Origin of the sequence: Streptomyces endophyticus (assembly GCF_035798155.1) — a bacterium.
Lineage (GTDB): Bacteria > Actinomycetota > Actinomycetes > Streptomycetales > Streptomycetaceae > Streptomyces > Streptomyces endophyticus.
In genome coordinates, this window is sequence record NZ_JAOZYC010000142.1 from 1 (window position 1) to 57671 (window position 57671).

Here is a 57671-nt window from a genome sequence, read left to right on the forward strand (position 1 = left end):
CCGGACGGGCCGCCGCCGTTGGGGCCCGGGGCGGGCGGCGTGGGGGCGCCCATGCCGACCGTCGGAACCGCGTCGGTCGCGGGACCGCCGCGCGACCTGCGCGGCGCGAACCAGTCGCTCGTCTTCTCCTCGCGCTGCGGCGCGGGAGCAGCGGGCGCGGACGCCTCGGGGGCGGCGGGCGCGGAGCCCGTGTCCGCCGGGCCACCGTACGAGGAGGGCGCCGCTGGGCGACCGCCCTGCGTCGCGTCTGGCGCGGGGGCGGCGGGGCCCGTGTCGGCCCCCCTGCCGGCGCCGCTCTCCGGATTGGCGTCGACATCGCTCATCGGCGTCCGCATGACGACGGGCGGGATCGGCCGGGAGCCGGGGATGTTGATCCGGATCCGGGTCGTCAGCGTCGTCTCGGTCTTGGGTGACTCCGGGGCGCCCTGGTCGCCCGGCGGCGTCGGATCGGCGTCACCGGACGCCGCGCCCTGCGCGGGCGATCCGTACGGAGGCGTCCCCGACGGGTAGGCGGCAGCGCCGCGCCCCTGGGGCCCGGAGGACGAACTGTCAGTTTCACGGCTCAAGGCAGGTTCTCCCGGTTGGCTCCGCCGCCCGTCTCGACCTCTCGCGGGCTGCTCGGCGGCGCGCACCACCATACTGGCCGCCGCCGGAAGTCACTGTGCGACGGATGACGAATCCGGAACCGGACGCGCCGCACGACGACCCAAAGTGCTACGTCACTTCCCAAGTCGGGCGGTGGGCACGGGTGGTTGCCCCGGCAGCCAGAAGGTGGCACACATCACAGCGACAGCCATCCCTCCGAGGAGGAAGAGGTACGAGCCGACTCCCGCGCCGAACAAGAAGTCACCCTCGGGGCGGCTCGCGGTGAGCAGGATCACCGCGAGCACCCAGCCCGCCGCGGGCGCGATCGCCCCCGCGCGACCGCGCGCGATGCGCGCCCCTCCGTGGAACAGGCCGATCGCCCCGACGAGCGCGAGCAGCAACCCGCCCGGGAACCAGCCTCCTTGGACGAGCGCCCCGCCGACCGCGACGACCGCACCGAGGATGAAAAGGACAATCAGGGCGACAGTCCGCCCCGCTCCGAACCCGCTGAAACTGAAGGGCAGGTCGACGTTCTGCGCAGCCGACCCCGCGGGAGCCGCCTTGCCGCTGGACGCCGCGGCCCGCCCGTTCTTGTCGCCGCTCATCGCTCGGTCACTCCCTCAAGACCCTCGAACAGGTCCTTCTCGTACGGCGATCCGGGCTCGCCCCGCACCAACTCGTAGTACTCGATGTCGAACAGCGGCTGCGCGAGTCCGTTGGAGAGCGCGAAGACGGCGCCCGCCTCCGGCACGTCGACCTGGGTGGCGTGCGCGCGCATCGCGGCCGCCTTCCGCTCGACGTACGGCCGCCCGTCGACCGCCGCGGTGATCCGCTCGTCGTCGACGACGCCCGGCACGTCGTCCACCACGGCGGCGACGTCGAAAGGTGTGGCGTCGAGCACGCCCGCGAGCCACCGGAACCGCTCCTCGACGACCGTGCGCGGCACGCGGTTCCAGTAGACCTTGGCGATCGTGTGCGGCTCCCCGAGGTCGCGCCGGAAGGCGGTCTCGGCGGCGAGGTCGGCGGCGCGCATCGCGACGCGGTGGGCCTGGATGTGGTCGGGGTGCCCGTAGCCCCCGTCGGGGTCGTACGCGATCAGGACCTGCGGGCGGGTCTCGCGGATCACGGCGACGAGGTGGGCGGCGGCCTCGTCCAGATCGGTGGACCAGAAGGCGCCCTCCCGCTCGTTCTGCGGGGCGCCCATCATTCCGGAGTCGCGGAAACGCCCGGGGCCGCCCAGGAAGCGGTGGTCGGTGACGCCGAGCTCCTTCATGGCGGCGGCCAACTCGCCGATCCGGTGCGGGCCGAGGAGATCCTCCCGGTCCGGCGCGAGATGGGCCAGTTCGTCCGGAATGACCTCGCCCTCTTCGCCGAGCGTGCAGGTCACCAGCGTGACCTGGGCGCCTTCGGCGGCGTACTTGGCCATGGTGGCGCCGTTGTTGATCGACTCGTCGTCGGGGTGCGCATGCACGAGGAGCAGGCGCCTACCTGGCATTTCCGTCATGCCCACAGCCTAGAACGCCCCACTGACACGGTCAGAACTTGATGCCGCCGACCATGTCCGCCACGTTCGTCGTCAGCTGCTGGATCGTGGGGGCGATGGATGAACTCGCCAGGTAGAAACCCAGGAGCACACACACCACCGCGTGCCCCGCTTTCAATCCCGACTTCTTGATCAGGATGAAGACAATGATCGCGAACAGCACCACGGCCGAGATCGAGAGTGCCACAGCGGTCCTCCTCCAAAGTGATCCGGTCGCCGACGGACTCGTACCCACACAGTGCTAACGATCATAACTATCCGTACCCGCGCACGAGTCGCGATCGGGGAGCACACGATGCGACCGGGAGCGCACGGGGGCGCGCAGACCTCATCTCTCCCCAGGGCCCTCCTGGCGGATCCTGCTGGAGTCGCGGGCCCTGGCACGCACATCTGCGGCGTTGTCGGCACCGAATGTTCACGGCCGTCCGGACCCAGCCGGATCCGCCAGGAGGGCCCTAGGCTGCCTCAATGACCATCGAGACCTTCCCCCGTCAGCACGCGCGTACCCAGCGCTTCACGTTGGGGGCGCCGCGTGCCTTCACGGTGGCGCCGGACGGCGAGCGTGTCGTCTTTCTGCGTTCCTCCTCGGGTACCGATCGGGCGAACGCGCTGTGGGTGCTTGACGTGGCGGGTGGTCAGGAGCGGGTGGCCGCCGACCCGGTGGCCCTGCTCGGCGGGGCCGCGGAGAACCTGTCGGCCGAGGAGCGGGCCCGGCGCGAGCGCAGCCGCGAGGGCGGTGCGGGCATCGTGGGCTACGCGACGGACGCCGCCGCCGAGTTGGCCGCGTTCACCCTGTCGGGGCGCCTGTTCGCGGCCGAGCTGCGCGTCGGCACCGCGCGGGAACTGCGGGTCCCGGGACCCGTGTTGGACCCGCGCCCCTCCCCCGACGGACGGCACATCGCGTACGTCGCCCGGGGCGCGCTGCGGGTCGTCGGCGCGGAGGGCGAGGACGACCGGGCGCTCGCGGAGCCGGAGTCGGAGACCGTGACGTACGGCCTCGCGGAGTTCGCCGCGGCCGAGGAGATGTCCCGGTACCGCGGCCACTGGTGGTCACCCGATTCGGACCGCCTGCTCGTGGCCCGCGCCGACGACGCCGACGTACGGCGCTGGTGGATCGCCGACCCCGCGCACCCCGACCGGGTGCCGGCCCGCGTCGCCTACCCGCGCGCCGGCACGCCCAACGCCGACGTGCGCCTCTTCGCGTACGACCTCGAAGGCCACCGCACCGAGGTGACCTGGGACCGCAAGGCGTACCCGTACCTGGCCCGCGTGCACTGGTCGGCGGACGGCGCCCCGCTGCTCCTGGTCCAGGCCCGCGACCAGCGCAGCGCGCTCTACCTCGCGGCCAACACGGACGACGGCTCGACGCGGATGGTGCACGCCGACGAGGACGACGAGTGGCTGGAACTGCTGCCCGGCGTGCCCTGCTGGTCGCCGAGCGGACAGCTCGTGCGGATCGCCGACGAGGGGGGCGCACGGGTCCTCGCGGTGGGCGAGCGGCCGCTGACCGGGCCCCAGTTGCACGTCCGCGCGGTGCTCGACGTGGGCGCGAGCGACGTGCTCGTCTCCGCCTCGGCCGGGGTCGACGCCGCGTCGCCGGAGACCGGCGAGGTGCACGTCTACCGGGTCAACGAACTCGGCGTGCAGCGCGTGACCTCCACGCCCGGTGTGCACTCGGCGGTCCGCTCGGGCGACGTCACCGTCCTCGTGAGCGCCACACCCGATGGGCCCGGCGCACACGCGCGCGTGGAGCGCGAGGGCAGGACCCCCGAAAAGGCGGTCGACATCGCCTCGCACGCCGAGCGCCCGCTGCTCAGCCCGCGCGTCACCCTCACGGAGGCCGAGGGCATCCCGTGCGCCGTTCTCCTGCCCTCCTCCTACGAGGAGGGGGACGGTCCCCTTCCGGTCCTCATGGACCCCTATGGCGGCCCGCACGGGCAGCGCGTCGTGGCGGCCCACAACCCCCATCTGACCTCGCAGTGGTTCGCCGACCAGGGCTTCGCGGTGATCGTCGCGGACGGCCGGGGCACGCCCGGTGTCTCGCCCGGCCGCGAGAAGTCGATCCACGGTGACTTCACGCTCACCCTCGACGACCAGGTCACGGCGCTGCACGCGCTCGCAGAACGGTTCCCGCTCGACCTCTCCAAGGTCGCGATGCGCGGCTGGAGTTACGGCGGCTACCTGTCGGCGCTCGCCGTGCTGCGCCGCCCCGACGTCTTCCACGCGGGCATCGCGGGTGCCCCGGTCACGGACTGGCGGCTGTACGACACGCACTACACGGAGCGCTACCTGGGCGACCCGGCCGCGTCCCCCGAGACGTACGCGAAGAGCTCCCTGGTGACCGACGACGGGCTCACGGAGGCCGCCGAGCAGCACCGGCCGATGCTCATCGTGCACGGGCTCGCGGACGACAACGTGGTCGTGGCGCACGCCCTGCGGCTGTCCTCCGCACTGCTCGCGGACGGCCGCCCGCACGAGGTGCTCCCGCTGTCCGGCGTGACCCACATGACGCCCCAGGAGCAGGTCGCCGAGAACCTGCTGCTGCTCCAGGTCGACTTCCTGAAGCGGTCGTTGGGGCTGTAGCGCACGGCCACCGGGCCGGAGCGACATGCGCTCCGGCCCGGCTCACGGCACCCGCACGGCCGTACACGAGACACTCTGGCCGGGTCACATATCGGCACCGCGTCGGCCGGATTGCCTGCGTGTAAAGACCCGTCAGACCTCGGCGAAGTGGCAGGCCGAGGGGTGGCTCGCCGGGGTGTCGCCGCCCCGGAAGACCTCGGGCACGGCCAGCACCGGCTCCTCGTCCGCACAACGCTGCTGCGCCTTCCAGCAGCGGGTGCGGAAGTGACAGCCGGAGGGCGGGTTGGCGGGCGAGGGCACGTCGCCGGAGAGCAGGATGCGCTCGCGGCCCTCGCGCGCCTCCGGGTCGGGCACCGGCACCGCGGAGAGCAGCGCCTGCGTGTAGGGGTGCGTCGGGTAGTCGTAGATCTCGGCGTCCGAGCCGATCTCGGCGATGCGGCCCAGGTACATCACGCCGACCCGGTCGGAGATGTGCCGCACGATCGACAGGTCGTGGGCGATGAAGACGTACGAAAGGTCGAACTCGTTCTGGAGCCGGTCCAGGAGGTTGATCACCTGCGCCTGCACCGACACGTCGAGCGCGGACACCGGCTCGTCCGCGACGATGACCTCCGGGCGCAGCGCCAGCCCGCGCGCGATGCCGATGCGCTGGCGCTGGCCGCCGGAGAACTGGTGCGGGTACCGGTTGATGTACTCCGGGTTGAGCCCGACGACATCGAGGAGGTCCTGGACCTTCTTCCTGCGGTCGCCCTTCGGGGCCACCTCGGGATGGATCTCGTACGGCTCCCCGATGATGTCGCCGACCGTCATACGGGGGTTGAGCGACGTGTAGGGGTCCTGGAACACCATCTGGATGTTGCGCCGGACCGCCTTCAGGGCGCGGCCGGACAGCGTGGTGATGTCCTCGCCCTTGTACTTGATGACGCCGGCCGTCGGCCGCTCCAGGTTCACCAGCATCTTGGCGACCGTGGACTTGCCGCAGCCGGACTCCCCGACGATGCCGAGCGTCTCGCCCTGCCCGAGGTCGAAGTCCACCCCGTCGACGGCCTTCACCGAGCCGATCTGCTTCTTGACGAGGACGCCCTGGGTGAGCGGGTAGTGCTTGGTCAACCCGCGTACCTGGAGGAGGGGTTCGTGCCCCGAGGCCGAGCCGTTCTCCGCGTAGTCGTTCTCCGCCTGTGCCTTGTGGAGGAGGTGCTCGGCGATCCTGCCCTCGCGCTTCAGGTCGTCCTTGCTCACGTGCTTACCTTGCTGCGGCATCGAGCGTCTCCTTCCAGAAGTGGCAGGCGCTGCGGCGTTCTTCGGAGACGCGGGCAAGCGGCGGGACGTCCGTGCGGCACACGTCCTGGGCCATCGGGCAGCGCGGGTTGAAGGCGCAGCCGGGCGGGATGTGCATGAGGTTCGGCGGGAGCCCCTTGATGGCGAAGAGCTCCTGGCCCTTCTGGTCGAGGCGCGGGATCGACTCCAACAGGCCCTTGGTGTACGGGTGGGCGGGCGCCTTGTAGATCTCGTGCACCGGCGCCTGCTCGACGATCCGGCCCGCGTACATGACGGCGATCTTGTCGGCGACGTCCGCGACGACACCCAGGTCGTGCGTGATGAGGATCAGCCCCATGTTGAGCTCGCGCTGCAACTCGGCGAGGAGGTCCATGACCTGGGCCTGCACGGTGACGTCGAGGGCGGTCGTCGGCTCGTCGGCGATGATCAGCGAGGGCTCAAGGGCGAGCGCCATCGCGATCATGATGCGCTGGCGCATCCCGCCGGAGAACTGGTGCGGGTACTGGCTCACCCGCTCCTTCGCGGCCGGGATGCGCACCCGGTCCATCAGCTCGACGGCCCTGGCCCGCGCGTCCTTCTTGGACATCCCCTTGTGGACGACGAACAGCTCGCCGATCTGCTCCCCCACCGTGAGGACGGGGTTCAGCGACGACAGCGCGTCCTGGAAGATCATCGCCATCTCGGCGCCGCGGATCCTCCGCCGTTCCTCCTCCTTGAGGTTCAGCAGGTCCTTGTCCTTGAACAGGATCTCGCCACTGGCGATCCGGCCCGGCGGCATGTCGAGGATGCCCATCACGGCCTGCGCCGTGACGGACTTCCCGGAGCCGGACTCGCCGAGCACGGCGAGTGTCTCCCCCGCGTCGACGGTGTAGTTGACGCCGTTGACCGCCTTGGCGACTCCGTCGCGCGTACGGAACTCGACGTGCAGGTCGCGTACTTCCAGCAGAGCCATGTGCGGCTACCTCAGCTTGGGGTCGAGGGCGTCGCGCACCGCGTCGCCGAGCATGATGAACGCGAGCACCGTGAGGGCCAGCGCTCCCGCCGGGTACAGCAGCATGTGCGGGGCGTTGCGGATGTACGGGGCGGCGTTGGAGATGTCGATGCCCCAGGAGACCGCGGGCGGCTTGAGGCCGACGCCGAGGAACGAGAGCGTCGCCTCCAGGGCGATGTACGTGCCGAGCGCGATGGTCGCGACGACGATCACCGGGGCGATCGCGTTCGGCAGGATGTGGCGCAGCAGGATCCGGGAGTTGGAGGCGCCGAGGGTGCGCGCCGCGTGCACGTAGTCGTTCTCCTTGACCGTGATGACGGAGCCGCGGGCGATACGGGAGATCTGCGGCCAGCCGAGCAGCACGATGAACCCGACCACCGGCCACACCGTCGTCGAGGTCACCACGGACAGCAGGACGAGGCCGCCGAGGATGACCGGGATGCCGAAGAAGATGTCGGCGACGCGGGACAGCAGGGCGTCCGCCCACCGCCCGAAGAAGCCGGCGAGCGCGCCCAGGATCCCGCCGAGCAGCGCCACCCCGGCGGTAGCGCACACGCCGACGGTGATCGAGGCCCGGGCCCCGTACACGGTGCGCGTGTACACATCGCAGCCCTGCGCGTCGTAGCCGAAGGGATGCCCGGAGCTGGACGTGTCCTGGCCGTGGGCGAGGTCGCAGTCGTTGGGGTCGCCGCTCGCGAGCAGCTGCGGCCAGATCGCGACGATCACCAGGAACAGGATGATCAGCGCCGAGACGATGAAGACCGGATTGCGGCGCAGCGAGCGCCAGGCGTCCGACCACAGCGAGCGCGCGGGCCCCTCGGCGCCGCCGCCCTCGGGCGCGCCAGGAGTCAGCTGGGCCTCGACGGTGACCGGAGTGACGGGCTCAGGCATAGCGGATCCTCGGGTCAAGGACGGCGTAGAGCAGGTCGACGATGAGGTTGGCGAGCAGGAAGACGATCACCAGGACGGTCACGAAGCCGACCACGGTCGGCGAGGACTGGTGCAGGATGCCCTGGTAGAGCTGGTAGCCGACGCCGCGGATGTTGAAGATCCGCTCGGTCACGATGGCCCCGCCCATCAGGGCGCCGATGTCGGTGCCGATGAACGTGACCACCGGGATCAGCGAGTTGCGCAGCAGGTGCCGCCAGATGATGCGGCGCCGTGGCAGACCCTTGGCGACGGCGGTGCGGACGTAGTCGGAGCGGGCGTTCTCGGCGACGGACGTGCGGGTCAGCCGGGTCACGTACGCGAGGGAGACCGAGGCGAGGACGAGGCCCGGCAGGATCAGCTCGCTCAGCGGCGCCTCGTACGCCACCGAGGGCTTGACGATCCCCCACTGCATGCCGAACAAGAGCTGGGCGACGAGGCCGGTGACGAAGGTCGGCACGGAGATCACGACCAGGGTCAGGACGAGCACGCCCGTGTCGATGGGCTTGCCGCGGCGCAGACCGGTGATGACGCCGAGGCCGATGCCGATGACGATCTCGAAGACGATCGCCACGAACGTCAGCTTGATGGTGACGGGGTAGGCGCGCAGCATCAGATCGGAGACGGAGTCTCCGTTGAAGGCGGTGCCGAAGTCGCCCTGGAAGATGTTGCCGAGGTAGATCAGGTACTGCTGCACCAGCGGCTTGTCGAGGTGGAACTGCTCGCGCAGCGCCGCCTGGGTGGCCGGGTCGCAGGCCTTGTCGCCGCAGAGCGCCGCCGTCGGGTCACCCATGACGTTGACCATGAGGAAGATCAGCAGCGTGGTGCCGATGAACACCGGGATCATCTGCAGCAGCCGTCGGATCACATAACGCCCCACGGCACCTCCCTCACGTAACCCGAGCGGTCGTGGTTCTCAGTCATTGACGGTCATCTCCTCGAAGACCGGCACGCTGAAGGGGTTGAGCTTCACGTCGTGCACGCGGGTGCCGTAGACGGCGGTGCCGTTCTGGTACCAGAGCGGGATCGCCGGCAACTGCTCGGCGAGGATCCGCTCGGAGTCCTGGAAGTCCTTGATCGCGCTCTTCGGGTCCGGGTCCGCGTTGGCCTTGTTGATCAGCGCGTCGAACCGCTTGTCGCTCCACTTGCCGTCGTTGCTGGGGGCGCCCGTGGTGTAGACGGGCTGCAGGAAGTTCTGGATCAGCGGGTAGTCCATCTGCCAGCCGCTGCGGAACGGGCCGCTGAACTTGCCGCTCTGGATCTGCGTACGGAAGTCGGCGAAGGTGCCCACCGGGTTGCCGACGCAGGCCTTCGAGTTGCCCATGACCCGGTTGACGCTGTTGCAGATGGCGTCGATCCACTGCTTGTGGTTGCCGGTGTCGGCGTTGTAGCTGAGCACGAGCCTGCCGCCGGGGAAGCCACCGCCCTCGTCGATCAGCTGCTTGGCCTTCTTGGGGTTGTACTCGCAGCGGTCGCCGCAGATGTCGGGGTTGTAGCCGCCCTCGTCGCGGAGCACCGGGGACGTCCAGTCCTTGGCCGGGATCCGGGTCTTCTGGAAGATCTTGTCGGTGATCTGCTCGCGGTTGATGGCCAGCGAGATGCCCCGGCGGACCTTGAGGGCGTCGGCGGTGGCCCACTCCTTGTCGTACATGGGGAACATCAGCGTCTGGATGATGCCGGCCGGGGTGTTGATGTACCGGTTGTCGATGTCCTTGTGGAGGTTGCTGAGCTGCTCGGCGGGGACGGCGTCGGTCACGTCGAGCTGGCCGGCCACGACATCGGTGTACGCGGTGTTGTCGTCGGTGTAGACGAGCAGGTCGACGCCCTTGTTGCGGGGCTTGGTGCCGTTGTACTGGTCGTTGAGGCGCAGCTTCATGCGGCCGCCGCGCTCGTAGTCCGTGACCTCGTACGGGCCGTTGCCGAAGGGCTTCTCCAGCCAGGCGTCGTGGTCGGTGAAGAACTTCTTCGGCAGCGGCGAGAAGGCGGCGTAGCCGAGCATGTCGGGGAACAGCGAGAACTTCTGGTTCAGCTTGACCGTGAAGTGCGTGTCGTCGACGACCTTGAGCCCCGACAGCTTCTTCGCCGTGGGCTTCCCCTTGTCGGGGTGGACCTTGTCGTATCCGTCGATGTAGCCGAAGAAGTCGGCGCCGATCTGCGCGTTGGGCAGGTAGGCGGCGTAGTTCCAGGCGTCGACGAACGACTGCGAGGTGACCTTCGTGCCGTCCGCGAACTTCCAGCCGTCCTTCAGCGTGACCTTGAAGTTCTGCGCGTCGTCGCTGGAGATCGACTTGGCGACGGCGTACTCGGGCTCGGCGGTGTCGGGGTTGTAGAGCTTGAGCCCCCGGAAGATCATGTCGAGGACCTTGCCGCCGTTGACCTCGTTGGTGTTGGCGGGTTCCAGCGGGTTCTGCGGGTCGCCCCACTTCGCCCGCACGACACCCGACTCGGTGGCCGTGGCACCGCACGACGCGAGCCAGGGCACGGCCAGCACCAGGGCGGCGGCCAGAGCGCCGGTACGCAGGCCGAGGCGCATCAGGGTCCTCCAGAGGGCGGTACGGGGACGAGCCTTGGAGCTATTGGACCCGCGGAGGACCGGATACGCCTGTTATGTCACCCATCTGAGGGCGGGGCAGCGGGGAGGTCGCCGTCACTCCCCCGCACCGGGCACGTCGGCCCGCAATCGGAGATCGACCCAGGGAATCGTCTCGCCCGGCAGCACATACTCCTCGATCACGACGAACCCACGCTGCCGCGCGAAACGAAGACCGTCCTCGTTGGACGTCAGCACCACCGTCTCGATGTCCTCGGCGCCGAGCTCCCTCGCCTGCGCGAGAGCACGCTCGTACAACTGCACGCCGTAGCCCCGACCACGATGGTCGGGGAGGACGCGGGCGATGACGGTCGCCGCCGGCGTCTCGCTCGTGGGCGGGCGCACGGTCGTGCAGCCGATGAGGGTGTCGTCGAGATGGGCGACTTCCAGAACGTTGCGCCCGGAACGCTCGCGTACGTCGTCGAGGGACAGGTGGTGCGTGGGGATGACGTGGTTGTGGACGTGCCGCCAGGCGTGGGCCGAGGCGTCGCCGTTCACCTTTTCGATGCGGATGCTGGACATCGGGCCAGCAAAGCCCCGGGGATGATCCTCGTCAACGGTCGGCTTCTCGGGACGCGGCAGCCTCCGCAAGAGGACGGAACACGCCCGGACATGCCGGCGCCCGGTCCCGGTGAGAACACCGGGGCCGGGCGTCGGGCGGGTTTCAGGACTTGTCGTCGCTCTCGAGGGCCGCGAGGGCCGGGTCGAGGACGATGTCCTCGGCACGCGCCTCGATGGTCGGCTCCTCAGGGAAGTGGCAGGCCGTGAGGTGCCCGGACCTGTTGCCGGAGATCTGGACCAGAGGGGGTTCCTCCGTGGCGCACTTGTCCTGCGCCTTCCAGCACCGCGTGCGGAACCGGCAGCCGGACGGCGGCATGATCGGGGAGGGCACGTCGCCCTCCAGCCGGATCCGCTCCCGCTTCTCGACGTCGAGGTCCGCCTCCGGCACGGCCGACATCAGCGCGTGCGTGTACGGGTGACGCGGGCGGTTGTAGAGCGAGTCGCGGTCCGCGATCTCCATGATCTTGCCGAGGTACATCACGGCGACGCGCTGCGAGAAGTGCCGCACGATGGCCAGGTCGTGGGCGATGAAGACGAACGCGATGCCCATCTCCCGCTGAACCTTCTGGAGGAGGTTCACGACCTGCGCCTGGATCGACACGTCGAGCGCCGAGACGGGCTCGTCGGCGACGATCAGCTTCGGCTCCAGGGCCACCGCGCGGGCGACCCCGATGCGCTGACGCTGACCGCCGGAGAACTCGTGCGGGAAGCGGTTGTAGTGCTCCGGGTTCAGGCCCACGATCTCCAGGAGTTCGCGTACGCGCGCCTCCCGGCCACCGGGCGGGTTGATCCCGTTGATCTCCATCGGTCCCGCGATGATCGAACCGACCGTCTGCCGCGGGTTCAGGGACGCGTACGGGTCCTGGAAGATCATCTGGATCTCGGACCTGATCGGCGCCAGCTGCCTGCGGGTCGCGTGGCTGATGTCCTGGCCCTTGTACGTGATCGTGCCCTGCGTGGGCTCGTACAGGCGGGTCAGGAGGCGGCCCGTGGTCGACTTGCCGCAGCCGGACTCGCCGACGAGGCCCAGGCTCTCACCCTCGTAGACCTCGAAGTCCACGCCGTCGACGGCCTTGACCGCACCGACGGTGCGGCGGATCGGGAAGCCGCCCTTGATCGGGAAGTGCTTCCGCAGATCCCGGACCTGGAGCAGCGGCGCGGTGTCGCTGTCGCGCTGGCCGGGGATCGCGTCGGCGACCGCCGTAGTGGTGTTGGTGTTGTTGTCGCTCATGGTCATGCCCCAGTCGCCGGTTTCAGCTCAGCCCAGCCGGGGCTGAATCGTCTCGATGAACACCTGCTGCTTCTGGTCCGCCGTCAGGTGACAGGCGGAGCCGCGCCCGTCCGGGAGCTGCGGTCGCTCGCCCGAGCAGCGATCGCCCGTCACCTTGTCGGTGAAGGCGCAGCGCGGGTGGAACGGGCAGCCCGAGGGCGGATTGAGCAGCGACGGCGGCGAGCCGGGGATCGGCATCAGCGGCTCGTCGATGTCCGAGGTCAGGCGCGGCATCGAACCCAACAGGCCCCAGGTGTAAGGGTGCTGGGGCTGCTTGAGCACCTCGCGCACGCTGCCGCGCTCGACGGCCCGGCCCGCGTACATCACGAGCAGGTCGTCGGCCATGTTCGCGACGACGCCCAGGTCGTGGGTGATCATGATGATCGCGGAGCCGAACTCCTGCTGCAGGTCCTTGAGCAGGTCGAGGATCTGCGCCTGGACCGTCACGTCGAGGGCCGTGGTCGGCTCGTCGGCGATGAGCAGCTCGGGGTTGCAGGCGAGCGACATGGCGATCATGGCGCGCTGGCGCATACCGCCGGAGAACTGGTGCGGGTAGTCGTCGACGCGCTGCTTGGGCTGCGGGATGCCGACCTTTTCGAGCATCTCGATGGCACGGTCCCGGCCCTCCTTCTTGGAGGCTCCGGTGTGCTTGCGGAACGGTTCGGCGATCTGCCGCCCCACCGTGTAGTACGGCGACAGGGCGGTCAGCGAGTCCTGGAAGATCATCGCCATCTTGTTGCCGCGGAGCTTCTCCATCTCGGGCTCCGTGGCGGTGAGAAGCTCCTTGCCGTCAAAGAGGATCTCGCCGTCGATGGTGGTGTTCTTCTTGGGGTGCAGGCCGAGCACGGTCAGGTTGGTGACCGACTTGCCGGAACCGGACTCGCCGACGATGCCGAGCGTCTTGCCGCGCTCGAGGTCGAAGGAGAGGCCGTCCACCGCCTTGACGGCGCCGTCCTCTGTGGAGAACTGCACCCGCAGGTCGCGTACCGAGAGGAACGCGTCGGAACCGGTCGGGGCCGGGGCGTCCTCGGGCTTGGTGAGTGTGGTCACGGGGGTTCTCCTAGGACAGCCGCACGCGCGGGTCGATCACGGCGTACAGGGCGTCCACGACGATATTGCAGAGGATGATGAAGGCGGCGCTGACGATCATCACGCCCATGAGGACGGGCAGGTCCTTGCCGGTGACCGAATCGATCGCCAGCCGGCCCATGCCCGAGAGGTTGAAGGTCAGCTCGGTGACCATGCCGCCGCTGAGCAGCGAGGCGATGTCCATGCCGAGGATGGTGATGATCGGGATGAGCGAGCCGCGCCAGGCGTACCGGAAGAAGACGAAGCGACTGCTCATGCCCTTGGCCTTGGCGGCCCTGACGTGCTCCTCCTGGAGCTGCTCGATCATCGAGGAGCGCGACATACGCGTGTAGTTGGCGGTGAAGATCGTCGCCATCACGATCCAGGGGATCAGCAGGCCCATGAACCAGGACGCCGGGTTCTCCCAGAACGACACGTACTTGGGCGCCTTCAGCCAGCCGGTGCTGTAGACGAAGATGCCCAGCACGATCGGGCCGAGCAGGTAGATCTGGAACGAGCTGGTCACCAGGGAGGCGCCGGAGAAGAGCTTGTCGATCCAGGTGCCGCGGAAGCGGGCGGCGGTCAGACCGGCCCCCAGACCGACGATGAGGAAGACGACCAGGCCGCCGAGCATGAGCGAGAGCGTCAGCGGGAGACGGTCCATCATCGTGTCCCAGACCATCTGGTTGTTCCGGAACGAGACGCCGAAGCACGGGGCGTCGCAGTGGCCCACCGCGAAGTCACGGCCGACGAAGATCCCCCTGAGGAACTCCCAGTACTGCACCGGAAGCGGCTTGTCGAGCCCCAGGTTCTTGTGAATGAGCGCCAGCGCGTCCGGGGTGCAGTTCTTGCCGCACGCGAGCGTCGCCGGGTCCTGTGGGATGGCGAAGTACATGAAGAACGTGAAGGCGCTGATCAGCAGAAGGATGAGTGCTGCGCCAGACGTCCGGCGTATGAGAAATCGAAGCATGGCAGAAAGCTGCTCTCAGGACGGCGGCGGTGGGAGACCAGGAGGGGATTGTGCGGCGGCCCGGGGGCGAGGGCTCCGCCGCGCCCTCGCCCCCGGGAACTGCCTTGTGCGAACTACTTCTTGAGGAAGATCCGCGTCGGGTCGGTGTAGTTGGTCACCGACGAGTAGCGCAGGCCGCCCACGTTGGAGCCGGCGATCTGGAAGATCTTGGTGTAGTAGATCGGGGCGGCCGGGTTGATCTTCGTCGAGATGTACTCGGAGAGCTTCGCGTACTCCTTGGCGCGCTCGGCCGCGTCCGCGATCTTCTGGATGCGGGCGCTCTCGGCGTTCACGTGCTTGTCGTTCACGTGGGAGTAGTTGGAGGCGCCGTCCTGGATGTTGGCACCGTCGTAGGACGGCGGGAAGACGGTGTTGCCGTCGGCCCAGTCCTGGCCCCAGCCGGTCATGTACAGGTCCATGCCGTTCTTGACCTTGCCCATCTGCTCGTACCAGGTGGCTTGGTCAACTTCCTTCTTCTGGATGTCGAGCCCGATCTTCTCCAGGTTGTTGATGATCAGGTTCGCCTGCGTGACGCGGACGGGGACGTTGGCGTAGGCGTAGACGAGCTTCTTGCCCTTGGCGCCGGCCTCGTCGATGAGCTTCTTGGCCTTCTCGATGTCGCCGTTCGCCTTCTTGGCCCGGTTGAACGGGTCGAACTTCTCGTCGTAGCCCGGAGTGGAGGGCGACGTCAGCGAGTTGGCGGCGTCACCGCCGTAGGCGCCGCCGTCGGCGTGACCGGCCGCGGTGGCCGGGATCGCCAGGGCGATGGCATCGCGGATCTTCTTGTCCTTGATGCGGTCCATGTTCATGTTCAGCTGCCACACGTACGGGCCGTAGCCCTGCACCGTGCGCTTCATGACCTTCTTGTCGGTCGTGATCTTCTGCAGCTGAGTGGCGTCGATCTGGCCGGAGAACATGACGGCGTTCTTGGCCTCACCGCGGTCGGCCAGGATCGTCTTGGTCTGGTCGGCCTTGGAGACGTTGTAGTCGATGTTGAACCCGTCCACGTAGTTGTGGCGCATCGGGTCCGTCTTCTCGTCCCACTGGTCGTTGCGGACGAGCTTGAGGCTCTTGCCCGGCTTGTAGGCGGAGATCTTGTACGGGCCGGTGGCGACCGGCTTCTGGTCGTACTTCTGCTTGGTGTCCGTCTTCTCGGGCACGACCGAGTACGCCGCCATGGCCAGGGCCTGCGGGGCGTCGGTGTGGGCTTCCTTGAAGTGGAAGACGATGGTCTTGTCGTCCGGCGTGTCCAGGACCGAGTCCGGCAGGTGCTTGCCCTTGTAGGGGCCGGCGTACGCCTTGCGGTACGAGGTGCCGGAGCCGGACAGCCACTGCTGGATGTACGTCGGACCGTCCGTCAGGAACGAGGAGTACAGGCGCTCGATGGAGTGGCGGATGTCGGCCGAGGTGATGGTGCGGCCGTTCTCGTCCTTGACCCCGTCCTTCAGCTCGAAGGTCCAGGTCTTGCCGCCGTCCGAGGACTTGCCCGCGTCCTTGGCGAGGTCACCGACGACCGTCTGGGTGCCCTTGTCGTCCTCGGTGTACGTGGTCAGGCCGCGGTAGAGGAGCTTGGAGAGCAGACCGGCGTCGGAGACGTATATCTGGCCCGGGTCCAGGTGCGAGAAGTCGGTCTCCTGGTAGACCTGGGCGAAGCCGCCCTTCTTGGCGCCCGGGACCGCCTTGGCCGGGCCGACGGACTGCTGCGCGGTACCCATGACGACCGGCTTGGCCTGGGCCTTCGCGTCGTCCTTGGACTTGCCCACGGACTTGTCGTTGTCGTTGCTGCCACTGCTGCAACCGGTCAGCGTGAGGGCGCCGACAGCGGCGGCGACGATCGTCGCCTGCGCCGTGCGCGAACGAAGGATGCTCATGGAGTTGAATCCACCTGCCTGTGAGTAGTGATCCTTGTGTGCTGCCTGACGCATCCGGCTGTGTCGGTCCGGCGCCCGGGTGGCAGCGACCCTCGGTGAGGCCTGCTCAGCGTCCGGTCTTGGGATCGAACGCGTCCCGGACCGAGTCACCGAAGAGGTTGAACGCCACGAAGAAAACGACCATGGCGACACCCGGGAAGTACAAGTAGGTCGGGTCCACCTCGTAGATCTTCGCCGCGGTAGCGAACATCAAGCCCCAGTCGGGCGTGGGGTCTTGGTAGCCGACGCCGACGAAGGAGAGGAAGGCGACCGAGAGGATGGTGCTGGGAAGCAGGTAGGTGCCCTGCACGATGATCGGCGTCACCAGGTTGGGCAGCAACTCCTTGCGGATGATCCGCCAGGGCGAGGCGCCCGCGACCTTCGCCGCCTCCACGAACTCCCGCTCGCGCAGCGACAGCGTCACCGCACGCACCAGGCGGGCCAGGGTCATCCAGGTGAGCATCCACATGATGCCGGTGATGGCGAGGAAGCGGACGTAGACCGGCGTCTCCTCGTCGGGAGCCACGAAGACGGTGACGATGACGGGCATGGCCGCGACCATGAACAGCTGGTTGGGCAGCGCCATCATGAAGTCGGTGAGGCGGCCGAGCCAGTAGTCGATCTTGCCGCCGAAGTAGCCGGCCGCGAGGCCGATCACGACGCCGAGGAGCACCATGCCGATCGTCGCGCACAGGGCGGTGTAGAGCGACGTACGCATGCCGTAGAGCAGATACGCGAAGACGTCGCGCCCGTAGTTCGGGTCGATGCCGAACCAGTGCTCCGGCGACATGCCGCCGTTGGGACCTGCCGGCAGGTTGAACTCGTTGAGGAGCGTGGGGTCGTCCTGGCCGTAGAAGGTGTACGGGTCCTGGCCGTACAGCTTGCAGATGACCGGGGCGAGCGCGGCTATCACGAAGAAGGCCAGAACGATCCAGGCGGATATGACGCCCGTCCTGTCCCGCTTGAAGCGCCGCCACATCAACTGGCCGGGGCTGCGCCCCTCGAGCTTCTTGGGCTCCTTCGCGTCGCCCTGCGGCGCGCTCTCCTTGTCCAAGGCGGAAGAGGTCTCGGCGCCCTCAATCTCGATTGGACTTGTCATGATTCGTCCATTTCACAGGTGTTGGAAGCCGTCGGAAGGTAAAAACGATCCGGCGGCCGTCGCACGGCGTACGTCACTCGAAGCGCGCGAGAGGGACTGACGACTGGGGTGAGCCCACCCCTGAGGAAGTGTCAAAAGCTGTCGCAGCGCCGGATCGTCACCTCGGCCGCCGGCGTGGGACTGAACACTCCCGCGGGGCCAACACCTGCTGTCCTGGACGATGCGACCCATATGGCGCATGCGGCACCTTGCATGGGTTCCTCCTCATGAGTCCACTCGTTCACTGCAAGTGGAGGCAGAAGATCGCCAACCGGCCGACACCCCTGACGGCGAAGTTGACGCTGCCTCAGTGCGCTCGCGAGTCGCCGCCCCCCCATTAGCGCGTGACCCTTTGACCCGAGCTCTACGCGGACCACTATTAGCCACAGTCGCTGTCGCGACCACACTCTTTTGGTCTCGGTTCGATCACACCTGATGCGTACTTCTCCCAAAATCCGGACAAACAGATCCGAGATAGAGGGCCACGAAACGGACGTGTTACATACCTATCGACCACCGGCGTCCGCATTCCGGACTGCGGGATGGACTTAATCACTTGCGCTCAACCGGATTTTGACCCTCTGTTGGGAGACACCACAACCGGGCATATCACTGCGCGTAGACCGCGTGAAGACTAGCGGCAACGCAAAAGGCCCGGCACCCCCCTCGGGGGTACCGGGCCCAACTGCCGTCAGGTCAGTTGTGCTTGGCGCGCGAAGCGCTGCGGCCGCGCTCCTTGTGGTCCAGGACGACCTTGCGGATGCGGACGGCCTCCGGGGTCACCTCGACGCACTCGTCGTCGCGGCAGAACTCCAGGGACTGCTCCAGGGAGAGCTTGCGGGCCGGGACCACGTTCTCCGTGTTGTCCGCGGACGCGGCGCGCATGTTGGTGAGCTTCTTCTCCTTGGTGATGTTCACGTCCATGTCGTCGGCGCGCGAGTTCTCACCGACGATCATGCCCTCGTACACCTCGGTGCCGGGCTCGGTGAACAGCACACCGCGCTCCTGGAGGTTCATCATCGCGAAGGGGGTGACCGCGCCGGCGCGGTCGGCGACCAGCGAGCCGTTGTTACGGGTCGTCAGCGTGCCGAACCACGGCTCGTGGCCCTCGTGGATCGAGTGGGCGATGCCCGTGCCGCGGGTGTTCGTCAGGAACTCCGTACGGAAGCCGATGAGGCCACGGGACGGGACGACGAACTCCATGCGGACCCAGCCGGAGCCGTGGTTCGACATGTTGTCCATGCGGCCCTTGCGGACGCCCATGAGCTGCGTGACGGCGCCCATGTGCTCCTCGGGGACGTCGACGGTCATGCGCTCGACCGGCTCGTGCGTCTTGCCGTCGACCTGCTTGGTGACGACCTGCGGCTTGCCGATCGTCAGCTCGAAGCCCTCACGGCGCATCTGCTCGACGAGGATGGCCAGCGCCAGCTCACCGCGGCCCTGCACCTCCCAGGCGTCGGGGCGCTCGGTCTCCAGGACGCGCAGCGAGACGTTACCGACAAGCTCGCGCTGCAGGCGGTCCTTGACCTGGCGGGCGGTGACCTTGCGGTCCTTGACGGCCGCCTTGGCGTCCGCGCCCTTGCCCGTGCCACCGCGGCCGACCAGCGGCGAGGTGTTCGTACCGATGGTCATGGAGATCGCGGGCTGGTCCACCGTGATCAGCGGCAGGGCGACCGGGTTCTCCGGGTCGGCCAGGGTCTCGCCGATCATGATGTCGGGGATGCCCGCGACGGCGCAGATGTCACCGGGGCCGGCGACCTCTGCGGGCTTGCGGGTCAGCGCCTCCGTCATCATCAGCTCGCTGATGCGGACGTTCTGGACCGTGCCGTCGCGCTTCATCCACGCGACCGTCTGGCCCTTGCGCAGCTCGCCCTGCTCGACGCGGAGCAGCGCGATACGGCCGAGGAAGTTGTCGGCGTCGAGGTTGGTGACGTGGGCCTGGAGCGGCGCGTCCTCCTCGTACGTCGGGGCCGGCACGGACTCCAGGATCGTGGAGAAGAACGGCTCCAGGTTGGTGGAGTCGGCCGGGACCGTGCCGTCGTCCGGCTTGGTCAGCGAGGCGATGCCGTCACGACCACAGGCGTAGACGATCGGGAACTCGATCTGGTCCTCGTCGGCATCCAGGTCGAGGAAGAGGTCGTACGTCTCGTTGACGACCTCGTCGATGCGCGAGTCGGGCCGGTCCGTCTTGTTGATGCACAGGATGACGGGCAGCCGCTGCTTGAGCGCCTTGCCGAGCACGAAGCGGGTCTGCGGCAGCGGGCCCTCGGAGGCGTCCACGAGGAGCACCACCGCGTCCACCATCGACAGACCGCGCTCGACCTCACCACCGAAGTCGGCGTGGCCGGGGGTGTCGATGATGTTGATCGTGATGACCTCGCCGCCATCCTTGGGGTGATACTTCACCGCCGTGTTCTTGGCGAGGATCGTGATGCCCTTCTCACGCTCCAGGTCGTTCGAGTCCATCATGCGGTCGTCGAGCGACTCTGCAGCGTGCGCGGCGAAGGAGCCGGCCTGCTTGAGCATGGCGTCGACGATGGTCGTCTTGCCGTGGTCGACGTGAGCGACGATGGCAACGTTACGGATGTCGTGGCGCGTGGCCATATTGCGGCGTACTCCCGGAGTGAAGGGTCGGCTGCGCGTACTTCTTTGGTACACGCGCCCTGCCGGGCTGGACACGCCACGGCCTCACCCCATGGTACGTGGCTTGACGGCCACCGGCTCCGCCGGGCCGGGCGGGCCACCGCCGAAGCGTCGGCCCGCCCGGGAAAACCGCAGGTCAGCCAGCATCCTCTGTAGGTGATCCGGTGGGCTTGGCACCCGGCTTCAGGAAGCCGATGTCCTCATAGGAGGGCTCCTGGAAGCCGAACGCCCCGGCGTTCACCAGGTTCGCCTTCGCCGCCACCAGTTCGGGCCGCTGGTAGAGCGGAATCGATCCTGCGGTGGCCCAGATGCGCTCGTCCGCCTGCCGGACGAGCGAGCGCTCCTTGTCCTGGTCGAGCTCCCCGACGGCCTGGTCGAAGAGCTGGTCGATGTGGTCGGTGCCGACCCGGGTGTAGTTCTGCTCGACCGTGAGCTCGCCGTCGGCGGCCGGGACCGGCTTGGCGTAGATCGGGCGGGCGTCGGTGGCCGGGTAGGCGGAGCCGGGCCACGAGTACAGCGCCAGGTCGTAATCGCCCGCCGCGATGTGGTCCTTGAAGTAGGTCTCGTCGTCGACCTTCGTGATGTCCGTGCGGACGCCGATCTTCTGCAGCATGGTCGAGATCCGGTCGGCGACGGTCTGCAGCTGCTCGGCGTCGGGGCCGGAGGGCAGCACGAAGTTCAGGGTCAGCGGCTTGCCGTCCTTGGCGAGCTGCCCCGAGGCGGCACCGGCCTTGGCCCCCTCCTTGCCACCTGCCTCGCCTGCGTCCTTCGCGGCGGCCTGCTGCGGGGCGGGGGTCCCCTTCGGGGCGTACGCGCCGGGGGCCGCGCCCTGCTTGGCGTCGCCCGCGTGCTTGCCCTCCCGCTCGGCGGAGCGCACCTTCGCGGCGTCGGCCTGGTGCAGCAGCGCGGAGTGCTGCGCGGCGGCGAGGGCACCGGGTCCGAGCAGCGGGGGCGCGGCGTCGCCGGGCTTCGCGTCGTCGCCCGCCTTCTGGTCGTCCTCTCCCATGATGTACGTGCCGTCGTCGGACTCGGCCGCGGCGCCCTCCGCCTTGCCGCCCGCCGTCCTGGGCTTCTGCTGCTTCTCCTCGACCGGGCCGCCGCGCACCCAGCCCGCCTCCGCGAGCAGCGCCTGCGCCTTGCCGGCGTCCTGCTTGCCGAGGGCGTCGCTGTTGTCGGCGTACGCGTTCTGGCCGGAGAGGGCGAGGTGGCTGCCGACGGTCGCGGCCGGAAGACCGAGCGGCTTGAGCACGCTCTGGGCGAGCTTGCCGCGGTCGAGGGCGCGGGCCACGGCCTGGCGCACCCGCTCGTCGGCGAGCGGACCGCTCGAACCGTTCAGGGCGAGCTGCGTGTAGGCGGGTTCGAGCGACTTGCGGACGACGAAGCCGTTCAGCCCCGCCTGCTCCTTCGCGTACTTGTCCACGGCCTTGCGGGTCTTCGCGCGGGCCTCCAGCTCCGCCTCGGCGACCTCCCAGTCCTCGTTGTGCGCCCGCGCCCAGGAGCGCAGCGCCTCACCGGAGGTGACGCCGGCGCCGGGTCCGTGCGCGAGCGGGCCCGACGCGCCCTTGTCGCGGGCGGCGTACGCGATGCGCCCCGCGGACTGCGGGTCGACATCGGCGAGGTCCAGCTTGCCCGCGGCGAGCGCGGCGGACCGCTTGTCGCGCGGCACGGCGGTGAGCTGCACCTTCTCGAGCTTGGCCGGGCGGCCCCACCAGCGGGGGTTGCGCTCCAGCGTGACCTGCTTGTCGCCCCGGTCGACCTTGTCGAGCGCGAAGGGGCCCGCGGTCACCTTGAGCTTGCCGCGCGCGCCCTCGTTGAAGGCGTCCGGGGTCCCCATGACGTCCTTGGGGTACAGCGGTGAGAACAGCGAGCGCCAGTCCGCGTACGGCTTGGCGAAGGTGACCCGCACCTCCAGGTCGTTCTTGCCGCGCTCGACGTTCTCGATGCGGTTGTAGCCCGCGTTGTGGGCGGTCCAGTACGCGCTGTTCCTGCCGGACAGGGCGCGCCACTGCGCGGCGAAGTCGGCGGCGCCGATCTCCCGGCCGTCGCTCCACACCGCCTGCTGGTTCAGCTTGTACAGCACGACCTGCTTGGGCTCGGTCTTGATGACCTCTGCCTTCTCCAGGTAGTCGGGGTCGACCTGCGGGCGGCCCTGTGCGTCGAGCCGGAACATCGAGGGCAGCACGGCGCCGGTGACCCGGCTCGTGGCCGCGTCCGCGTCGGCCTGGAAGGAGTTGAGGGTCTGCGGCACGTCGTCGATCGCCCACCGCAGCGTGCCACCGTCCTTGACCTGCGTACGGGCGGCCGAGGCGACGTCGGGCCCGGCGGCGGGCCGGCCCGCCTGGTCGTCGGAGCCACACCCGGCGAGCGCGGTCACGGCGAGCGCACCGCTCACGAGGAACGCGGCCGAGCGTGCGGCGGCTCCTGGGCGCCTGGGGATGTGGGGCATCACGGGTACCTCCGGGGCTGGCCGGTTTGTCTCGTTTGGCGGTATATGGAGCTGATCACATCTATCGGCCAACTGAAGTGGATCCGGGGAGAGGTGCCGTCCGACACGCCCGTAGGCCGCCCGGAAGCCACCCGTGCGGCCCAAAGGGGCCCACGGCGGCGCCCGCCCCGACGGCGCGAATTCGCGGGCGCGCACCACGGCGTGCACCGGCAATCCGCACGGATCCCTTCACAAACGGCAATGTGACGCGCGACACTCGCAGGCGCATGAGCAACTCCGCCGCACCAGCGGAAGTGAGGCCAAGTCATGTCCCTGCACGACGACTTGACGGCGGTTCAGCGCTGCGTCGACGACCTCGCGCGCGCCGTGGGGCGCCTCCAGCCCCAGCTCGACGGCGTCGCGGGAGGACCGGATCTGCGCCGAGTGCGCGCCGACACCGCGCATCTGCGCGAGAGCGTCGCCCTGCTGCGCGAGTCGGCCGCGAGCCCGGACAAGCCGCACCGCCCCGACCTCGTGACGATCCCCGACGCCCCGTACGACAGGTCCCTGTGGACCGACTCGGACGACGAGGGGCTCGGCGCGCGGGACCGGCACGCGCCCTGACCCGCCCTCGTCCACTCCCTTCCCGACCCCCGTCCCCGTCCCCCGTCCCTGCGAGCGGAGGCTTCGTTGGCCACCGGCACGGAACCCACCAGTACCGAAGACCCCCATACCAAAGGCGGCACCGGCGTCCGAGGCCGGACCCGGGCCGCGATCGCCGCGCCCCATCTGCGCACGGACCGCTGGTGGCTGGCTCCGGCCGCGACCGCGGGCGGACTGCTCGCCTTCATCGTCTACTCGACGTGGCGGGCCTTCGCGAACGCCGACTACTACGCGGCCCCCTACGTCTCGCCGTTCTACTCGCCCTGCCTCGCGGAGAACTGCGAACCGATGCGGCACGGCCCCAACTGGGAGATCTTCGGCGGCTGGTGGGGCCTGTCCCCCGCCCTGCTCATCCTGATCTTCCCGCTCGGCTTCCGGCTGACCTGCTACTACTACCGCAAGGCCTATTACCGCGGCTTCTGGGCGTCACCGCCGGCCTGCGCGGTGGCCGAGCCGCACAAGAAGTACAGCGGTGAGACGCGGTTCCCGCTGATCCTGCAGAACATCCACCGCTACTTCTTCTACGCGGCCGTCCTCGTCGCCTGCATCCTGTCCTACGACACGGTGCTGTCGTTCCGCGACGAGAACTACGAGTGGGGCCACATGGGCCTCGGCACGCTGGTCTTCCTGCTGAACATCGCGCTGATCTGGGCCTACACCATCTCCTGCCACTCGTGCCGGCACATCGTGGGCGGACGCCTCAAGCACTTCTCGAAACACCCGGTGCGCTATCGGCTCTGGGGCTGGGTCGGGAAACTGAACGGCCGTCACATGCTGCTCGCCTGGGCCTCGTTGGTGAGCGTCGCGCTCGCCGACTTCTACGTGTACCTGGTCGCGTCCGGCGCCTTCGACGATCCGCGGTTCTTCTAATGGTTGGGGCCTTCTGATGAGTGTGGTGCAGCGGCAGCAGTGGGATGTTGTCGTGGTGGGTGCCGGTGGCGCGGGTCTTCGGGCCGCGATCGAGGCGCGTGAGCAGGGCGCCCGTACGGCGGTGATCTGCAAGTCGCTGTTCGGCAAGGCGCACACGGTGATGGCCGAGGGCGGCATCGCCGCCTCCATGGGCAATGTGAACTCCGGGGACAGCTGGCGGGTGCACTTCCGCGACACGATGCGCGGCGGCAAATTCCTCAACCAGTGGCGGATGGCGGAGCTGCACGCGCGGGAAGCCCCGGATCGCGTATGGGAGTTGGAGACCTGGGGCGCCCTGTTCGACCGCACCGGCGACGGGCGGATCTCGCAGCGCAACTTCGGCGGGCACGAGTACCCGCGGCTCGCGCACGTCGGCGACCGTACGGGCCTCGAACTGATCCGCACGCTCCAGCAGAAGATCGTCCAGCTCCAGCAGCAGGACTTCAAGGAGACCGGCGACTACGAGTCGGGCCTGAAGGTCTTCCAGGAGTGCACGGTCACCCGGGTCCTGAAGGACGAGGACGGCCAGGTCTCGGGCACCTTCTGCTACGAACGCGAGAGCGGGCGCTTCTTCGTCATCGAGGCACCGAGCGTGGTCCTGGCGACCGGCGGCATCGGCAAGTCCTTCAAGGTGACGTCGAACTCGTGGGAGTACACGGGCGACGGGCACGCGCTCGCGCTGCTGGCCGGGGCGCCGCTGCTCAACATGGAGTTCGTGCAGTTCCACCCGACGGGCATGGTCTGGCCACCGTCCGTGAAGGGGATCCTGGTCACGGAGTCGGTGCGCGGCGACGGCGGTGTGCTGCGCAACTCCGAGGGCAAGCGGTTCATGTTCGACTACGTCCCCGACGTCTTCAAGGAGAAGTACGCGCAGTCGGAGGACGAGGGCGACCGCTGGTACGAGGACCCGGACCACAACCGTCGGCCCCCCGAACTGCTGCCGCGCGACGAGGTGGCGCGGGCCATCAACTCGGAGGTCAAGGCGGGCCGCGGCTCGCCGCACGGCGGCGTGTTCCTGGACGTGTCGACCCGCATGCCGGCGGATGTCATCCGGCGGCGACTGCCCTCCATGTACCACCAGTTCAAGGAGCTGGCGGACGTCGACATCACGGCCGAGGCGATGGAGGTCGGGCCGACCTGTCACTACGTGATGGGCGGCATCGCGGTCGAATCGGACACGGCGGCGGCGCGCGGCGTGCCGGGGCTCTACGCGGCCGGCGAGGTGGCCGGTGGCATGCACGGCTCCAATCGACTCGGCGGCAACTCACTCTCCGACCTGCTGGTGTTCGGCCGCCGGGCGGGGCTGCACGCGGCGACGTACGCCGTCTCACGCACGGCGCGTCCGACCGTGGCCGACGAGCAGATCGACACGGCGGCGGCCGAGGCGCTTCGCCCCTTCTCGGCGGAGGGCCAGGAGGAGGGCGTCACGCCCGAGAATCCGTACACCCTGCATCAGGAGCTCCAGCAGACGATGAACGACCTGGTCGGCATCATCCGGCGGGAGGCCGAGATGGAGCAGGCGCTGCGGAGGCTCGCGGATCTGCGGGTGCGGGCGCGGCGGGCCGGGGTCGAGGGGCACCGCCAGTTCAACCCCGGCTGGCACCTGGCGCTCGACCTGCGGAACATGCTGCTGGTCAGCGAGTGCGTCGCGCGGGCCGCGCTTGAGCGCACGGAGTCGCGGGGCGGGCACACCCGCGAGGACCATCCGGCGATGAACCGGGAGTGGCGGCGCGCGAACCTGCTCTGCCAACTCCGGGACCCCACAGGCGGGTTGGCTGCCACGGACCCGGTGCGCGGTCAGATCACGCTCACCCGCGAGACCACCGAACCCATCCGCGCCGACCTGCTCGCCCTGTTCGAGAAGGAGGAGCTGGTGAAGTACCTGGCCGAAGAGGAGCTTTTCGAGTGAGCAGCTACGAGGCGGCCTTCCGGGTGTGGCGGGGCGACGTCGGCGGGGGCGGCCTGGAGGACTTCAAGGTCGAGGTGAACGACGGCGAGGTGGTCCTCGACATCATCCACCGCCTACAGGCGACACAGACCCCCGACCTGGCGGTCCGCTGGAACTGCAAGGCGGGCAAGTGCGGTTCGTGCTCGGCGGAGGTCAACGGGCGGCCGCGCCTGATGTGCATGACGCGCATGTCGGTGTTCACGCGCGACGAGGTGATCACGGTGACGCCCTTGCGCGCCTTCCCCGTCGTCCGCGATCTCGTCACCGACGTCGGCTTCAACTACCGCAAGGCGCGCGAGGTCCCGGCCTTCGTCCCGCCCGCCGGGGTCGGCCCCGGCGAGTACCGGATGATGCAGGAGGACGTCGACCGCTCGCAGGAGTTCCGCAAGTGCATCGAGTGCTTCCTGTGCCAGGACACCTGCCATGTCGTCCGCGACCACGAGGACAACAAGGCGGCCTTCGCGGGTCCCCGCTTCCTGATGCGCGTCGCGGAACTCGACATGCACCCCCTGGACGCGGCATCCGAGGAAGGCCTCGACCGCAAACGCACGGCCCAGGACGAACACGGCCTCGGCTACTGCAACATCACCAAGTGCTGCACCGAGGTCTGCCCCGAGGGCATCCACATCACGGACAACGCCCTGATCCCACTGAAGGAGCGGGCGGCCGACCGCAAGTACGACCCGGTGGTATGGCTGGGCAACAAGATCCGCCGCCGCGGTGGGAGTTGATCGGCCGCGGTCGCACCGCCGACGTCTACGCCCTCGATGGCCAGTGGGTACTGCGCCGCTACCGCGAGGGACTCGACGCGCGCGGCGAGGGCGGCGTCATGACGTACGTGCGCACGCACGGTTTCCCCGCACCCCGTGTACGGACGGACGCGGGGCTCGCACCCGGTGAGCTGGTGCTGGAGCGGCTCGAAGGGCCCACGCAGCTGGACGCGATGATGCGGGGCGAGCTGGGTCCGGCGGAGGTCGGCCGCGAACTGGCGGCGCTGCTGAGGCAGTTGCATGCCGTTCCGGCGCGGCCCGGCGGGCAGGTGCTCCACCTCGACCTGCATCCGGACAACGTGATCCGCACCCCGCACGGCCCCGTGGTGATCGACTGGGCGAACGCGGAGGAGGGCCCGCCCGAGCTCGACTGGGCGATGTCCTCACTGATCCTTGCGGAGGTCGCGGTGAATCCGGGGCGGGCCCCTGCGGGGCGCCGTGGCCAGTGACCATTGCGGCGGATGCCACCCCGGTCACGGGGCTCCGCCCCGGACCCCGCGCCTCAATCGCCGGCGAGGCTTGAAATGGCCTCGCCTTGGGCAATCTGCCGCCTTGGGCGGCAGGGTGGGCAAGGGCCGCCCGCACGCGCCTCGGGACGCGCGAAGGGGCACCCCGTGGTCGGGGTGCCCCTTCGGCGCCGGGTTTCCGACGGAGTCAGTCCGTGCCGGATTCCATGGCCGCGCGGTCCAGGGCCTCGTCCTCCGCGGAGATTTCGCCGCGGGAGGCGATGGCCTGGGCGCCGCCTTCGGGCATGGTGCCGATCAGGCCGGTCACGGCTGCCTGGGCGGCGCCGGCGACCGGGCTGCCCTCGCCGAGGAGGCCGAGCGTCGCGTACTGCTCGAGCTTGCCGCGCGAGTCGGCGATGTCGAGGTTGCGCATGGTCAGCTGGCCGATCCGGTCGACCGGGCCGAACGCCGAGTCCTCGGTGCGCTCCATGGAGAGCTTGTCCGGGTGGTACGAGAACGCCGGGCCCGTCGTGTCGAGGATCGAGTAGTCCTCGCCGCGGCGAAGGCGCAGGGTGACCTCACCGGTGATCGCGGTGCCGACCCAGCGCTGCAGCGACTCCCGGATCATCAGGGCCTGCGGGTCGAGCCAGCGGCCCTCGTACATCAGGCGGCCGAGGCGCCGGCCCTCCGCGTGGTACTGGGCGACCGTGTCCTCGTTGTGGATCGCGTTGACCAGGCGCTCGTACGCGGCGAACAGGAGGGCCATGCCCGGCGCCTCGTAGATGCCGCGGCTCTTGGCCTCGATGATCCGGTTCTCGATCTGGTCGGACATGCCCAGGCCGTGGCGGCCACCGATCGCGTTGGCCTCCATCACCAGGTCAACGGCGGAGGCGAACTCCTTGCCGTTGATCGTGACCGGGCGGCCCTTCTCGAAGCCGATCGTGACGTCCTCGGTGGGGATCTCCACCGACGGGTCCCAGAACTTGACGCCCATGATCGGCTCGACCGTCTCCAGCGAGACGTTCAGGTGCTCGAGGGTCTTGGCCTCGTGCGTGGCACCCCAGATGTTGGCGTCCGTGGAGTACGCCTTCTCCGCCGAGTCCCGGTAGGGCAGGCCGTGCTCGACCAGCCACTCCGACATCTCCTGCCGGCCGCCGAGCTCGGTCACGAAGTCCGCGTCGAGCCACGGCTTGTAGATCCGCAGGTTCGGGTTGGCGAGCAGACCGTAGCGGTAGAACCGCTCGATGTCGTTGCCCTTGTACGTCGAGCCGTCGCCCCAGATCTGGACGCCGTCCTCCAGCATCGCCCGCACCAGGAGCGTGCCGGTGACCGCGCGGCCGAGCGGCGTCGTGTTGAAGTACGCGCGGCCGCCGGAGCGGATGTGGAACGCGCCGCAGGTCAGCGCGGCGAGGCCCTCCTCGACAAGGGCGTCCTTGCAGTCGACGGCACGCGCGATCTCGGCGCCGTACGCCTTGGCTCGGCTGGGCACGCCGTCGATGTCGGGCTCGTCGTACTGGCCGATGTCGGCGGTGTACGTGCACGGGACGGCGCCCTTGTCACGCATCCACGCGACGGCGACGGACGTGTCGAGGCCGCCCGAGAAGGCGATGCCGACGCGCTCGCCGGCCGGGAGGGATGTGAGGACCTTGGACATAGGAAGAGTATGCATGATGATGCATGACCATGCAAAGGGGGTCGGGGCGATGTGTTCGGCGTCACCACCGGATGTCGGTCGGGTGTCCGGTCGGATGCCGGTCGGGTTCCGGCCGGATGCCGGTCGGATGCCGGTCAGAACAGGCTGAGCAGCGCCTCCGTCGGATCCGCGAGACCCGTCTCCCCGTCCGGCAGCGGCAGCTCGAACCAGACCGTCTTCCCGCGCGGCGTACGGCGCGAGCCCCACGCGGCGCTCAGCAGCCCGACGAGCTGAAGCCCGCGACCGCCCTCGTCCGTGTCCCTCGCCCGGCGGCGGCGCGGCTGCACGAGACCCGCGTCCCACACCTCGCACACCAGCGTCCGGTCGAGGAGGAGGCGGAGCCTGATGTCACCCTCGCCGTACCGCAGCGCGTTGGTGACCAGCTCACTGACCAGCAGCTCCGACGTGTCGACGAGGCTGTCCAGGCCCCAGCTCGACAGCTGCGCCCGCGCGTACTCACGGGCCCTGCCCACCGACTTCGGCTCGCGCGGCAGCGTCCAGTCGCCGACGTTCCCGCTCGGCAGCCCCTGCACTCGGGCCATGAGGAGCGCGATGTCGTCCTCGCCGTGATGCGTGTCGAGGGTGTTGAGGACGTGGTCGCAGACGTCCTCCAGGGCGTCGGAGGAGGCCCTGGAGGAGCCCGGTTGTTGAGGGGCGGCGGCCGGGAGCCGGGCGGGCGGGTCGTCGAGCGCGTTGCGGAAGGCCGAAAGACCCTCGTCGAGCGGATGGTCGCGGGACTCCACCAGGCCGTCCGTGTAGAGGGCGAGCAGCGACCCCTCCGACAGCTCCACCTCCACCTCCTCGAACGGCTCGCCGCCGACGCCGAGCGGCATCCCCGGCGGCACGTCGAGCATGAGCGCGCTCTCGCCGGGTTCGACGAGGACCGGCGGCAGGTGTCCCGCGTTGGCGAACGTGCAGCGCCGGGTGACCGCGTCGTACACCGCGTAGACACAGGTGGCGAGGTACACCTCGGAGAGGTCCTCGCCGCCGAAGGAGCGCGCGGTGCGGGCTTGGCGGGTGCCCTGCTGGGCGCCGCCGGGGGTGCCGAGACCGCGGGCGATCTCGTCCAACGCGCTGAGCACTTCGGCCGGTTCGAGGTCGAGCAGGGACAACGTACGTACGGCGGTGCGCAGTTCGCCCATGGCGACGGCGGCGCGCAGTCCGCGGCCCATGACGTCTCCGACGACCAACGCGGTGCGGTGTCCGGGGAGTTCGATGACGTCGAACCAGTCGCCGCCGACCTCGGTCGCGGCGTTGCCCGGCCGGTAGCGGCAGGCGATGTCGAGCCCGGCGGCCTCCGGGTCGTCCGGCGGCAGCAGGGAGCGCTGGAGGATCAGCGCGCGCTCGTGCTCCCTGCGGTACAGGCGCGCGTTGTCGATACAGACCGCGGCGCGCGAGGCCAGCTCCATGGCGAGCGCCCGGTCCCGTTCGGTGAACGGCTCGCTGCCCTTCGTCCGGGAGAACTGCACGAGCCCGACGACCGTGTCGTGCGCGACCATCGGCACGGCGAGCGTGGACTGCACGAGGCCGCGCTGCTCGGTGGGCACCGTCTGCGGCCGCGCGGTGCGCAGGGCGTGCGCACAGGGCGAGTTGAACGAGAAGCGGTGCACCGCCCCTACGTTGACGGGGGCCTCGCCGCCCAGATCGAGGAACGGCACGTCGGCGACGGCGCTCGCGGCGGCTACCCTGCGCAGTTCGGCGCTGCCGTCGGCGAGGCCCGGCGGGGCCTCGTCACCCGCGAGCAGCCCCTGGTAGAGGTCGACGGAGGCGAGGTCGCAGAAGCCGGGGACGACGACGTCGAGGAGTTCGCGGGCGGTCGTCTCCAGGTCCAGCGAGTTGCCGATCCGGGAGCCCGCCTCGTTCAGGAGCGCCAGGTTGCGGCGGGCGTGCGCGGCCTCACGCGCGGCGGCGTGCCTGCGGGTGACGTCGGTGGCGAGGCCCGCGACGCCGATGGGGCGGCCCGAACCACTGTGCACGCGATAGAGGTTGATCGACCAGTGCCGCCGCTCGGTGGACTCCGGGGCGGGGCCGACCAGTTGCATGTCGGTGACCGCGTCCCCCGTCTCCAGGACCCGGCGCAGCGCGCCCTGCACCCGGTCCGCCTCGTGCCGCGGCAGATAGTCGTGGACGGTGCGCCCACGGTGGTCGTCGACGTGTCCGCCGAAGACCGAGGTGAGGGTGCGGTTGGTGCGCTGGACCTTGAGGTCGGTGCCGAACAGCAGGAAACCGAAGGGAGATTGGCCGAAAATAGCCTGCGAGGCCGCGAGGTCGGTCTCGATGTGACGCAGCGTCCGCACATCGACGACGATGCACACCGCGGCGCGCTCGCCGGACTCGGTGGTCGTCGGCATCACATAGATCTCGGCGAGCCCCGTCTGCCCCACGCCCGCCCCGGACGGCGCCTCCGCTCCCGGTTCCGCTTCCGTCGCCCCCGGCGGTCCGGGCGCCGGCACCCGGAACGGGACGGCGCCCGTCCACTCCTGCCCGTCCAGGATCTCCGCCATCTTGCGGTGGCCGCGCTCGCGCAGGTCCGCGGGGACGAAGGCCTCGATGGGGTCCTTGCCCACGGCCTCCTCCGACGGGACCCCGAAGAGCTGGGCGGCCCGCCGGCTCCACTGGTCGATGGCGCCGTCGGGGCCGATCGAGAAGGAGGCGACCTTGATGTAGTCGTAGATCGAGCCCGGCGGGCTCGCCTGCCAGAGGTCGGCCCGGCCGAAGGACTCCTCGGGAAGAGCCGACGGGGCGCCCGATTCCCGTTCCGGGATCGGCTCCGCACGCTCCGTGCCCGCGGCATCAGAAGCGTCACCGCCCAGCGGCACCCGCTCCGCGCGCGACGCCGAAGCCGCGCCCGAGGGGCCCTCGGACATCCTGCCCTTCGCTGGTATCTCGCTCACGCGAACCGTCCCCTCCAGCTCACCGCGTCCGGCACCGGTCACCGAGGCGGCTGCACGCAGTATCCAGCACTACGGAGCCGCGCAACACGGTGTTCACGATCACACCATGGTCCCGACGCTTTTTGGCCTGTCGGGACCGACTGTTTCCGTACCCAGGGTGCGGGTGCGTCCACACACGGCATCTCACACCCGCCCCCCTCACACCCGCGTCTGTCCCACTCGGACGTTTCCTAACCCGGTAGCGCCAGCTCGAACCACACCGTCTTCCCGGTCTTTCCTCCCGACCGCTCCCCGCCCGGCCGTGTGCCCCAGCGCCGCGACACCTCCGTCACCAGTTGCAGGCCGCGACCGCCCTCCTCGTCGGGGGCCGCGGTGCGGGCGCAGGGCGGGTCGGGCAACGGGTCGGAGACCTCCACCAGGAGGACCCCGGCGGGGTCGGGCGGGCGAGCGAGCCGTACGCCGATGGGCCCGGACGCGTACCGCAGGGAATTGGTCACCAGCTCGCTGACCAGCAGCGCGGCGATATCGGCGAGTTCTTCGAGCTCCCATTCGACGAGCTGTCCACGCACGGCGGCGCGCGCCCTGCGGACGGCCGACGGGTCGGCGGGGAAAGCCCACTCGACGCAGCCGCCTTCAGTGTGGAGCACGCGGATCACATCCCTGGCCCGCGAAGGACCCTGTCCGGTTTCATAGGGTTAATAGGGATATACCCGGACGGAGTGGCGCACTATCGCGAAGTGGGGTGCGCGGTGGCACGGACGGCGTAGGCGAGGCGCAGGGGAGGCGGCCACGAGCCCCTGTCAGTCGCGATCCCGCAGGACCTCTTTCACCGCGGGGACGTCCTGGTCGAGCCAGTCCACGGACCACACCTCGTCGGCCGTCAGCCAGCGCAGCTCGTCGTGGTCCTGAAGGGGGCGGGGGGCGCCGGAGCGCAGGTGGCAGCGCCAGACCCGCAGTACGTATCCGGCCTTCAGGGGCCATTCACCCGGCACCCGGGCGAGCGGTTCGGCCTCGATGCCGAGTTCCTCGCGCAGCTCGCGGACGAGCGCCCGCTCCGGCGTCTCGCCCGGTTCGACCTTGCCGCCGGGCAGTTCCCAACGGCCCGCGAGCTCAGGGGGCGCGCTGCGCCGCGCGGCGAGCAGCCGCTCATCGGTGTCGTACAGGGCCGCGGCGACCACGACGGTCGGTGCTGGTGACTCAGGGGGCATGCGCCGGAGCCTATGACTCCGTCAGAGCGCCGTGTTGTTCCGCCCCTGGCCCAGGCGCTCCACCCAGTACGTCGGCTCGTGGCCCCTGCGGTCGTCGAGACTGTCGGCCATGCGCTGGGCCTCGGCCTTCGTGGCGTAGCGGCCCACCCGGTAGCGGTTCCCGTTGTCGTCCTCGCGGATGACCAGCCACGGAAGTGTGGTCGTGCTGTCGTTCATCGCGCCCCGCCCCTCCCTGGCCGCCCCGGCCTCGACTCGCATCGCGCCCTGCCTCCCAACCCCAAGGAAACCGCAAACCGCATATGCCCGAGCCTACGCCTGACCTTTACGCACCGGATACGGATTGGCACAAAGAGATACGCAACAAGCCACCGGCCGGACAGGCGGACAGCAAACGGAGGGGGCACACCCCGTGGGTGCGCCCCCTCAAGTCCTGCCGGTACGGCCTCAGCGCGTACGCATCTCCGGCATCGGCATCAGTACCGGTTCGCCCGTCGGCTTCTTGGTGCAGACGTCGCCGCAGTCGGCGTCGAGGGAACAGCAGAGCGAGCAGATCGGGCCGGAGTGGGCCGGGCAGTCCGCGATGTCCGGGAGTTCGTACGCGGTCTCGCAGACGGTGCAGGTGTGGGTCGCGGTGAGGTCGGTGCCCGCCGCGAACTCGACGTCCGGGCCGTTCACCGGGTTCGGCCGCGCCAGGTAGTACCTGCCCTTCGTGGCCCACGCGATGAGCGGGCACAGGATCAGCGAGAGGCCCGCGGCGATGAAGGTGGAGAAGGCCTCGGCGTACTCACCGAAGAGCCCGAAGAACGCGAGGATCGAGACGACCGAGGCGATCACCATGGCGCCGAATCCGGCCGGGTTCACCGCGTACAGGTACGCCCGCTTGAACTCGATGTACTTGGGGCTCCAGCCCACCCGCTTGTTGATGACGAGGTCGGCGGCGACGGCCGCGATCCAGGCGATGCCCACGTTCGAGTAGAAGCCGAGCAGCTTGTTCAGGGCCGCGAACATGTTCAGTTCCATCAGCGTCAGCGCGATGGCGAGGTTGAGGAAGATGTACCAGACGCGGCCGGGGTGCCGGTGCGTCACGCGGGAGAAGAAGTTCGACCAGGACAGCGAACCGCTGTACGCGTTGGTGACGTTGATCTTGATCTGTGAGACCACCACGAAGAGCGCGGCGACCGGCAGCGCGACCGAACCGAGCCACGGCTTGAGCGCCTCGACCTGCGGCGCGATGGGTTCGAGCGCGTGCGTCTTGCCGACCGCTTCGAGGGCCACGAAGGCGAGGAGCGCGCCACCGAGCTGCTTGGCGGCCCCGATGATCACCCAGCCGGGTCCCGCCGCCAGAACGGCAAGATTCCACCGCTTCCTGTTCGCTTCCGTCTTGGCCGGCATGAAGCGGAGGTAGTCGGCCTGCTCGCCGATCTGCGCGATGAGCGAGAGCGCGACACCGGTGCCGAGCCCGAAGCCGATCCAGGAGAAACCGCTGCCCGCGCCCTCGGTCCCGCCGAAGCTGGTGAAGTCGCCGAAGGAACCGGGCGAGTTGAAGAGCAGGATCACGAAGGGCAGGACAAGCCCGATCAGCCAGACCGGCTGCGTCCACGCCTGCACCTTGGCGAGCGCGCCCATCCCGCGGAACACGATCGGGATCACGATGAGCGTGGTCACCAAGTACCCGATGGGCAGCGGCAGTCCGAAGACCTCGTGCATCGCCTGCGCCATGATCGAGCCTTCGAGCGCGAAGAAGATGAAGGTGAACGAGGCGTAGATGAGGGACGTGAGCGTCGAGCCGAAGTAGCCGAAGCCCGCGCCCCGGGTGATCAGGTCCATGTCCAGGCCGTACTTGGCGCAGGCGCGGGCGATCGGGATGCCGGTGGTGAAGATGATCGTCGCCGCGCACAGGATCGAGGCGAGTCCGCTGGTGAACCCGTAGGTGAAGACGATGGACGCGCCGATCGCGAAGTCCGCGAGATAGGCGATGCCGCCGAGCGCGGTGGAGGCGACCATGGTCGGCGACCACCGCCGGTAGGACTGCGGGGCGTAGCGCAGCGAGTAGTCCTCGCGGGACTCGTCGGCGGCCAGCTTGGCGTAACTGCGCTTCGGGGCCCGCCCGTCGGGCCCTCCTGCGGGCGGCCCGGGCGCCGGGTCTGCGTGGGGTACGGCGGTCTCGGTCATGGCGGCTACCCGTTCCTCCGTCGGCGGTATACCAACTGCGTACGGAGAGGGAAGTTAGGAGCCGGACATGACAATCTGCGGCAGCGCTCGATTGCCTGCCTGTTACGGGAGTTGGGGCGCGGTTAACTCGGGATCACACGGCCCGGACGGGGCGCCCCGGACATCGGGCGCTCCGGGGGCTATCTGACCGGCAGGTGGTACGCGATGCGGTAGCGGTCCGCGGGGACGACGACATCGGCCGTCTCGACCGGTCGGCCGGAGGCGAAGAAGGTCCGGTGGATGACGATCACGACATGCCCCGGCACGCCGCCGAGCGCGCTCAACTCCTCGGCGAGGCCGGGGCGGGCGGCCACTTCCTCCGTCACGTTGTCCACAATCACGTCGATCGCGGCCATCCGCTCGGCCACCCCGCAGCCGCCGAGCGGGCCCTCCTCCGGGAGCATCACGGGCGTACGCCCCGTCACGGCGAGGGGCTCCCACGAGGTCGCGAGCATCATCGCCTCGCCCGCGTCCCGGTACACGTACTTGGTGCGCATCACCCGGTCGCCCGAGCGGATCGCGAGCCGCTCCGCGACGGTGGTGACCGCCTCGACCTGCTCGCTGCGCGACTCCCAGGTCCCCCGCGCCTCCGGGTCGGCCTGCTCCTGCCGGAACGGCGTGGAACCACTGCTCGGCCGATAGCCGGAGCGGGAGACGCGGCGCGGCACCGGGAGCTCGCGCACATAGGTCCCCGAACCGGACCGGCCCTCGACGAGCCCCTCCGCCATCAGGACCTTGCGGGCCTCCAGGGCCACGGTGTCCGAAACCCCGTACTCCTCACGGATCTTGGCCTGTGAGGGAAGGCGGGTGTGCGGCTGCAGCGAGCCGCTGACGATCTTCTTGCGGAGGTCACCCGCAACGCGGAGATACGCCGGCTGCTCACCGAATGTCACTGGTCGTCCCCTCAGATACCCATCAGATTGACAGACAGCAACAGCGTGGCAACCGTGGGTTGAGGCGTGCAAGCAAAGGCCAGAGAATCACTCGATGTGATGACTTCCAGCGTCAGGGGCCTTTACGCAGCGACTTTGCCCAGGTAGTGCATCATTCACACATCGGACCGCGGTTCGAGCATTCATACGCTTCCGTGGTCGGGGGCGAGCCCCGTCTTGAGCCCCGCCCCGCACAGCGGCACCACCACGCTCCGGCCGCCGACGGCCCCGCCCTCGCGGGTCGCGGCCCAGCACACCGCTCCGGTCGACTCGACGTACAGGCCGCGGGAGGCGAGGTCGAGCTGGGCGTGCCGGATCTGGTCCTCCGTCACCGTGTGGAAGGCGCCGCCGGATTCGCGTACGGCGCGCAGGATCTGGCGGGCGCGCGGCGGGTTCGGGATGGCGATGCCCTCGGCGGCGGTGGGAGCCGGGGCCGGGTCGACGACGATCTCGTCCGACCCGGCCTGCCACGCACGCGCCAGCGGGGCGACCGCGGCGGACTGCACGGCGTGCAGGGCGGGGCGGCGGTCGATGAGGCCCGCGTGGTGCAGTTCGGCGACGGCGAGGGCGGCTCCGAGCAGCAGAGTTCCATTGCCGACGGGAAGGACCAGGGACTCGGGGAGGCGCCCGCCCAGGTCCTCCCACAGCTCGTGGACGTACGTCTTGGTGCCGTGCAGGAAGTACGGGTTGTAGACGTGGCTGGCGTAGAACACCCCGTCCTCGTCGGCGGCCGTGCGCGCCGCGCGGGCCGTGGCCTCGCGGTCCCCCTCGACCACTTCCAGGCGTGCGCCGTGGGCGCGGATCTGCTCCAGCTTCTTGGCGGACGTGCCCTCGGGGACGTAGACGGTGCAGGCGAGCCGGGCGCGGGCGCAGTAGGCGGCGATGGCGGTTCCGGCGTTGCCGCTGCTGTCGGCGATGACGCGCTCGGGGCCGAGGCGGGTCGCGAGCGCGGCGAGCATCACCGCTCCGCGGTCCTTGAAGGAGAGGGTGGGGTTGAGGAAGTCCAGCTTGGCGTCCACCTCGGCGGTGAGCGGGACGAGGGGCGTCCGCCCTTCGCCGAGGGTGCAGTCCGGTCGTGGCAGGGGGAGGCATTCCGCGTAGCGCCACATCGAACTGGTGCGGCCCGTCAGGGACTTGAGGGGGCTCGGGGTGGGTGAGTAATCGAGGTCGAGGGGGCCCTGGCAGACGGGGCAGCGCCAGGTGAGGGAGCCGGCGGGGATGCGGGTGCCGTCGGCGGGGCAGTAGGTGGTGAGGCTCATGCGGTGAGGTTAAGCCGCCGTGTTGCGCCGGAACGGTGTTGCGGCCGCGGGGCTCCGCCCCGGACCCCGCTGCTCAATCGCCGCAGGGGCTTGAATTGTCCCGGCGCGCGTCCACCGTCGATGGGCGTGCGCGGATCAGTCTCTCCTCATGAAGTCAGCGCGCCTCATCGCCATCACAGCCGTCACCTTCGGCGCCACCCTCGTTCCGCCCGCGCATGCCGCACCGGCTGTTCCCGGCTGTGGTGGGCCCGGGTGGACGTTGGGCACCCGTACCGCCGCCCCGGAGAACCACGCCTACGCGGGCAACGGGTATCTCGGCGTGCGCGTCCCGCCCGTCGGGTCCGGCTACACGCGGACCGGGGAGAAGGACGCCAAGACCGGGTGGCCGCTCTACACGCCCCCGTACGACGGCGCGTTCGTCTCCGGGCTGTACGGGCGCGGGCCCAGGAACACCGCTCACCGCGAGGCCATCGCCGCCCTGCCCACCTGGACCGCCCTCGACGTGCAGGCGCGCGGCGAGACGTACGGGCCCGACAGTCGCACCACGGGCTACCGGCAGACCCTCGACATGCGCTGCGGTGTCGTCCGTACCGAGGTCACGTGGGTGCACAAGGACGGGAAGCGCACCGACCTCACGTTCGAGGTGCTCGCCGACCGGGCCGATCCGCACGTCGGCGCGGTGCGGCTGCGCGTGAGACCGCACTGGTCGGGGGACGTCACCGTCACCGACCGGATCGACGAGCGCGGCGCCCGCCGGATCACCGGCACCGGCAGCGGCCCGGCCGGAAAGCGCACGGCCGCCGTCGGCTTCCGCACGGACGGATCCGGGACCGCGGGCACCGTCGCCTCCACCCTCCGCTCCCCCGGCCGCACCCACACCGCCCGGCACGCCGATGACGCCCTCGGCACCAGCCAGTCGGCCGACTTCAGCGCCGTGGACGGCGGAACGTACGACGTCACGAAGTACGTGGGCGTGGACACCGCGCTCACGTCGAAGAACCCGCGGGCCGATGCCCTGCGGGCGTCGAAGCGGGCCGCGGCCGCAGGGTGGGACGCGCTCACCCTGCGGCACAACGCCGCCTGGCGGGAGTTGTGGGCCGCCGATGTCGAGACGCCGGGCCGCCCCGAGCTCCAGTCGCGGTTGCGTGCCGCCCAGTACGGGCTGCTGTCCTCGCTGCGCCCCGGTGCCCGTAACAGCATCGGGCCGACCGGTCTGAGCAGCGACAACTACGCGGGCATGGTCTTCTGGGACGCCGAGACGTGGATGTACCCCTCGCTGCTCGCCACCCGCCCGGAGCTGGCGAAGCCGGTGCTCGAATACCGGTACCGGACGCGCGGCGCCGCCGCCGACAACGCGCTGAAGACCTCGCAGAAGGGGTTCATGTACCCCTGGACCAGCGCGAGTTCGGGCTCGCTGTGGAAGGAGTGCCAGAGCTGGAACCCGCCGCACTGCGTCACCCAGAACCACCTCCAGGGCGACATCGCGCTCGCGGCCTGGCAGTACTACCAGGCGACCGGCGACCGCGCCTGGCTGCGCGAGCGCGGCTGGCCGCTGCTCAAGGGCCTTGCCACGTACTGGAGTTCACGCGTCACGCCCAATGAGAAGGACGGCACGTACTCCATCAAGGACGTCGCCGGGCCCGACGAGTACAGCAACGGTGTCGACGACGGCGTCTATACGAACGCCGTCGCCGCGACCTCCCTGCGCTCGGCCGCGAAGGCCGCCGCGCTGGTCGGCGAGCGGGCCCCGGCCGACTGGAACCGGATCGCCGACCGCCTGCGCATCCCGTACGACAGCAAGCGCAAGGTCTTTCTCCAGTACGCCGGTTACGACATCGACAAGGGCGCCGACATCAAGCAGGCGGACGCCGTGCTGCTGCTGTATCCGCTGGACTGGAAGCCGATGCCGAAGGGCGCCGCGGCCGCGACCCTCGACTACTACGCGGCGCACACCGACCGCGACGGACCGGCGATGACGGACTCGGTGCACGCGGTCGCCGCCGCGGGGATCGGCGAGCCGGGCTGCTCGACGTACACCTTCCTGGAGCGGGCCTCTCGGCCGTTCTTCCGGGGCCCGTTCGGTACGTTCTCGGAGTCGCGGGGCGAGAAGGCGGGCGCCGGGGACGCCCTCGCGGGCACGCCGGCGCAGGACTTCCTGACCGGCAAGGGCGGCTTCCTCCAGGTCTTCACGCACGGCCTGACCGGCATGCGGCTCCAGGACGACGACGCCGTGCGGCTCGACCCGATGCTGCCGCCGCAGCTCTCAACAGGCGTGAAGGTCAAGGGACTTCAGTGGCGGGGCCGGACGTACGACGTCGGGATCGGAGCCAGGAACACCACGGTCCGGCTGACCTCCGGCGCGCCCTTCACCGTCGACACACCCGGCGGGCGGCACACCGTGACCGGCGCGGGCCTCACCCTGCCGACCCGCCGCCCCGACCTCACGCCGACCACCGACCTGGCCCGCTGCAAGTCCGCGAAGGCGACGTCGGAGGACCCGGGCCAGTACGCGGGCGCCGCCGTCGACGGCAACCCGGCCACGACCTGGCACCCGGCCGCACCGGGCGCCTCGCTCACCGTGGATCTCGGCGGCGTACGCCCGGTGGACCGGGTGGAGGTGGCCGGGACGAAGGCGTACCGGCTGGAGACCTCGGCGGACGGCAAGGGGTGGGCCCCGTTCGAGGCCGGCGCCGGGGCCGACGGGCGTTACGTGCGGCTCACCGAGACCGGTGAATCAGCGGAGTCCGTCGGCGAGTTGACGGTGTCCTGACCCCGGGAGCGTACGACGAGCTGGGCACCGGTCGTGACGACGAGGTTGACGGCCAGCGCGATCAGGCCGGTGTCCACGGTGCCGACGTCGACGGAGCCGAACGTCAGCCAGGCGAGCACCGCGACACCGGTCAGGATGCCGATGAGCGCGGGCACGGCCCCGAGCCTGACCTTCTTCGCGAGGCCCATCACGATCGCCGGGGCGAGCTGGGTCAGGCCGCCGTACGTGAGCAGCAGGAGGTCGGAGAGGAGGCCGGGGCGGGTGAGCCCGAGGACGAGGGCGAGGCCTGCCGCGGCCACCACGCACAGGTGGTTGGTGCGCAGTTGGGTGCGCTCGTTGCGGGCGCTCAGCAGGTTGCGCGAGAGCAGGCTGGAGATGCCGACGACGATGGCCGCGGACGGCACCATCGCGGCGGAGGCCGCGGCGACCGCCACGACGCCGACGAGCCAGCCCGGCAGGGTCTGCCCCGCGAGGGTGAGGGCGACCCCGTTGGGTTCGGTGCCCTTCTTCGCGAGCAGGACTCCGGCGAAGCCGATGATGATCGGGATGCCGAGGGCGATCTGGTAGAGGGGCAGCCAGATCGCGTTGGAGCGCAGCACGCGGCCGCTGCGGGCGGCGAGCACCGGCGGCCACAGGTGGGCCATGGTGCCGAGGCCGCCGCCGATGCCGGAGATGATGACGGCGGTGACGAAGAACGTGCCGTCGTAGCCCTCCTGGTCCAGCGTGAGCAGCTGCGAGTGATTGTCGCGGATCGTGTCGAAGAGGCCGCCGATACCGCCGTTGACCGACAGGGCGACACCCGCGACCAGCACCACGAGCCCGATGATCATCAGCGCGTCCTTGAGGTACGCGACCCGCGCGATGCCGCGGATGCCCGACCACAGGACGAAGACGACAGTGAGCACGGTGGCGAGGACCATGCTCAGGTTGCCGCCGGTGGTGCTGCCGGTGGCGAGCTGCACGATCATGCCGAGCCCGGTGATCTGCAGTTGCAGATACGGCAGCAGGAACACGGCGCCGACCACGGCGACGACCTTGCCGAGCAGCGGACTGCGGTAGCGGTCGACGAAGAAGTCCGCCTGCGTCAAGTACCCGCCCCGATGGCCGAGTTGGCGCATCCGGGGAGCGGTGAAGTACTGAAGGATGAAGTTGATGGCGAGGTAGCAGACCGCGAAGGACGCGGCGACGCCGCCACCGAAGGCGATGCCCGCGAGGCCGAGGAAGCTGAAGGTGGTGAAGGCCTCCCCCGCCTGGAGGAACCAGGTGGTGAAGGTGGAGAAGCCGCGTTTGGCGACCGTCCACTCCCCCAGCTCCTTGCTGGGCGCGCGGCGTCCGGAGACGCCGACCACCGCGATGGCGACGATGCCGAGGACCGTGATGACCATGGTGCTGTTCATGCGGCCGCCACCTCGTCCTCCTCCTCGGGGCGCCCGGCGAACACCAGCCGGTCGACGGCGGCGAGAGCCACGGTGGTGCCCACCGTCCAGAGCAGGCACCAGGCCAGGACGGACGGAATGCCGAACCACAGGTGGGGCCCGTTGACGAACGGCAGGAACGGAGTGCTGAGAAAGGCCAGAACGGGCACGGCGGCCCACAACATGTGCGGAGATCTCATCGGGGCTCCAGCGAGGAGGAGTTCGAGCGTGGTCGAGGGGCCTACGGAAGGCTGGGCGCGCGGCGTCCGTGCCCGGTGGCCGCCTCGTAGGCGGCGCCGATCTCGAGGACGGCGCGTTCGGCGCGCGGCGGGCCCACGATCTGCAGGCCGACGGGCAGCCCGGCATCGGTGCTGTGTTCTCCCGGGGGACAACCCCCGGACCCCCGGCCGGTAAAACCGGCGGGGACGGAGAGGGCGGGTGCGCCCAGGACGGTGAGCAGATACGCGGAGCGCATCCAGTCGAGGTAGCTGTGCTGCTGCTGACCGTCGATGACGGTCGGGTACTCCAGGTCGATGTCGAACGGCAGGACCTGGCTGACCGGGGCGATCAGCACGTCGTAGCGCTCGAAGAAGGCGACGGACGCGAGGTGCAGGCGGCTGTGCTCGGTGCGGGCGCGGGCCAGGTCGGCCGAGGTGAGCCGGAGCCCCTCCTCGATGTTCCAGATCAGGCTGGGCTTGAGCTGCTCGCGGGAGGTCTCCAGGAGCGGGCCGAGCCCGGTGCGGAAGGCCTGCGCCCGCAGCGTGCGGAAGACGTCCTCGGCGCCGTCCAGGTCGGGGCAGTCCTCGACGACGTGCGCGCCCGCCGCCTCGAACACCTTGACCTGCCGGGCGACGAGCTCGCGGACCTCGGGGTCGACGGGGACGCGACCGCCGAGGTCGGGGGCGTACGCCACGCGCAGCCCCTTCAGGTCGCGCTCCAGCGGACCGCGGAACACGGCACCGGGGGTCTCCAGGGACTGCGGGCAGCGCAGGTCCGGGCCTGCCATGGCCGACAGGAGCAGTGCGACGTCGGCGACGGTGCGCCCCATCGGTCCGGCGACGCCGAGCGTCTCCCACAGGTCGTTCGTGGGCAGCGCGGGCACGCGCCCCGGTGTGGTGCGCAGACCGACGACGTTGCAGAACGAGGCCGGGTTGCGCAGCGAGCCGCCCATGTCGCTGCCGTCGGCGATCGGGGTGAGCCGGGCGGCGAGCGCGGCGGCGGCGCCACCACTGCTGCCTCCGGCCGAGCGCGCCGGGTCGTACGGGTTCCGGGTCGCGCCGAAGACCGGGTTGAAGGTGTGCGAACCGGCCGCGAACTCGGGGACGTTGGTCTTGCCGATGCGGATGGCGCCGGCCGCCTGGATGCGCTCGACGAGGAGTTCGTCCTCGTCGGGCACGTGGTCGGCGAAGAGCGGCGAGCCGTGCGTGGTGCGCATGCCGCGGGTGGGGTGGGTGTCCTTGAAGGCGATGGGCAGCCCGTGCAGCGGCCCCAACTCGGCTCCCGACGCCGTCAGTTCGTCCGCCCGATCGGCCGCCGCCAGTGCGCCTTCCGCGTCGAGTGTGACGATGGCGTTGAGCGCGGGGTTCACGCGCTCGATGCGGTCGAGGTGGGCGGAGACGACCTCGCGCGCCGACAGTTCGCGGCGGCGGACCAGTCCGGCGAGCTCGACGGCGTCGAGCCCACAGAGGGTGTCGGAATCGGTGGGGTGTACGGGCATGACCGTCCTCGGGCAGGAGGCGACTGTGTGCGCCCTCACACTGCGGCGACTGACGTTTTAAGTCAATGGCTCGTACTGGATGAACTTTTAAGACGCCAGATTTGCTGAACTGGCATTTACGGTCACACCACTGCGCTTCCACGCCTCGACCACGAGATGGGACTGCACGGACTCGGCCCTGCGCACCCACGGCGCCTCCGTCAGGAAGGCGTGCAGCGCCTCCTTCGAGGGCTGCGTCACGTCGACGAGCAGCTGGTGCTCCCCCATGACCACGGCCGCGTACCGCACCAGCGGCGACTCGACGAGCAGCCGCCCCACCTCCTCGACCTCGCCCGGCCGGGTCCTGATCCACAGCAGCGCCTGCACGGGCAGGCCGAGCAGCGCGGGCTCCACGACCGCGCGGATGCTGACGAACCCGGCACGGCTCAGCGCGTCGACGCGGCGCCTGGCCGTGGCGACCGACACCCCGGCGACGGCGGCGAGTTCGTCGTTGGTGCACCGTCCGTCCGCGGCGAGGGCGCGCAGGATCGCCTCCTCGTCGGGCGCGAGCTCGATGTCGGTGAGACCCACCCGGTCGTCCTGCCGCTCACCGCCCCCGAGCGCCTCGACCTCGGCGTCGTCGAGGATGCCGGGCGACCACTCGTGCACGGTGCGGAAGTAGCGAAGGACGGGCGAGACCTGCTGCTGCACGAGCCCCGGGAGGGCCGGCACCTCGTCCAGCACCAGTCGCCCCAACTGCCCGGACGGACACTGCAGTTCGGCCACGCAGTCAGCGACGCCCGTGAGCACGTACGAGAAGATGGCGTCCGGCCGCCGGGCCGCGGCGAGGGCGGCCTCCCGCACGGATCCCGGCCGACAGTTCATCCGCAGGATCACGGTCTCGCCGCGCACGACGAGCCCGCGCACCGCGACGTCCCCGCTCTCCACGAGCCGGTGCCCGCGCCGCGCCACCTTCCGCTCCGGCTCCCTCAGCACATCGGCGATCCGCCGCCAGGAGGCCCGCCCGTCGATCTGCAGGGCGGCGACGATCCGGCGGTCGATCTCGTCGAGGGGGGCGGAGGGGTTCGGCTCGCTGGTCACGCCACGACCCTAGTCTGCCCGCGGATACGCATCTGAAAAACAGATCACTCACCTCGGAAACATCTGTTGGACAGAGTTGCGGGTGCGTCCAAGGATGGCTCCCACCGCACAATCCGAGTGGAGGCTCAAGTGCCGAATGAAGAGACGGAAGTTGTCGTCGTCGGGGCGGGCCAGGCCGGCATCGCCATCAGCGAGCACCTGGGGAACCTGGGCATTCGGCACATCGTCCTCGAACGGGACCGGATCGCCGAGCGGTGGCGCACCCAGCGCTGGGACTCGCTCGTCGCGAACGGGCCCGCCTGGCACGACCGGTTCCCGAACCTGGAGTTCCCCGACGTCGGCCCCGACGCCTTCGCGACGAAGGAGCAGGTCGCGGAGTACTTCGAGCGGTACGCCGAGAAGATCGACGCCCCGGTGCGGTGCGGCGTCGAGGTGTCCAAGGTGCGCAAGCACGAGGGGCGCCACGGCTTCCGGGTCGAGACGTCCGATGGCACCATCGACGCCGGGTTCGTGGTGGCCGCGACCGGGCCCTTCCAGCGGCCCGTGATCCCGCCCATCGTGCCGGAGGGCGCGGTCCGCGCCCAGATCCACTCCAGCGAGTACCGCAATCCGGAGCAGCTGCCCGAGGGCGCGGTGCTGGTGGTCGGGGCGGGTTCGTCGGGCGTGCAGATCGCCGACGAGCTGCGCCGCTCGGGACGCCGCGTGTTCCTGTCCGTGGGCCCGCACGACCGTCCGCCGCGGCAGTACCGCGGGCGTGACTTCTGCTGGTGGCTCGGGGTGCTCGGGCTCTGGGACCTGACGACGCCTCCGCAGGGCGCCGCCCACGTGACCATCGCGGTCAGCGGGGCGCGCGGCGGTCACTCCGTGGACTTCCGCGAGCTGGCGGGCACCGGCATCGAACTCCTCGGCATGACCTCCGCGTACGAGGACGGGGTGCTGAGCTTCGCGCCCGACCTCGCCGAGAACGTCGCGCTCGGCGACGAGAAGTACCTGGAGCTGCTGCGGGCCGCCGACACGTACATCGAGCGCAACGGGCTCGACCTCCCCGAGGAGCCCGAGGCACACGTCCTCGGCGCCGACCCGGAGTGCATGACGGACCCGAGGCTCGCGCTCGACCTGGCCGGGGCCGGTGTCACCTCGATCGTCTGGGCGACGGGCTTCGCCGCCGACTACAGCTGGCTCGACGTCGACGCGTACGACGAGAACGGCCGCCCCGACCAGCGCCGCGGGGTCTCCACCGAGCCCGGCGTCTACTTCCTGGGCCTGCCCTGGCTGTCCCGGCGCGGGTCGAGCTTCATCTGGGGCGTCTGGCACGACGCCAAGTACGTCGCCGACCACATCACGACCCGGCGCGGATACCTCGCGTACGGCAGCAACTGAGGAGCTGAAGAGCATGGCCAACGCCCCGATCGTGGCCGGCGGGCACACCCGGATCCGGCCGTTCAACACCCGCGACACCTACCCCGAGCAGAACCTCGACAACGACCTCTGCCAGGCCGTCGTCGCCGGCGACACGGTGTACGTCCGCGGCCAGATCGGCCAGGACCTCGACACCAGCGAGAACGTCGGCGTCGGCGACGCGGAGGCGCAGGCCGAGCAGGCCATGGCGAACATCAAGATGCTGCTCGAGGAGTCGGGCAGCCGGATGGAACACCTGGTCAAGCTGACGATCTACCTGATCGACCCGCGCTACCGGGAGGCCGTGTACCGCACGGTCGGCCGCTGGACCAAGGGCGTCCACCCCATCTCCACCGGCATCGTGGTCTCGGCGCTCGCCCGCCCGGAGTGGCTGTGCGAGATCGACGCGGTCGCGGTGATCCCGAAGGACTCGAAGGAGGCGCGGGCATGACGTTCTCCCTGGTGGTACGAGACGGTGAGCGGTTCGGCATCGTGGGCAGCTCGTCGAGCCCCGCGGTCGCCGCCCGCATCGCCCATCTGCGGCCCGGCGTCGGCGCGGCGAGCTCGCAGAACATCACCGACCCGACGCTCGGCACGAGCCTGCTCGACGCCCTCGCCGGGCACGGCGACGCGGAGCGCGCACTGGCCGAGGTCACGGGCGCGGCGCGCAACGAAAAGACCATCGCCTACCGGCAGTTGACGGTTCTCGGGCGCGAGGGGCCGGGCTTCGCCTACAGCGGCCCGCACACCCTCGGCACGTACGCGACGGCCACCACCGAAGGCGCCGTCGCGGCCGGCAACATGCTCTGCGGGACACACATCCCCGACGTGCTCCTGGCGGCGTACCAGGAGGCCACCGGTGAGCTGGAGGAGCGACTGCTCGCCGCCATGAAGGCCGCCGTCGCGGCGGGCGGCGAGGAGGGGCCCGTGTACTCGGCGGGGATGTCGGTCGTCGCCGACGTCGACTGGCGGGTCACCGACCTGCGCATCGACTGGGCGGACGACCCGATCGACCGGCTCGGCGAGCTCCTCGACATCTGGCTTCCGCAGCGCGACAACTACGTGACGCGCGGCCTCGACCCGGCGAGCTCGCCCTCGTACGGCGTTCCGGGAGACGACCGATGAGTGCCCTCAAGGAGGCCGCCCGCAAGGCGGTCGACCGGCACGCCGGGCAACTGATCGCCCTGTCCGAGCAGTTGCACGCCGACCCGGAGACCGCCTGGGAGGAGCACCGGGCGGCCGCCGCCGTGCCGCAGCTGCTCGACCGGGCCGGGTTCGCCGTCACCTCGTCGTACCTGGGCCTCGACACCGCGTTCCACGCCTCCTTCGGCAGCGGGCCGCGACGGATCGCGCTGTGCGCCGAGTACGACGCGCTGCCCGGCCTCGGGCACGCCTGCGGGCACAACCTGATCGCGGCCTCGTCCATCGGCGCCGCGCTCGGGCTCGCCGAGGTCGCCGACGACCTGGGGCTCACCGTGGAGGTCTACGGCACCCCGGCCGAGGAGGGGGGCGGCGGCAAGATCGAGCTGCTCGACCGGGGCGCGTTCGCCGGGGTCGACCTCGCGATGATGGCGCACCCGGCGCCGGTCGACGTCGCCGAGGCACAGCCGTTCGCGGTCAGCCACTCCAAGGTCGCCTACACCGGGAAGTCCGCGCACGCCGCCGCCTACCCGGAGGCCGGGGTCAACGCGGCCGACGCCTTCACCGTCGCGCAGGTCGCCATCGGCCTGCTGCGCCAGCAACTCCCTTCCTCCGCGCGGGTGCACGGCGTCGTGACGCACGCCGGGGACGCGCCGAACGCGATCCCGGAGCGCGCGACGGGCCGCTGGTACGTGCGCGCCGAAACCCTCGCCGAACTCGCCGAGTTGGAGCCGCGCGTCATGCGCGCCTTCGAGGCGGGCGCCCTCGCGACCGGCTGCGACCTGGAGATCGAACCGGAGAGCAAGCCGTACGCGGAGTTCCGCGCGGACGAGACGGCGCTCGCGCACTACCGGGCCAACGCCCTCGACCTCGGTCGGGAGTTCGCGCCGCCGGGCCAGGCCGCGCGCATGAACCGCGCCTCCACCGACATGGGCAACGTGTCGCAGGTGGTGCCCGCCATCCACCCCTACATCGGCATCGGTTCCCTGCCCGCCACCAACCACCAGCACGAGTTCGCCGCGTACTGCGTGGGCTCGGCCGCGGAGCGGGCGCTGCTCGACGCGGCGGTCGCGCTGGCGTGGACGGGCGTGGACCGCGCAGGACCATCCGAGGAGGCGACGACATGACGGTGCCCGATCCCCAGGAAAGCGCGGCCGACGCGCCCACTGATGTCGCGACGCTGCGCAGGAGCGTCGCGGCCGGGGCCGTCGGCGTTTTCGTGCACTGGTTCGACTGGGCGGCGTACGCGTATCTCGCGGGCACCGTCGCGACCGTGTTCTTCCCCGCCGGTGACGCCACGACCGGACTGCTCGCCGTGTTCGGCGTGTTCGCGGTCTCCTTCGGCGTCCGGCCGATCGGCGCCCTGGTCTTCGGGCCGCTCGGCGACAAGATCGGCCGCAAGCGCACCCTGACCCTGGTCATCTTCATGATGTCCGGCGCGACCCTGGCGATCGGGCTGCTCCCCGGCTACGACTCGATCGGCATCGCGGCACCGATCCTCCTGGTGGTGCTCCGCCTGGTCCAGGGCTTCGCGGCGGGCGGCGAGTTCGGCAGCGCGGCGAGCTTCCTCGCCGAGAGCGCGCCGCGCCGCCGCCGCGGTTTCGGCGTGAGCTGGCTGGAGGTCGGCTCGCTGCTCGGCTTCCTGGCCGGCTCCTTCGTCTTCCTACTCCTCTCCACGGGGCTCGACGAAGCGCAGCTCACCTCCTGGGGCTGGCGGATCCCGTTCCTCGTCGCGGCGCCGCTCGGCATCATCGGCGTCGTCATCCGCAACAAGATCGAGGACACCCCGGAGTACCGGGCCCTCGAAGCGAACGACACGGTCCCGCGCAGCCCCGCCCGCGAACTGTGGCGCACCCACAAGCGCCAGCTGCTCCAGGCGGCCGGCCTGATGACGGCCATGCACGTGCCGTTCTACGCGATCCTCACCTACCTGGTGACGTACGAGACCGACCACCTCGGTCACTCCGCCGACAGCGCCGCCCTGCTGTCCACCGTGATCTCCCTGGTCGGCCTCGTGCTCGTGCCGCTGTTCGGCGCGCTGTCCGACCGGGTGGGGCGCAAGCCGGTGTTCATCGGGGCGACGGCGGCCCTTCTGGTCTTCTCCACTCCGGCGTTCTGGCTGATGCGGACCGGGATGGCCGGGACCTGGGTCGGCGGTCTCGCGCTCGGCGCGATCCTGGCGGCGATCCTCGGCACGTACGCGGTGTGGTCGGCGGAGGTCTTCCCCACGCGCACCCGGCAGAGCGGGCTCTCCATCTCGTACAACGTGACGGCGGCGCTGTTCGCGGGCACCGTGCCGTACCTGATGACGCTGCTCATCTCGGCGACCGGGAGCACGCTGGTGCCCGGCCCGTACCTGATGGTGTTCGCCGTGGGCGGGCTCGTCGCGGCGGTGTCCCTGAAGGAGACGGCGGGCTCCGCGCTGCTGCACGCGGAGGACGTGTCCGGCACTCCTTCGGAAGCGGCATAAGGTCGGGCCCGTACCCGGATCACCTGGCAAGGGCCTCGTATGACGTCACCGCTCGGTTTCACCCTCGTTCAGCTGCGCTACTTCCTGGTCGCCGCCGAGCGCGGCTCGATGACGGAGGCGTCGACGGAGCTGCACATCGCGCAGTCCGCCGTGTCCGCCGCCATCCACAACCTGGAGCGCGACCTCCAGGTGCAGCTGTTCATCCGCCGCAGGGGCCGGGGCCTGACCCTGACCCCCGCGGGAGAGCGGCTGCGGGCGCAGGGCCGGGATCTGCTCGCCCGCGCGCGCGAGGTCGAGCGGGAGGCGCGCGGGGACGGGGCGGAGCTGTCCGGTCCCGTGACGGTCGGCTGTTTCGTGACCCTGGCGCCGTACTACCTGCCGCGGCTGTTCAGCGAGTGCACGCGCCGCCACCCGGGCATCGAGATCGACGTGGTGGAGGCGGAGGCCGACGAACTCGTCGAGGCCCTGACGACGGGCCGCATCGACTTCGCCCTCACCTACGACCTCGGCCTGTCCACCGAGCCGGAGCTGCGCAGCGAGACGATCGCCCGCGCCCCCGCCTATGTGATCGTCGCGGCCGACCACCCGCTGGCGGGCCGGGGCAGCGTGTCCCTCGCGGACCTGTCCGCGGAGCCGCTCGTCCTGCTCGACCTCCCGCACAGCCGCGACTACTTCCGCTCCCTCGTCGCCGCCACCGGCACCGCCCCCGACGTCCGCTACCGCACCCGCAGCTACGAGACCGTGCGCTCCATGGTGGCCCGCGGCCTCGGCTACTCCGTCCTCAACCAGCGCCCCGCGACGGGCCTGACCTACGGCGGTGGCGAGATCGCGGAGCTCGAACTCCGGGACGCCGGGCGCCCGTTGGAGGTCAGGATCGCCTCGCTCGGCGGCATGACGCAGAGCGCGCGGGCCCGCGCGGTGATGGACGTACTGCGGGAGAACGCCGACGGGGTGTAGCCCTACAGGTCAGCGCACCCCGTCACCACGCGCGCGTGCACGCGGATCAGGCGCTGCGCCTCCTCCCGCGTCAGGGCGGCATTGCGGCTCACGATGTGCAGGCCGTAACCGTCCTCCAGCGCCACCAGATTCCTGGCGAGGTCCCCCACGGGCGCCGTCAGCGTGAACTCGCCGGTCGCGGCGCCCACTTCGAGCGCGGTGGCGTACAGGCCCACCTCACTGGCGAACAGTGACGCCATCAGCTCGGCGTGCCCGGGACTGCGGTCGGCCCTGCGGTGCAGCTCGAAGAGCAGCCCGTGCGTCGCGTCGTCGGGGGCGGTGGGCAGACCGGAGGCGATCAGCGCGCGCAGCCGGGCCACCGGGTCGGCGACCTCGTCGGTGACCGCATGCCGCGCGGCGAGGAAGCGCTCGACAGCGCCCCGGTGCACCTCAAGAACCAGCTCGTCGAGCTCCGGGTAGTAGTACAGGACCGAGCCGGCGGACATGCCGGCCTCCGCCGCGATGTCCTTGATGCGCAGGCCTTCGAGCCCCCGCTCCGTGATGGCCCGCCCCGCCGCGTCCACGAGCGCCTCGCGCCGCGCGGTCTGGTTCTTCGGTCTCCCCGGTTTTCCCATGCGGTTAATTCTCTGTTACGCCGTTCAGATAAAGCAAGTTGATGCCGCACAAACCATTGACGAGTCCCTGAGCCATTGTTTGAATCTCAGCTCAAAGAACTCGTGGAGGCGGCATGGACGGTCAGCCAGCGCGTACGCCCGGCGGCGACACCGCCCCGGCGCCCGAGCGCATCGAACACCGCACCATCGACGTGGTCCCCGCGGACGAACGCCACGGCCGCACCCGGGACCTGTTCACCATCTGGTTCAGCGCCAACCTCGGCCCGCTCACCGTCGTCACCGGCGCCCTGGCGCCCACCGCGTTCGGGCTCTCCTTCTTCTGGAGCCTGGCCGCCCTGCTCGTGGGACACCTCGGCGGCGGCTTCCTGATGGCGCTGCACTCGGCGCAGGGTCCCCAGCTCGGCGTACCCCAAATGATCCAGAGCCGCGGCCAGTTCGGCAGCGTCGGCGCCCTCGCCGTGGTGCTCGTCGTGATCGTCATGTACCAGGGCTTCTTCGCGTCGAACCTGGTCGTGGGCGCGCAGTCGCTCGGCCAGGTCACCCCCGTCGGGGAGAGCACGGGCGTGCTGCTGTGCGCGGCGGTCAGCCTCGTGGTCGCGGTCGTCGGCTACCGCCTGATGCACCGCATCGGCGCGTGGACGACGTGGGCGTTCGGTGCGATCCAGGTCATCGGCGCCGTCTACCTGTTCACGGGCGGGCTCCCGTCGGACTTCCTGAGCACCGGCGGGTTCAGCCTCGCGGGGTTCCTCGGGATGGTGTCCGTCGGCGCGCTCTGGCAGATCGCCTACGCGCCCTACGTCTCCGACTACTCCCGCTACATGCCCGCCCACCGGGCCGGCATCCGCTCCACCCTCTGGTGCACGTACGCGGGGTGCGTCCTCGGCAGCGTCATCCCGATGGTGGTCGGCGCGGCGATCGGCATCGCGGGCGACGGCGACCCCATCGCGGCGCTCAACCACCTCCTCGGCTCGACGCTCGGGCAACTCACGCTGTGGAGCTTCGCGTTGGTCACGATGCTCACCAACTCCATGAACCTGTACGGCGCCGTGCTCTGCGCCGTCACCGCGGTGCAGACCTTCGCCCACCGCTGGCTGCCCCGCGCCACAGGGCGGGCCGTCATCGGCGCGGCCCTGACGGCCCTCTCGGTCGCCCTCGCCCTGGCCCTCGCCGACAGCTTCATGACGAACTACCTGAACCTGATCTACGTACTCCAGTACGTCCTGATCCCCTGGACGGCCATCAACCTGGTCGACTTCTACCTGGTCAGGCACGGCGAGTACGACGTCCCGTCCTTCTTCGCCCGCGACGGCGGGATCTACGGCCGCTGGAACGCCACCGCCCTCATGGTCTACGCGGTCGGCATCCTCGCCGAGATCCCGTTCATGGCGCAGTCCCTCTACACAGGGCCGCTGGCCCACGCCCTCGGGGACACCGACCTCGGCTGGATCGCCGGCCTGGTCGTCACCGTCCCCCTCTACTGGCTCCTCGCGGCCCGTGGCACGAACCGCCGCACCCCCGCTCCCGCACCGACCACCACAGGAGTGCCCGCAGCATGACGTACACGCACCAGGACTGGGCGAAGCTCGCCGGTCAACTCGACTTCCGTACCAGGGCGTTCATCGACGGCGAGTGGCGCGACGCGGCCTGTGGCGCCACCTTCGCCACCGTCGACCCCGCCACCGGCCGCACCGTCGCCGAGGTCGCCTCCTGCGACACCCCGGACGTCGACGCCGCCGTCTCGGCCGCCCGCCGCAGCTTCGAGGCGGGCGACTGGTCACGGGCGGACGCCGCGACCCGCAAGCGCGTGCTCCTCCGGCTGGCCGCGCTCATCGAGGAGCACGGCCGCGAGCTGGCCCTCCTCGACACCCTCGACATGGGCAAGCCGATCGCAGAGACGTACGGCACCGACGTGCCCGGCGCGGCCGGCGTCTTCGCCTGGTACGCGGAGGCCGCCGACAAGCTGTACGACGAGGTGGCTCCGGCGCCGCCCGGCAACCTGGCCCTCGTGCGGCGCGTCCCGCTCGGTGTCGTCGGCGCGGTCGTGCCGTGGAACTTCCCGCTGGACATGGCGAGTTGGAAGCTCGCACCCGCCCTCGCGGCAGGAAACAGCGTCGTCCTCAAGCCCGCCGAGCAGTCCCCGCTGTCCGCCCTGCGCCTCGCCGAACTCGCGGTGGAGGCCGGGCTCCCGGCCGGTGTCCTCAACGTCGTACCCGGCCTCGGCGAGCGCGCGGGCCAGGCCCTCGGCCGCCACGACGACGTCGACGCCCTCGCCTTCACCGGCTCCACGGCGACCGCCCGCCGCTTCCTCGCCTACGCCGCCGAGTCCAACCTCAAGCAGGTGTGGCCGGAGGCGGGCGGCAAGAGCCCGAACATCGTGTTCGCGGACGCCGACCTGGACGCGGCCGCCGAGGCCGCCGCCGCGGGCTTCGCCTACAACTCCGGCCAGGTCTGCTCCGCCAACACCCGCCTCCTGGTGGAGAGTTCGGTGGCCGAGGAGTTCACGGCCCGCGTCGCCGAACACGCCGCGGCGTTCGCCCCCGGCGACCCGCTCGACCCCGCCACCACGTTCGGCCCGCTCGTCGACGAGGCCCAGGCGGTCCGCGTGCTCAAGGCGGTCACCGAATCCGGCGGCACCGTGGTGTGCGGCGGCGCCCGCCCCGAGCGCACCGGCGCCTACGTCCTCCCGACGATCGTCACGGGCCTCGCCCCGGACGCCCCGCTGGCCCGCGAGGAGGTCTTCGGCCCGGTCCTCACGGTGCACCCCTTCGACTCCGAGGCGGAGGCGGTCCGCCTCGCCAACGACTCCCCGTACGGGCTCGCGGCCTCCGTCTGGACCCGGGACCTGTCCCGCGCCCACCGCACCGCGGAGGCGCTCCAGGCGGGCACGGTCTCGGTCAACACCGTCGACGCGCTCTCGCCCGCCACCCCCTTCGGAGGCTTCAAACAGTCCGGCTACGGCCGCGACCTCTCGCTGCACGCCTTCGACAAGTACACGGGGCTGAAGACGACATGGGTGACGTATGGCTGACGTACGGATGACGGCCCCCGACACCGAGAAGGTACTCGCCGAACTCGACCGCCGACGCGACGACCTGGTCGCCCTCACGGCGGAACTCGTCGCCTTCGACACCACGGTGCGCGGCTCCGCCGACGAACGGCACCGGGCCGAGCACGACCTCCAGGCCCACCTCGCCGGCCGGCTGCGCGCGGCGGGCGCCACCGTCGACGTCTTCACGCCGAAGCCGTCGGACCTGCCGCGCTCCCCGCAGACCCCGGAGGGCCTCGGCTTCGACGGCCGGCCGCAGCTGATCGCCCGGTTCCCCGGCACGGGCGGTGGCCGCTCCCTGCTCTTCAACGGGCACATCGACGTCGTGTCGGCGGAGCCGAAGGGCGCCTGGAGCAGCGACCCGTTCCGCGCCGAGGTCCGCGAGGGCCGCCTCTACGGGCGCGGCACCTGCGACATGAAGGGCGGCATCGCCGCCATGGTGATCGCGGCCGAGACCCTCGCGGCGCTCGGCATCCGGCTCCCCGGCGACCTGCTGATCAACACCGCCACCGACGAGGAGTGGAACGGCGCGGGCACCCTCGCCTCCCTCGCGTACGGGGTGAAGGCGGACGCGGCGGTCGTCCCCGAGCCCACCGACCTGGACGTCGTCACCGCCCAACGCGGCATCCTGGGCGGCACGTTGACCGTCGAGGGGCGTCCCGGGCACGCCGAGTACCCGCCCGGCGACTGGCGCACCGGCGGCGCGGTCAACGCCATCGAGAAGACCCTCCCGGCGCTCACCGCGCTCCAGTCCCTGCGCGAGCGCTGGGCCGCCGACCCGGCCCACACCCATCCGCTCCTGCCCCCGCCGTCCATCGTGCCCACCACCATCAAGGGCGGCGAGTGGTGGGTGACCTACCCCGCGTCCTGCGAGGTCTGCCTGGACGTCACGTACCTCCCGGTGCAGGCCGACGCCGGTGGCTGGGCGAGCAGGGTGCGGGCCGAGATCGAGGCGGCCGTACGGGACGCGTGCGCCGCCGACGGCTGGCTCGGCGCGCACCCGCCCCGCCTCACCTGGGACACCGAACTGCCGCCCGCGGAAGTCGACCGAACCCACCGCGTCGTCACGGCACTTGAAAGCGCGGCCGGGGCCCTCGGCCGCTCTCCCCGCATCCTCGGCGAACCGTCCTGGACGGACGCGGCCACCCTGACCCGGCTCGCCGACACCCCCGCCGTCTGCCTGGGCCCGACCGCGACCCGGCCCGACGGCTCCCCGACCCTCCACACCATCGACGAGTACATCGAGGTCGACGACCTGCTGGCCACGGCGAAGGCGCTGGCCCTCGCCGCCATCGAACTCACGGAAGGACTTCCCTCATGAAGCACCAGAACCACCAGAGCCTGCTGGCGGCCGACCGCGCCCACATCATCCACCCCTACCTCCCCGGCAGCGCCGAGGAACGGGTGATCATGACGTCCGGCGAGGGCTGCCGCCTGACCGACTCCGAGGGCCGCGGCTACCTCGACGCCACCGGCGGCCTGTGGCTCGCGCAGGTCGGCCACGGCCGCGAGGACCTCGCCGACGTCGCCCACGAGCAGATGAAGAAGCTGGAGTACTTCACCAGCTTCTGGGAGTTCTCCAACGAGCCCGCCATCCAACTCGCCACCCGGCTCGCCGAGTTGGCCCCGGACCCGCTGAACCACGTCTACTTCACGTCCGGCGGCTCGGAGGGCAACGAGGCGGCCATCAAGATGGCCCGCTACTACCACCACCGCCGCGGCGACACCGACCGCACCTGGATCCTGGCGCGCGACAAGGCGTACCACGGCATCGGCTACGGCGGCGGCTCGGCCACCGGCTTCCCCGTCTACCACGAGGGCTTCGCCCCGATGATGCCGCACGTCTCGCACCTGACGCCGCCGTGGCCGTACCGCACGGAGCTGTACGGCGGCGAGGACCCCTGCGACTTCCTCATCCGCGAACTGGAGGAGCGCATCGCGGAGATCGGCGCGGGGAACATCGCGGCGATGATCGGCGAGCCCATCATGGGCGTCGGCGGCATGCTCGTCCCGCCGGACGACTACTGGCCGCGCGTGCGCGAGACCCTGGACCGCCACGGCATCCTCCTCATCTTCGACGAGGTCGTCACCGCGTACGGCCGCGTGGGCGAGTGGTTCGCCGCCCAGCACTTCGGCGTCACCCCGGACATCATCGTCACGGCCAAGGGCATCACCTCCGGCTACGTACCGCTGGGCGCGCTGATGGTCGCCGACCACGTCGCCGAGGTGCTCCTTCGCGACCACGGCTTCCCGATGGGCTACACGTACAACGGCCACCCGGTCGCGACCGCCGTCGCCCTCGCCAACCTCGACGTCATCGACAAGGAGGGCCTGCTGGGCCGGGCGAAGACGATCGGCGCGACGCTCCACTCGGAACTCCAGTCCCAGCTCGGCGACTTGGCCATCGTCGGTGAGATCCGCTCGGTGGGCATGATGCTCGCGGTGGAACTCGTCGCCGACCGCACCACCCGTACGCCCCTCCCCCTGCACGCCGACCGGATGCCGCACGACGTGATCCGCCGCGAGACCGGCGTCATCGTCCGCGACTCCGCGCACAGCCTGGTGCTGTCCCCGCCGCTGATCATGACGGAGGGCGAGACCAAGGAGGTCGCCTCGGCGCTGCGCGGTGTACTGGAGCGCACGGACGCCTCCGGCAAGATCCGGGAGGCGTGACAGTACGGGGCCCGGCGGTGTGCACCGCCGGGCCCCGGTCCACTCGCAGTCCCCAACTCCCTCCCTAGGAACTGCCCGTGCCGACGAACCTCCCCTCCGCAGCAGAGCCACAGACACCACGGACTCCGCACGACACCGCGTCCGACTCGAACCTGAAGCGCAGCCTCAAACGCTTCGACATCACGGCCATGGCCGTCGCCGCGGTGATCTCCTTCGACACCATCGGCCAGATCGCCACCGGCGGCGGCGAGGCGGCCACCTGGACCGCCGCCATCGCCCTGTTCTTCCTGCTCCCCTACGCCCTGTTGTTCGCGGAGACCGGTGCCGCGTTCCCGCAGGAGGGCGGCCCGTACGTCTGGGTGAAGCTGGCCCTCGGCCGCCCGGCGGCCGCGCTCACCACGCTCTTCTACTGGGTCACCAACCCGATCTGGCTGGGCGGCTCGCTGGTCTTCCTCGCCGCCGAGACCTGGGACGGCTTCGTCTTCCACCTGGGCTCGGGCACGTTCGCCGACTACACGTTCAAGCTGCTCTTCGTGTGGATCGCGATCCTCACGGCGGTCGTCTCGCTCAGCCGCGGCAAGTGGATCACGACGGCGGGCGCGGCGGTGAAGGTCCTCTCGCTGGCCCTCTTCACGGTCACAGCGATCCTGTACGGGGCGGAGCACGGCTTCCAGGGCCTGGCGACCGCCCACTTCGCCCCCACGACGGCCGGCTTCCTCGCCCTCGTCCCCATCCTGCTCTTCGCCTACGTGGGGTTCGAGGCCCCGAACGCGGCGGGCGAGGAGATGCACGACCCGCAGCACGACGTCCCCGCCGCGCTCGGCCGCTCGGCGACGATCGCGGCGGCCTGCTACCTGCTCCCGGTCCTGGCCCTGCTGGCCGTGGTCCCCGCGAGCAAGGTCACCGGCATCGGCGGCTTCATGGAGGGCGTCCGCCT

At 70.4% G+C, this 57671-nt stretch carries 47 protein-coding genes and 1 pseudogene (1 of these 48 running past the window's edge); 18 read left to right on the forward strand and 30 right to left on the reverse strand.

Annotated features, from left to right (window positions below; all coding sequences use genetic code 11):
• The 4 genes and pseudogenes from OKJ99_RS26520 to OKJ99_RS26535 all read right to left on the reverse strand — a co-directional run.
• Positions 1-566: pseudogene (locus OKJ99_RS26520) on the reverse strand (hypothetical protein); the annotation flags it as partial.
• Positions 567-719: 153 nt separating this feature from the next.
• Entirely contained in the window at positions 720-1190 is a 471-nt protein-coding gene (locus OKJ99_RS26525) for a DUF6113 family protein (RefSeq protein WP_326020054.1), read from the reverse strand.
• Positions 1187-2089, reverse strand: coding sequence for an N-acetyl-1-D-myo-inositol-2-amino-2-deoxy-alpha-D-glucopyranoside deacetylase (mshB, locus tag OKJ99_RS26530; RefSeq protein WP_326020055.1), 903 nt, complete (start codon positions 2087-2089; stop codon positions 1187-1189). The genes OKJ99_RS26525 and mshB overlap by 4 nt, the downstream gene beginning before the upstream one ends.
• A gap of 31 nt (positions 2090-2120) precedes the next feature.
• Complete coding sequence (locus OKJ99_RS26535) at positions 2121-2315, reverse strand: hypothetical protein (protein ID WP_326020056.1); 195 nt, start codon at positions 2313-2315, stop codon at positions 2121-2123.
• A 281-nt stretch (positions 2316-2596) separates the two neighbouring features.
• On the opposite strand from OKJ99_RS26535, the gene OKJ99_RS26540 reads away from it, so the two are divergent.
• On the forward strand, positions 2597-4711 hold the full coding sequence (locus OKJ99_RS26540; protein WP_326020057.1) for a S9 family peptidase: 2115 nt from the start codon (positions 2597-2599) through the stop codon (positions 4709-4711).
• Between the two features lie 132 nt (positions 4712-4843).
• Here the strand turns inward: OKJ99_RS26540 and OKJ99_RS26545 are convergent, their stop codons facing one another.
• The 13 genes from OKJ99_RS26545 to OKJ99_RS26605 form a co-directional block, all read right to left on the reverse strand.
• Positions 4844-5971, reverse strand: a complete 1128-nt coding sequence (locus OKJ99_RS26545; RefSeq protein ID WP_326020058.1) for an ABC transporter ATP-binding protein — start codon at positions 5969-5971, stop codon at positions 4844-4846.
• Positions 5955-6941: an ABC transporter ATP-binding protein gene (locus OKJ99_RS26550; RefSeq protein WP_326020059.1), complete on the reverse strand. Its 987-nt coding sequence runs from the start codon at positions 6939-6941 to the stop codon at positions 5955-5957. The genes OKJ99_RS26545 and OKJ99_RS26550 overlap by 17 nt, the downstream gene beginning before the upstream one ends.
• A 6-nt stretch (positions 6942-6947) precedes the next feature.
• On the reverse strand, positions 6948-7871 hold the full coding sequence (locus OKJ99_RS26555; protein WP_326020060.1) for an ABC transporter permease: 924 nt from the start codon (positions 7869-7871) through the stop codon (positions 6948-6950).
• Positions 7864-8787, reverse strand: a complete 924-nt coding sequence (locus OKJ99_RS26560; RefSeq protein ID WP_326020061.1) for an ABC transporter permease — start codon at positions 8785-8787, stop codon at positions 7864-7866. The genes OKJ99_RS26555 and OKJ99_RS26560 overlap by 8 nt, the downstream gene beginning before the upstream one ends.
• A 36-nt stretch (positions 8788-8823) precedes the next feature.
• Positions 8824-10440, reverse strand: a complete 1617-nt coding sequence (locus OKJ99_RS26565) for a peptide ABC transporter substrate-binding protein (RefSeq protein WP_326020062.1) — start codon at positions 10438-10440, stop codon at positions 8824-8826.
• Between the two features lie 114 nt (positions 10441-10554).
• Positions 10555-11019 (reverse strand): GNAT family N-acetyltransferase, encoded by a 465-nt coding sequence (locus OKJ99_RS26570; RefSeq protein WP_326020063.1) that lies wholly within the window; start codon positions 11017-11019, stop codon positions 10555-10557.
• A 142-nt stretch (positions 11020-11161) separates the two neighbouring features.
• Positions 11162-12289, reverse strand: a complete 1128-nt coding sequence (locus OKJ99_RS26575) for an ABC transporter ATP-binding protein (RefSeq protein WP_326020064.1) — start codon at positions 12287-12289, stop codon at positions 11162-11164.
• Between the two features lie 27 nt (positions 12290-12316).
• Positions 12317-13378, reverse strand: coding sequence for an ABC transporter ATP-binding protein (locus tag OKJ99_RS26580; protein ID WP_326020065.1), 1062 nt, complete (start codon positions 13376-13378; stop codon positions 12317-12319).
• A 10-nt stretch (positions 13379-13388) separates the two neighbouring features.
• A complete protein-coding gene (locus OKJ99_RS26585) occupies positions 13389-14366 on the reverse strand; it encodes an ABC transporter permease (protein ID WP_326020066.1) in 978 nt (325 codons plus the stop codon).
• 113 nt (positions 14367-14479) lie between these two features.
• Positions 14480-16276, reverse strand: coding sequence for an ABC transporter substrate-binding protein (locus OKJ99_RS26590; RefSeq protein WP_326020067.1), 1797 nt, complete (start codon positions 16274-16276; stop codon positions 14480-14482).
• Between the two features lie 106 nt (positions 16277-16382).
• Positions 16383-17414, reverse strand: coding sequence for an ABC transporter permease (locus OKJ99_RS26595; protein ID WP_326020068.1), 1032 nt, complete (start codon positions 17412-17414; stop codon positions 16383-16385).
• A 735-nt stretch (positions 17415-18149) separates the two neighbouring features.
• The gene (typA, locus tag OKJ99_RS26600; protein ID WP_326020069.1) at positions 18150-20057 is read right to left on the reverse strand and encodes a translational GTPase TypA; all 1908 of its coding nucleotides are present in this window, start codon (positions 20055-20057) and stop codon (positions 18150-18152) included.
• Between the two features lie 175 nt (positions 20058-20232).
• Positions 20233-22542, reverse strand: a complete 2310-nt coding sequence (locus OKJ99_RS26605) for an ABC transporter substrate-binding protein (RefSeq protein WP_326020070.1) — start codon at positions 22540-22542, stop codon at positions 20233-20235.
• A 306-nt stretch (positions 22543-22848) separates the two neighbouring features.
• Between OKJ99_RS26605 and OKJ99_RS26610 the strand changes: the two genes are divergently transcribed.
• From OKJ99_RS26610 to OKJ99_RS26630, 5 genes are all read left to right on the forward strand, one after another.
• On the forward strand, positions 22849-23145 hold the full coding sequence (locus OKJ99_RS26610; RefSeq protein WP_326020071.1) for a hypothetical protein: 297 nt from the start codon (positions 22849-22851) through the stop codon (positions 23143-23145).
• Positions 23146-23211: 66 nt separating this feature from the next.
• Complete coding sequence (locus OKJ99_RS26615; RefSeq protein ID WP_326020072.1) at positions 23212-24054, forward strand: hypothetical protein; 843 nt, start codon at positions 23212-23214, stop codon at positions 24052-24054.
• A gap of 16 nt (positions 24055-24070) precedes the next feature.
• Complete coding sequence (locus OKJ99_RS26620; RefSeq protein WP_326020073.1) at positions 24071-26002, forward strand: fumarate reductase/succinate dehydrogenase flavoprotein subunit; 1932 nt, start codon at positions 24071-24073, stop codon at positions 26000-26002.
• Positions 25999-26772: a succinate dehydrogenase/fumarate reductase iron-sulfur subunit gene (locus OKJ99_RS26625; protein ID WP_326020074.1), complete on the forward strand. Its 774-nt coding sequence runs from the start codon at positions 25999-26001 to the stop codon at positions 26770-26772. The genes OKJ99_RS26620 and OKJ99_RS26625 overlap by 4 nt, the downstream gene beginning before the upstream one ends.
• A complete protein-coding gene (locus tag OKJ99_RS26630; RefSeq protein WP_326020075.1) occupies positions 26733-27260 on the forward strand; it encodes an aminoglycoside phosphotransferase family protein in 528 nt (175 codons plus the stop codon). Before OKJ99_RS26625 ends, OKJ99_RS26630 begins: the two co-directional genes overlap by 40 nt.
• 205 nt (positions 27261-27465) lie before the next feature.
• Here the strand turns inward: OKJ99_RS26630 and argG are convergent, their stop codons facing one another.
• The 8 genes from argG to OKJ99_RS26670 all read right to left on the reverse strand — a co-directional run bounded on the left by argG (position 27466) and on the right by OKJ99_RS26670 (position 37454).
• Positions 27466-28911, reverse strand: a complete 1446-nt coding sequence (gene argG, locus OKJ99_RS26635; protein WP_326020076.1) for an argininosuccinate synthase — start codon at positions 28909-28911, stop codon at positions 27466-27468.
• Positions 28912-29045: 134 nt separating this feature from the next.
• Positions 29046-31886, reverse strand: coding sequence for a SpoIIE family protein phosphatase (locus OKJ99_RS26640; RefSeq protein ID WP_407700768.1), 2841 nt, complete (start codon positions 31884-31886; stop codon positions 29046-29048).
• A gap of 188 nt (positions 31887-32074) precedes the next feature.
• Positions 32075-32500, reverse strand: coding sequence for an ATP-binding protein (locus tag OKJ99_RS26645; protein ID WP_326020078.1), 426 nt, complete (start codon positions 32498-32500; stop codon positions 32075-32077).
• Positions 32501-32644: 144 nt separating this feature from the next.
• Entirely contained in the window at positions 32645-33052 is a 408-nt protein-coding gene (locus OKJ99_RS26650) for a (deoxy)nucleoside triphosphate pyrophosphohydrolase (RefSeq protein ID WP_326020079.1), read from the reverse strand.
• A 21-nt stretch (positions 33053-33073) separates the two neighbouring features.
• Complete coding sequence (locus OKJ99_RS26655; protein ID WP_326020080.1) at positions 33074-33268, reverse strand: SPOR domain-containing protein; 195 nt, start codon at positions 33266-33268, stop codon at positions 33074-33076.
• A gap of 228 nt (positions 33269-33496) precedes the next feature.
• Positions 33497-35224: a purine-cytosine permease family protein gene (locus OKJ99_RS26660; RefSeq protein ID WP_326020081.1), complete on the reverse strand. Its 1728-nt coding sequence runs from the start codon at positions 35222-35224 to the stop codon at positions 33497-33499.
• A gap of 179 nt (positions 35225-35403) precedes the next feature.
• On the reverse strand, positions 35404-36156 hold the full coding sequence (locus OKJ99_RS26665) for a GntR family transcriptional regulator (RefSeq protein ID WP_326020082.1): 753 nt from the start codon (positions 36154-36156) through the stop codon (positions 35404-35406).
• A gap of 182 nt (positions 36157-36338) precedes the next feature.
• On the reverse strand, positions 36339-37454 hold the full coding sequence (locus tag OKJ99_RS26670; RefSeq protein ID WP_326020083.1) for a threonine synthase: 1116 nt from the start codon (positions 37452-37454) through the stop codon (positions 36339-36341).
• A 148-nt stretch (positions 37455-37602) separates the two neighbouring features.
• Here OKJ99_RS26670 and OKJ99_RS26675 point away from each other — a divergent pair, with 148 nt between their 5' ends.
• On the forward strand, positions 37603-40224 hold the full coding sequence (locus tag OKJ99_RS26675; RefSeq protein WP_326020084.1) for a discoidin domain-containing protein: 2622 nt from the start codon (positions 37603-37605) through the stop codon (positions 40222-40224).
• Here the strand turns inward: OKJ99_RS26675 and OKJ99_RS26680 are convergent.
• The 4 genes from OKJ99_RS26680 to OKJ99_RS26695 form a co-directional block, all read right to left on the reverse strand.
• Positions 40161-41621: a sodium:solute symporter family protein gene (locus tag OKJ99_RS26680; RefSeq protein ID WP_326020085.1), complete on the reverse strand. Its 1461-nt coding sequence runs from the start codon at positions 41619-41621 to the stop codon at positions 40161-40163. The genes OKJ99_RS26675 and OKJ99_RS26680 overlap by 64 nt on opposite strands.
• Positions 41618-41839, reverse strand: coding sequence for a hypothetical protein (locus OKJ99_RS26685; RefSeq protein ID WP_326020086.1), 222 nt, complete (start codon positions 41837-41839; stop codon positions 41618-41620). The genes OKJ99_RS26680 and OKJ99_RS26685 overlap by 4 nt, the downstream gene beginning before the upstream one ends.
• A gap of 41 nt (positions 41840-41880) precedes the next feature.
• Positions 41881-43356, reverse strand: coding sequence for an amidase (locus OKJ99_RS26690; RefSeq protein ID WP_326020087.1), 1476 nt, complete (start codon positions 43354-43356; stop codon positions 41881-41883).
• Between the two features lie 87 nt (positions 43357-43443).
• Positions 43444-44436, reverse strand: coding sequence for an Lrp/AsnC family transcriptional regulator (locus OKJ99_RS26695; RefSeq protein ID WP_326020088.1), 993 nt, complete (start codon positions 44434-44436; stop codon positions 43444-43446).
• Positions 44437-44565: 129 nt separating this feature from the next.
• On the opposite strand from OKJ99_RS26695, the gene OKJ99_RS26700 reads away from it, so the two are divergent.
• The 6 genes from OKJ99_RS26700 to OKJ99_RS26725 are packed head-to-tail and all read left to right on the forward strand — an operon-like array spanning position 44566 to position 50401.
• Positions 44566-45816, forward strand: a complete 1251-nt coding sequence (locus tag OKJ99_RS26700) for a flavin-containing monooxygenase (RefSeq protein WP_326020089.1) — start codon at positions 44566-44568, stop codon at positions 45814-45816.
• Positions 45817-45829: 13 nt separating this feature from the next.
• Complete coding sequence (locus OKJ99_RS26705; RefSeq protein ID WP_326020090.1) at positions 45830-46285, forward strand: RidA family protein; 456 nt, start codon at positions 45830-45832, stop codon at positions 46283-46285.
• Positions 46282-46959, forward strand: a complete 678-nt coding sequence (locus tag OKJ99_RS26710) for a DUF1028 domain-containing protein (RefSeq protein WP_326020091.1) — start codon at positions 46282-46284, stop codon at positions 46957-46959. Before OKJ99_RS26705 ends, OKJ99_RS26710 begins: the two co-directional genes overlap by 4 nt.
• Positions 46956-48101, forward strand: coding sequence for a M20 family metallopeptidase (locus tag OKJ99_RS26715; protein WP_326020092.1), 1146 nt, complete (start codon positions 46956-46958; stop codon positions 48099-48101). The genes OKJ99_RS26710 and OKJ99_RS26715 overlap by 4 nt, the downstream gene beginning before the upstream one ends.
• Positions 48098-49444, forward strand: a complete 1347-nt coding sequence (locus OKJ99_RS26720) for an MFS transporter (RefSeq protein ID WP_326020093.1) — start codon at positions 48098-48100, stop codon at positions 49442-49444. The genes OKJ99_RS26715 and OKJ99_RS26720 overlap by 4 nt, the downstream gene beginning before the upstream one ends.
• Positions 49445-49483: 39 nt before the next feature.
• A complete protein-coding gene (locus tag OKJ99_RS26725) occupies positions 49484-50401 on the forward strand; it encodes a LysR substrate-binding domain-containing protein (RefSeq protein ID WP_326020094.1) in 918 nt (305 codons plus the stop codon).
• Between the two features lie 2 nt (positions 50402-50403).
• Here OKJ99_RS26725 and OKJ99_RS26730 read toward each other — a convergent pair whose 3' ends face one another.
• Positions 50404-51015: a TetR/AcrR family transcriptional regulator gene (locus OKJ99_RS26730; RefSeq protein ID WP_326020095.1), complete on the reverse strand. Its 612-nt coding sequence runs from the start codon at positions 51013-51015 to the stop codon at positions 50404-50406.
• Between the two features lie 113 nt (positions 51016-51128).
• Between OKJ99_RS26730 and OKJ99_RS26735 the strand changes: the two genes are divergently transcribed.
• The 5 genes from OKJ99_RS26735 to OKJ99_RS26755 all read left to right on the forward strand — a co-directional run.
• Positions 51129-52571 carry a purine-cytosine permease family protein gene (locus OKJ99_RS26735; protein ID WP_326020096.1) on the forward strand — a complete coding sequence of 481 codons (1443 nt, stop codon included), beginning with the start codon at positions 51129-51131 and terminating at the stop codon, positions 52569-52571.
• A complete protein-coding gene (locus OKJ99_RS26740) occupies positions 52568-54043 on the forward strand; it encodes an aldehyde dehydrogenase (protein ID WP_326020097.1) in 1476 nt (491 codons plus the stop codon). The genes OKJ99_RS26735 and OKJ99_RS26740 overlap by 4 nt, the downstream gene beginning before the upstream one ends.
• Positions 54036-55382, forward strand: a complete 1347-nt coding sequence (locus OKJ99_RS26745; protein ID WP_326020098.1) for an ArgE/DapE family deacylase — start codon at positions 54036-54038, stop codon at positions 55380-55382. The genes OKJ99_RS26740 and OKJ99_RS26745 overlap by 8 nt, the downstream gene beginning before the upstream one ends.
• Positions 55379-56734, forward strand: a complete 1356-nt coding sequence (locus OKJ99_RS26750) for an aminotransferase family protein (protein WP_326020099.1) — start codon at positions 55379-55381, stop codon at positions 56732-56734. The genes OKJ99_RS26745 and OKJ99_RS26750 overlap by 4 nt, the downstream gene beginning before the upstream one ends.
• A gap of 77 nt (positions 56735-56811) precedes the next feature.
• Positions 56812-57671, forward strand: the 5' portion of a protein-coding gene (locus tag OKJ99_RS26755) for an APC family permease (RefSeq protein WP_326020100.1). The gene runs 649 nt beyond the window's last position; the window shows 860 of its 1509 coding nt (coding positions 1-860); the start codon lies at positions 56812-56814; its stop codon lies off the right edge, out of view.

Bases quoted from the DNA above. Each gene is read 5' to 3' on its own strand.
- OKJ99_RS26525 (WP_326020054.1), bottom strand. From the start codon at position 1,190: ATGAGCGGCGACAAGAACGGGCGGGCCGCGGCGTCCAGCGGCAAGGCG.
- mshB (WP_326020055.1), bottom strand. From the start codon at position 2,089: ATGACGGAAATGCCAGGTAGGCGCCTGCTCCTCGTGCATGCGCACCCC.
- OKJ99_RS26540 (WP_326020057.1), top strand. From the start codon at position 2,597: ATGACCATCGAGACCTTCCCCCGTCAGCACGCGCGTACCCAGCGCTTC.
- OKJ99_RS26545 (WP_326020058.1), bottom strand. From the start codon at position 5,971: ATGCCGCAGCAAGGTAAGCACGTGAGCAAGGACGACCTGAAGCGCGAG.
- OKJ99_RS26550 (WP_326020059.1), bottom strand. From the start codon at position 6,941: ATGGCTCTGCTGGAAGTACGCGACCTGCACGTCGAGTTCCGTACGCGC.
- OKJ99_RS26555 (WP_326020060.1), bottom strand. From the start codon at position 7,871: ATGCCTGAGCCCGTCACTCCGGTCACCGTCGAGGCCCAGCTGACTCCT.
- OKJ99_RS26565 (WP_326020062.1), bottom strand. From the start codon at position 10,440: ATGCGCCTCGGCCTGCGTACCGGCGCTCTGGCCGCCGCCCTGGTGCTG.
- OKJ99_RS26570 (WP_326020063.1), bottom strand. From the start codon at position 11,019: ATGTCCAGCATCCGCATCGAAAAGGTGAACGGCGACGCCTCGGCCCAC.
- OKJ99_RS26575 (WP_326020064.1), bottom strand. From the start codon at position 12,289: ATGAGCGACAACAACACCAACACCACTACGGCGGTCGCCGACGCGATC.
- OKJ99_RS26585 (WP_326020066.1), bottom strand. From the start codon at position 14,366: ATGCTTCGATTTCTCATACGCCGGACGTCTGGCGCAGCACTCATCCTT.
- OKJ99_RS26590 (WP_326020067.1), bottom strand. From the start codon at position 16,276: ATGAGCATCCTTCGTTCGCGCACGGCGCAGGCGACGATCGTCGCCGCC.
- OKJ99_RS26595 (WP_326020068.1), bottom strand. From the start codon at position 17,414: ATGACAAGTCCAATCGAGATTGAGGGCGCCGAGACCTCTTCCGCCTTG.
- typA (WP_326020069.1), bottom strand. From the start codon at position 20,057: ATGGCCACGCGCCACGACATCCGTAACGTTGCCATCGTCGCTCACGTC.
- OKJ99_RS26605 (WP_326020070.1), bottom strand. From the start codon at position 22,542: ATGCCCCACATCCCCAGGCGCCCAGGAGCCGCCGCACGCTCGGCCGCG.
- OKJ99_RS26610 (WP_326020071.1), top strand. From the start codon at position 22,849: ATGTCCCTGCACGACGACTTGACGGCGGTTCAGCGCTGCGTCGACGAC.
- OKJ99_RS26620 (WP_326020073.1), top strand. From the start codon at position 24,071: ATGAGTGTGGTGCAGCGGCAGCAGTGGGATGTTGTCGTGGTGGGTGCC.
- OKJ99_RS26630 (WP_326020075.1), top strand. From the start codon at position 26,733: ATGGCTGGGCAACAAGATCCGCCGCCGCGGTGGGAGTTGATCGGCCGC.
- argG (WP_326020076.1), bottom strand. From the start codon at position 28,911: ATGTCCAAGGTCCTCACATCCCTCCCGGCCGGCGAGCGCGTCGGCATC.
- OKJ99_RS26650 (WP_326020079.1), bottom strand. From the start codon at position 33,052: ATGCCCCCTGAGTCACCAGCACCGACCGTCGTGGTCGCCGCGGCCCTG.
- OKJ99_RS26655 (WP_326020080.1), bottom strand. From the start codon at position 33,268: ATGAACGACAGCACGACCACACTTCCGTGGCTGGTCATCCGCGAGGAC.
- OKJ99_RS26660 (WP_326020081.1), bottom strand. From the start codon at position 35,224: ATGACCGAGACCGCCGTACCCCACGCAGACCCGGCGCCCGGGCCGCCC.
- OKJ99_RS26670 (WP_326020083.1), bottom strand. From the start codon at position 37,454: ATGAGCCTCACCACCTACTGCCCCGCCGACGGCACCCGCATCCCCGCC.
- OKJ99_RS26675 (WP_326020084.1), top strand. From the start codon at position 37,603: ATGAAGTCAGCGCGCCTCATCGCCATCACAGCCGTCACCTTCGGCGCC.
- OKJ99_RS26680 (WP_326020085.1), bottom strand. From the start codon at position 41,621: ATGAACAGCACCATGGTCATCACGGTCCTCGGCATCGTCGCCATCGCG.
- OKJ99_RS26685 (WP_326020086.1), bottom strand. From the start codon at position 41,839: ATGAGATCTCCGCACATGTTGTGGGCCGCCGTGCCCGTTCTGGCCTTT.
- OKJ99_RS26690 (WP_326020087.1), bottom strand. From the start codon at position 43,356: ATGCCCGTACACCCCACCGATTCCGACACCCTCTGTGGGCTCGACGCC.
- OKJ99_RS26705 (WP_326020090.1), top strand. From the start codon at position 45,830: ATGGCCAACGCCCCGATCGTGGCCGGCGGGCACACCCGGATCCGGCCG.
- OKJ99_RS26710 (WP_326020091.1), top strand. From the start codon at position 46,282: ATGACGTTCTCCCTGGTGGTACGAGACGGTGAGCGGTTCGGCATCGTG.
- OKJ99_RS26715 (WP_326020092.1), top strand. From the start codon at position 46,956: ATGAGTGCCCTCAAGGAGGCCGCCCGCAAGGCGGTCGACCGGCACGCC.
- OKJ99_RS26720 (WP_326020093.1), top strand. From the start codon at position 48,098: ATGACGGTGCCCGATCCCCAGGAAAGCGCGGCCGACGCGCCCACTGAT.
- OKJ99_RS26725 (WP_326020094.1), top strand. From the start codon at position 49,484: ATGACGTCACCGCTCGGTTTCACCCTCGTTCAGCTGCGCTACTTCCTG.
- OKJ99_RS26730 (WP_326020095.1), bottom strand. From the start codon at position 51,015: ATGGGAAAACCGGGGAGACCGAAGAACCAGACCGCGCGGCGCGAGGCG.
- OKJ99_RS26735 (WP_326020096.1), top strand. From the start codon at position 51,129: ATGGACGGTCAGCCAGCGCGTACGCCCGGCGGCGACACCGCCCCGGCG.
- OKJ99_RS26740 (WP_326020097.1), top strand. From the start codon at position 52,568: ATGACGTACACGCACCAGGACTGGGCGAAGCTCGCCGGTCAACTCGAC.
- OKJ99_RS26745 (WP_326020098.1), top strand. From the start codon at position 54,036: ATGGCTGACGTACGGATGACGGCCCCCGACACCGAGAAGGTACTCGCC.
- OKJ99_RS26750 (WP_326020099.1), top strand. From the start codon at position 55,379: ATGAAGCACCAGAACCACCAGAGCCTGCTGGCGGCCGACCGCGCCCAC.